The 57671-nt window shown below is 69.1% G+C and carries 47 protein-coding genes and 2 pseudogenes (2 of these 49 only partly in view); 26 read left to right on the top strand and 23 right to left on the bottom strand.

Annotation, left to right across the window (positions count from 1 at the left end):
* A protein-coding gene (locus tag ACWDR4_RS02455; RefSeq protein ID WP_450402859.1) for a M15 family metallopeptidase crosses the window boundary here: on the bottom strand, positions 1-406 show its 5' portion. The gene continues 293 nt to the left of window position 1, outside the view; the window shows 406 of its 699 coding nt (coding positions 1-406); its start codon is at positions 404-406; the stop codon falls past the left edge of the window.
* A 224-nt stretch (positions 407-630) separates the two neighbouring features.
* Here ACWDR4_RS02455 and ACWDR4_RS02450 point away from each other — a divergent pair, with 224 nt between their 5' ends.
* From ACWDR4_RS02450 to ACWDR4_RS02410, 9 genes are all read left to right on the top strand, one after another.
* Positions 631-3846, top strand: a complete 3216-nt coding sequence (locus ACWDR4_RS02450; RefSeq protein ID WP_450402857.1) for an AfsR/SARP family transcriptional regulator — start codon at positions 631-633, stop codon at positions 3844-3846.
* Between the two features lie 96 nt (positions 3847-3942).
* The gene (locus tag ACWDR4_RS02445) at positions 3943-4359 is read left to right on the top strand and encodes a hypothetical protein (protein WP_450402854.1); all 417 of its coding nucleotides are present in this window, start codon (positions 3943-3945) and stop codon (positions 4357-4359) included.
* Positions 4360-4461: 102 nt separating this feature from the next.
* A complete protein-coding gene (locus ACWDR4_RS02440) occupies positions 4462-4839 on the top strand; it encodes a hypothetical protein (RefSeq protein ID WP_450402851.1) in 378 nt (125 codons plus the stop codon).
* Positions 4840-4876: 37 nt separating this feature from the next.
* Positions 4877-5257: a hypothetical protein gene (locus ACWDR4_RS02435; protein WP_450402848.1), complete on the top strand. Its 381-nt coding sequence runs from the start codon at positions 4877-4879 to the stop codon at positions 5255-5257.
* 28 nt (positions 5258-5285) lie between these two features.
* Entirely contained in the window at positions 5286-5654 is a 369-nt protein-coding gene (locus ACWDR4_RS02430; RefSeq protein ID WP_450402845.1) for a hypothetical protein, read from the top strand.
* 352 nt (positions 5655-6006) lie between these two features.
* Positions 6007-6366, top strand: coding sequence for a cytidine deaminase (locus ACWDR4_RS02425; protein ID WP_450402842.1), 360 nt, complete (start codon positions 6007-6009; stop codon positions 6364-6366).
* 265 nt (positions 6367-6631) lie between these two features.
* On the top strand, positions 6632-7126 hold the full coding sequence (locus tag ACWDR4_RS02420) for a hypothetical protein (RefSeq protein ID WP_450402841.1): 495 nt from the start codon (positions 6632-6634) through the stop codon (positions 7124-7126).
* A 259-nt stretch (positions 7127-7385) separates the two neighbouring features.
* Positions 7386-8714: a beta-xylosidase gene (locus ACWDR4_RS02415; protein ID WP_450403332.1), complete on the top strand. Its 1329-nt coding sequence runs from the start codon at positions 7386-7388 to the stop codon at positions 8712-8714.
* A gap of 157 nt (positions 8715-8871) precedes the next feature.
* The gene (locus tag ACWDR4_RS02410; RefSeq protein WP_450403329.1) at positions 8872-9876 is read left to right on the top strand and encodes a WxL protein peptidoglycan domain-containing protein; all 1005 of its coding nucleotides are present in this window, start codon (positions 8872-8874) and stop codon (positions 9874-9876) included.
* A gap of 30 nt (positions 9877-9906) precedes the next feature.
* Here ACWDR4_RS02410 and ACWDR4_RS02405 read toward each other — a convergent pair whose 3' ends face one another.
* Positions 9907-10245 carry a P-II family nitrogen regulator gene (locus ACWDR4_RS02405; protein WP_450402839.1) on the bottom strand — a complete coding sequence of 113 codons (339 nt, stop codon included), beginning with the start codon at positions 10243-10245 and terminating at the stop codon, positions 9907-9909.
* Between the two features lie 205 nt (positions 10246-10450).
* Here ACWDR4_RS02405 and era point away from each other — a divergent pair, with 205 nt between their 5' ends.
* On the top strand, positions 10451-11434 hold the full coding sequence (era, locus tag ACWDR4_RS02400) for a GTPase Era (RefSeq protein ID WP_450402836.1): 984 nt from the start codon (positions 10451-10453) through the stop codon (positions 11432-11434).
* Between the two features lie 180 nt (positions 11435-11614).
* Complete coding sequence (locus ACWDR4_RS02395; protein ID WP_450402833.1) at positions 11615-11929, top strand: cupin domain-containing protein; 315 nt, start codon at positions 11615-11617, stop codon at positions 11927-11929.
* Between the two features lie 46 nt (positions 11930-11975).
* Here the strand turns inward: ACWDR4_RS02395 and ACWDR4_RS02390 are convergent, their stop codons facing one another.
* A complete protein-coding gene (locus tag ACWDR4_RS02390) occupies positions 11976-12185 on the bottom strand; it encodes a hypothetical protein (protein ID WP_450402831.1) in 210 nt (69 codons plus the stop codon).
* The gene (locus ACWDR4_RS02385; protein WP_450402828.1) at positions 12182-12568 is read right to left on the bottom strand and encodes a DUF6415 family natural product biosynthesis protein; all 387 of its coding nucleotides are present in this window, start codon (positions 12566-12568) and stop codon (positions 12182-12184) included. Before ACWDR4_RS02385 ends, ACWDR4_RS02390 begins: the two co-directional genes overlap by 4 nt.
* A gap of 167 nt (positions 12569-12735) precedes the next feature.
* Here ACWDR4_RS02385 and ACWDR4_RS02380 point away from each other — a divergent pair, with 167 nt between their 5' ends.
* The 4 genes from ACWDR4_RS02380 to ACWDR4_RS02365 all read left to right on the top strand — a co-directional run bounded on the left by ACWDR4_RS02380 (position 12736) and on the right by ACWDR4_RS02365 (position 16724).
* On the top strand, positions 12736-14016 hold the full coding sequence (locus ACWDR4_RS02380; RefSeq protein WP_450402826.1) for a hypothetical protein: 1281 nt from the start codon (positions 12736-12738) through the stop codon (positions 14014-14016).
* Complete coding sequence (locus tag ACWDR4_RS02375) at positions 14016-14564, top strand: GNAT family N-acetyltransferase (RefSeq protein WP_450402824.1); 549 nt, start codon at positions 14016-14018, stop codon at positions 14562-14564. Before ACWDR4_RS02380 ends, ACWDR4_RS02375 begins: the two co-directional genes overlap by 1 nt.
* 1085 nt (positions 14565-15649) lie before the next feature.
* Positions 15650-16255, top strand: coding sequence for an OB-fold nucleic acid binding domain-containing protein (locus ACWDR4_RS02370; protein ID WP_450402821.1), 606 nt, complete (start codon positions 15650-15652; stop codon positions 16253-16255).
* A complete protein-coding gene (locus ACWDR4_RS02365) occupies positions 16242-16724 on the top strand; it encodes a type II toxin-antitoxin system VapC family toxin (RefSeq protein ID WP_450402818.1) in 483 nt (160 codons plus the stop codon). Before ACWDR4_RS02370 ends, ACWDR4_RS02365 begins: the two co-directional genes overlap by 14 nt.
* A gap of 67 nt (positions 16725-16791) precedes the next feature.
* On the opposite strand, the gene ACWDR4_RS02360 is transcribed toward ACWDR4_RS02365, so the two are convergent.
* The 4 genes and pseudogenes from ACWDR4_RS02360 to ACWDR4_RS02345 all read right to left on the bottom strand — a co-directional run bounded on the left by ACWDR4_RS02360 (position 16792) and on the right by ACWDR4_RS02345 (position 18915).
* On the bottom strand, positions 16792-16968 hold the full coding sequence (locus ACWDR4_RS02360; RefSeq protein WP_450403376.1) for a hypothetical protein: 177 nt from the start codon (positions 16966-16968) through the stop codon (positions 16792-16794).
* Positions 16969-17119: 151 nt separating this feature from the next.
* Positions 17120-17470 (bottom strand): annotated as a pseudogene (locus tag ACWDR4_RS02355) (transposase); the annotation flags it as partial.
* Positions 17470-17860 (bottom strand): annotated as a pseudogene (locus ACWDR4_RS02350) (recombinase family protein); the annotation flags it as partial. The pseudogenes ACWDR4_RS02350 and ACWDR4_RS02355, both read right to left, overlap by 1 nt.
* Before the next feature lie 206 nt (positions 17861-18066).
* Positions 18067-18915 carry a helix-turn-helix transcriptional regulator gene (locus tag ACWDR4_RS02345; protein ID WP_450403327.1) on the bottom strand — a complete coding sequence of 283 codons (849 nt, stop codon included), beginning with the start codon at positions 18913-18915 and terminating at the stop codon, positions 18067-18069.
* Between the two features lie 200 nt (positions 18916-19115).
* Here ACWDR4_RS02345 and ACWDR4_RS02340 point away from each other — a divergent pair, with 200 nt between their 5' ends.
* Positions 19116-19976, top strand: a complete 861-nt coding sequence (locus ACWDR4_RS02340; protein WP_450402815.1) for an NAD-dependent epimerase/dehydratase family protein — start codon at positions 19116-19118, stop codon at positions 19974-19976.
* Between the two features lie 141 nt (positions 19977-20117).
* Here ACWDR4_RS02340 and ACWDR4_RS02335 read toward each other — a convergent pair whose 3' ends face one another.
* The 4 genes from ACWDR4_RS02335 to ACWDR4_RS02320 form a co-directional block, all read right to left on the bottom strand.
* Entirely contained in the window at positions 20118-21374 is a 1257-nt protein-coding gene (locus ACWDR4_RS02335) for an MFS transporter (protein ID WP_450402812.1), read from the bottom strand.
* Between the two features lie 2 nt (positions 21375-21376).
* Entirely contained in the window at positions 21377-22705 is a 1329-nt protein-coding gene (locus ACWDR4_RS02330; RefSeq protein ID WP_450402810.1) for a GH1 family beta-glucosidase, read from the bottom strand.
* An 88-nt stretch (positions 22706-22793) separates the two neighbouring features.
* Positions 22794-23060 (bottom strand): protealysin inhibitor emfourin, encoded by a 267-nt coding sequence (locus tag ACWDR4_RS02325; RefSeq protein ID WP_450402807.1) that lies wholly within the window; start codon positions 23058-23060, stop codon positions 22794-22796.
* A gap of 20 nt (positions 23061-23080) precedes the next feature.
* Positions 23081-24154, bottom strand: a complete 1074-nt coding sequence (locus ACWDR4_RS02320; protein ID WP_450402804.1) for a M4 family metallopeptidase — start codon at positions 24152-24154, stop codon at positions 23081-23083.
* 336 nt (positions 24155-24490) lie between these two features.
* On the opposite strand from ACWDR4_RS02320, the gene leuA reads away from it, so the two are divergent.
* The gene (gene leuA / locus ACWDR4_RS02315; RefSeq protein ID WP_450402802.1) at positions 24491-26221 is read left to right on the top strand and encodes a 2-isopropylmalate synthase; all 1731 of its coding nucleotides are present in this window, start codon (positions 24491-24493) and stop codon (positions 26219-26221) included.
* A gap of 220 nt (positions 26222-26441) precedes the next feature.
* Positions 26442-27155, top strand: coding sequence for a TerB family tellurite resistance protein (locus ACWDR4_RS02310; protein WP_450402800.1), 714 nt, complete (start codon positions 26442-26444; stop codon positions 27153-27155).
* Positions 27156-27180: 25 nt separating this feature from the next.
* On the opposite strand, the gene ACWDR4_RS02305 is transcribed toward ACWDR4_RS02310, so the two are convergent.
* On the bottom strand, positions 27181-27360 hold the full coding sequence (locus ACWDR4_RS02305) for a hypothetical protein (RefSeq protein WP_450402797.1): 180 nt from the start codon (positions 27358-27360) through the stop codon (positions 27181-27183).
* Positions 27361-27586: 226 nt separating this feature from the next.
* Here ACWDR4_RS02305 and ACWDR4_RS02300 point away from each other — a divergent pair, with 226 nt between their 5' ends.
* The 4 genes from ACWDR4_RS02300 to ACWDR4_RS02285 all read left to right on the top strand — a co-directional run bounded on the left by ACWDR4_RS02300 (position 27587) and on the right by ACWDR4_RS02285 (position 33065).
* Entirely contained in the window at positions 27587-29677 is a 2091-nt protein-coding gene (locus ACWDR4_RS02300; protein ID WP_450402794.1) for an MMPL family transporter, read from the top strand.
* Between the two features lie 119 nt (positions 29678-29796).
* Positions 29797-30993 carry a sensor histidine kinase gene (locus ACWDR4_RS02295; protein WP_450402792.1) on the top strand — a complete coding sequence of 399 codons (1197 nt, stop codon included), beginning with the start codon at positions 29797-29799 and terminating at the stop codon, positions 30991-30993.
* On the top strand, positions 30990-31658 hold the full coding sequence (locus tag ACWDR4_RS02290) for a response regulator (protein ID WP_450402789.1): 669 nt from the start codon (positions 30990-30992) through the stop codon (positions 31656-31658). The genes ACWDR4_RS02295 and ACWDR4_RS02290 overlap by 4 nt, the downstream gene beginning before the upstream one ends.
* Before the next feature lie 150 nt (positions 31659-31808).
* The gene (locus ACWDR4_RS02285; RefSeq protein ID WP_450402788.1) at positions 31809-33065 is read left to right on the top strand and encodes a sialidase family protein; all 1257 of its coding nucleotides are present in this window, start codon (positions 31809-31811) and stop codon (positions 33063-33065) included.
* On the opposite strand, the gene ACWDR4_RS02280 is transcribed toward ACWDR4_RS02285, so the two are convergent.
* The 3 genes from ACWDR4_RS02280 to ACWDR4_RS02270 all read right to left on the bottom strand — a co-directional run bounded on the left by ACWDR4_RS02280 (position 33039) and on the right by ACWDR4_RS02270 (position 38155).
* Positions 33039-34490 carry an outer membrane protein assembly factor BamB family protein gene (locus ACWDR4_RS02280; protein ID WP_450402785.1) on the bottom strand — a complete coding sequence of 484 codons (1452 nt, stop codon included), beginning with the start codon at positions 34488-34490 and terminating at the stop codon, positions 33039-33041. The genes ACWDR4_RS02285 and ACWDR4_RS02280 overlap by 27 nt on opposite strands.
* Before the next feature lie 112 nt (positions 34491-34602).
* On the bottom strand, positions 34603-35241 hold the full coding sequence (locus tag ACWDR4_RS02275; protein WP_450403326.1) for an FG-GAP repeat domain-containing protein: 639 nt from the start codon (positions 35239-35241) through the stop codon (positions 34603-34605).
* A gap of 862 nt (positions 35242-36103) precedes the next feature.
* A complete protein-coding gene (locus ACWDR4_RS02270; protein WP_450402783.1) occupies positions 36104-38155 on the bottom strand; it encodes a hypothetical protein in 2052 nt (683 codons plus the stop codon).
* Between the two features lie 410 nt (positions 38156-38565).
* On the opposite strand from ACWDR4_RS02270, the gene ACWDR4_RS02265 reads away from it, so the two are divergent.
* Positions 38566-46788: a ricin-type beta-trefoil lectin domain protein gene (locus ACWDR4_RS02265; RefSeq protein WP_450402781.1), complete on the top strand. Its 8223-nt coding sequence runs from the start codon at positions 38566-38568 to the stop codon at positions 46786-46788.
* 787 nt (positions 46789-47575) lie between these two features.
* On the opposite strand, the gene ACWDR4_RS02260 is transcribed toward ACWDR4_RS02265, so the two are convergent.
* Positions 47576-48343 carry an ATP-binding protein gene (locus ACWDR4_RS02260; RefSeq protein WP_450402779.1) on the bottom strand — a complete coding sequence of 256 codons (768 nt, stop codon included), beginning with the start codon at positions 48341-48343 and terminating at the stop codon, positions 47576-47578.
* A gap of 5 nt (positions 48344-48348) precedes the next feature.
* Complete coding sequence (locus ACWDR4_RS02255; RefSeq protein WP_450402776.1) at positions 48349-48687, bottom strand: hypothetical protein; 339 nt, start codon at positions 48685-48687, stop codon at positions 48349-48351.
* A gap of 225 nt (positions 48688-48912) precedes the next feature.
* Here ACWDR4_RS02255 and ACWDR4_RS02250 point away from each other — a divergent pair, with 225 nt between their 5' ends.
* Positions 48913-49785: a helix-turn-helix domain-containing protein gene (locus tag ACWDR4_RS02250; RefSeq protein ID WP_450402773.1), complete on the top strand. Its 873-nt coding sequence runs from the start codon at positions 48913-48915 to the stop codon at positions 49783-49785.
* Complete coding sequence (locus tag ACWDR4_RS02245) at positions 49782-50141, top strand: DUF397 domain-containing protein (protein ID WP_450402770.1); 360 nt, start codon at positions 49782-49784, stop codon at positions 50139-50141. The genes ACWDR4_RS02250 and ACWDR4_RS02245 overlap by 4 nt, the downstream gene beginning before the upstream one ends.
* 18 nt (positions 50142-50159) lie before the next feature.
* On the opposite strand, the gene ACWDR4_RS02240 is transcribed toward ACWDR4_RS02245, so the two are convergent.
* The 5 genes from ACWDR4_RS02240 to ACWDR4_RS02220 all read right to left on the bottom strand — a co-directional run bounded on the left by ACWDR4_RS02240 (position 50160) and on the right by ACWDR4_RS02220 (position 56907).
* On the bottom strand, positions 50160-51095 hold the full coding sequence (locus ACWDR4_RS02240; RefSeq protein WP_450402768.1) for a dihydrodipicolinate synthase family protein: 936 nt from the start codon (positions 51093-51095) through the stop codon (positions 50160-50162).
* The gene (locus ACWDR4_RS02235) at positions 51095-52183 is read right to left on the bottom strand and encodes an oligopeptide/dipeptide ABC transporter ATP-binding protein (RefSeq protein WP_450402765.1); all 1089 of its coding nucleotides are present in this window, start codon (positions 52181-52183) and stop codon (positions 51095-51097) included. The genes ACWDR4_RS02240 and ACWDR4_RS02235 overlap by 1 nt, the downstream gene beginning before the upstream one ends.
* A gap of 29 nt (positions 52184-52212) precedes the next feature.
* Complete coding sequence (locus ACWDR4_RS02230; RefSeq protein ID WP_450403323.1) at positions 52213-54195, bottom strand: dipeptide/oligopeptide/nickel ABC transporter permease/ATP-binding protein; 1983 nt, start codon at positions 54193-54195, stop codon at positions 52213-52215.
* Between the two features lie 64 nt (positions 54196-54259).
* Positions 54260-55219 (bottom strand): ABC transporter permease, encoded by a 960-nt coding sequence (locus ACWDR4_RS02225; protein ID WP_450402762.1) that lies wholly within the window; start codon positions 55217-55219, stop codon positions 54260-54262.
* 44 nt (positions 55220-55263) lie between these two features.
* Entirely contained in the window at positions 55264-56907 is a 1644-nt protein-coding gene (locus tag ACWDR4_RS02220; protein WP_450402759.1) for an ABC transporter substrate-binding protein, read from the bottom strand.
* A gap of 267 nt (positions 56908-57174) precedes the next feature.
* Between ACWDR4_RS02220 and ACWDR4_RS02215 the strand changes: the two genes are divergently transcribed.
* Positions 57175-57671: the 5' portion of a FadR/GntR family transcriptional regulator gene (locus tag ACWDR4_RS02215; protein ID WP_450402756.1), read on the top strand. The gene runs 235 nt beyond the window's last position; only the first 497 of its 732 coding nucleotides appear in the window; the start codon lies at positions 57175-57177; the stop codon falls past the right edge of the window.

Below are 57671 nucleotides of genomic sequence, written 5' to 3'. Positions count from 1 at the left end.
CGTCGTCGGTGCACAGGGTCAGGTCCACCGCGCCGCCGCTGACGTGCGGGGCGACCTCCGGGGGCGAGATGTACGCGCTGGCCAGCTCGCGGATCCGGTCCGGGCCGGCGTCCGGATGTGCCGTGCGCAGCGTTGCCGCGTACTCGTCGAAGTAGCGGCGCTGCAGCGCGGGCGGCCGGAAGCCCTCCACCATCAGCAGGCGGATGCCCGGGGGCAGCGCGTCCTGCGCGAGCAGGAGCCGGCGCAGGACGTCGGCCCTCAGATGTGCGTAGGAGCCGTCGTCGTCGGCCTTCCGCGTGTCGACCCGCAGTGCGGCGACCTCCCGGGCGTCGACCAGGGGTTCACCGTTCTCCGTGACACGCGTGGCGGCGACCCGGGGGTCCGAAAGCAGGATGATGTCCGTCACGTTCACAGCGTGGAGGCGGGCTCTGCAGGATCGATGCAGATCCTCTGCAGGACGCATGCAGCGCCGGGAACGAGCCACCCGCACCGGCGACCCGGCGGGTTCCGGCCAACCCGCACTCCACACCGGTCTGCCGTGAAAAAGGGGAGGTCCGGTGTCGGGTATGACTGTCGGCGGGTGCCGGTAGGTTGTCCCCGACTGCGGGGACGTGAAAATCGGGGGACACGGTGGACGTCTGCCTTCTGGGTCCGGTCGAGGTGTCGAGCGGGGGACAGCGCATCGCGCTGAACGGCGCCAAACCGACGGCGATCCTCGCGGCTCTCGTCGTCCATCTCGGTGAGGTGCTGTCCGCCGAGCGGCTGGTCGATCTGACCTGGGAGGAGGAGCCGCCCGCCACCGCGCGGGCGCTCGTTGCCTCGCACGTCTCCGGACTGCGCCGGGCCCTGGCCGGTACGGAGGGCTGTGACGCCATCCGCACCCGCTCCCCGGGGTACGTCGCCGAGCTGCCGCCCTCCGCCGTGGACGCCCGGCGCTTCGAGGAGGCGTTCGCGGTCGGCCGGAGAGCGGCCGTCGAGGGGCGGGCCGAGGAAGCCGTCGACCTCCTGCGGGCGGCGTCGCGCCTGTGGCGTGGCCGGGACGCCCTGGAAGGGCTCGGTCAGTCCTTCGCCCGCGTCGAGGCCATGCGCCTGACGGAACTCCGGCTGGAGGCGAAGGAGTTCCGTTTCTCCGCCGAGCTGGACCTGGACCGTCGTACGGATCTCGTCTCCGAACTCGTCGCCCACGTCGCCGCCCACCCCCTCAGGGAGCGCCCGCGCGGTCAGCTGATGACCGCCCTGTTCCGCACCGGCCGGATGCCCGACGCGCTGCGCTGCTACGACGAGGGCCGCCGTCTGCTCCGTACGGAACTGGGCGTCGACCCCGGCCCGGAACTCCGTACGCTGCACCAGGCCCTGCTCCGGGCGGACACGACGGTGCTGGGAGCGCCGGCTCCCCGAAGAGCCACGCCCGCGGGGAAGGGACCCGTACCCGCGCGCGCGGAGGCTCCCTCGCGCCCGGACGAGGACACACCGTCGCACCACGGTCCTGAGCAGTCCCACCGGATCGAGCAGTCCCACCGTTCCGAGCGGTCCCACGACGGCACAGGCCGTCCGGTGCCCACCCAACTCCCTCCCGACGTGGCCGACTTCATAGGCCGCACCGAACAGACGGCCTGGGCGACCGCCCTGCTGGAGGAGGTGCGGAACCCGCTGCGCACCGCGCCGCCCATCGGGGTGATCTCCGGCCGTTCGGGCACCGGCAAGACCGCCCTGGCCGTCCACGTGGGCCACCGCACCGCCGAACTCTTCCCCGACGGACAGCTCTTCGTGGACCTGCGTGCCTCGGACTCCGAGCCGGTGCGGACCGCGGACGCCCTGGCCCGGCTGCTGCGCGCCCTCGGCGTGGACCCGGAGACCCCGGCGCACGACGAGGAGGACCTCCTCGGCCTGTACCGCACGCACATCGCGCGCCGCCGGGTCCTGCTCATCCTCGACAACGCCGTCAGCGAAGCACTGCTGCGCCCGCTGCTCCCACCGGGCGGCGGCTCGGCCGTGCTGATCACCGGCCGTCGTCGGCTCGTCGCCCTGGAGGGCGCCTCTCACCTCGATCTGGGTGTGCCCTCCGAAACGGAGGCAGTGGACCTGCTGGCCCGCGTGGCCGGCCCGACCCGGCCCGTCCTCGAGCCCGACCGGGCCGCCGAGATCGTCGCGCTGTGCGGTCGGCTCCCGCTGGCCGTCCGAATCGCCGGCGCCCGTCTCGCCGCCCGTCCCCACTGGACACCGGCGCGGCTCGCGTCACGCCTGAGGGACGAGCGGCGCCGCCTGGACGAACTGCAGGCAGGCGATCTGGAAGTGCGCGCGAGCCTCGGACTCGGCTACGCGGACCTGGACAAGCAGGAGCAGCGCGCCCTGCGCCGGCTGGCCCTGATGGATCTGCCCGACTTCGCCGCCTGGGTCGCCGGGCCGCTCCTCGACGTGAGCGAGGACGACGCGGAGGACGCGGTCGAACAACTCGTGGACTGCCACTTCGTGGAGGTCGTGGGCACCGACGAGACGGGCAGCACGCGCTATCGCATCCACGACCTGGCGCGCGAGTACGCCCGCGAACGCTGTCTGGCCGACGAGGCCCGGGAGGAACGGGAGACGGCGGTCCGAAGACTGGTCGACCGCTGGCTGGGCATGGCACGCAGCGCGGCGGCCTACGGGCCGGGCGGCGCGTCGCGGTTCCTCCCGATCACCACGACGGACGGGTCGGCACAGGCCTCGGCCTCGGCCGAGTCGGTGTCACCGACGGAACCGTTGACCTACCTGACGGGCGAGCCGGCCGCGTGGTTCGCCGCCGAGCAGCAGTGTCTGCTGGCCGCGGTCACCCACTGCGCGGAGCACGGCATGTTCGACGCCGCCCGCGAACTCGCCGCGACCCTCATGGCCGCCTCCGTGGCGCTCTACAACCAGTTCGACGCCTGGTCCCGCTCCCACGACGTGGCCCTGCAGGCGGTGCGCCGTGGCGGGGACGTCGAGGGCGAGGCCCGGCTGCTGAACGGTCTCGGCCAACTCCGCCTGGAGCAGGACCGCTTCGACGAGGCCCACGCGTTCTTCGCGGCGGCACTGCGCCTGTTCGAGGAGCGGTCCGTACGGACCGGGCGTGCGGACGCGTGGGCCGGCATGGGCGCGGCCCGCCGCGAACAGGCCCGCTTCGACGAGGCACTGACCCTGCTGACCTCGGCGCTCGGACAGTACGGGGAGCCGGAGGACAGCGCGGCCATGGCCCATGTGCTGTACGGCATCGGATCCGTCCACCGGGAACAGGGCCGCGACGACGACGCGTGGGAGGCCCTCTCCCGCGCACACCGCCTGTACGTGACCGCCCGGGACCGGCACGGCGAAGCGCTCGCGCTGCGCTCACTGGGCCTGTGCCTCCGCGCGCGGGGTGACCTGCCGGGTGCGGAGACCCTGCTGCGGCAGTCCCTCGGCATCTTCGAGGAGACGGACGACGTCTTCGGCGTCATGTACGCCAGTCAGTCCCTGGCCAAGGTCGAGATCCGGCAGGGCCGGCCGGCCGATGCCCGACAGCGCCTCGACCGGTGTCTGGAAACCACCCGCGAGCGCCAGGACATGTTCGGCGAGGCCCTCGTCCTGCGCACCCTCGGCGAGTGGTATCTCGCCGGGTCCGACTGGGAGACCGCGACCGAGACCCTGCGGCAGTCCCTCGCCCTGTGGGACAAGCTCCAACTGCCGCTGTGGCGCGCCCGCACCCTGCGGGACCTGGCCCGCGCCGCACTGGCCAGGGGCGAGGCTAGGACGGGGCGGGAGCTGGAGGAGGAGGCGTACGAGGCCTTCCACCGACTCGGCAGCCGTGAGGCGCTGGAGACGCCGGCCCGCACGACGAGCGATTCGGCCCGGTAGTCATACGAGGGGCGACCACCTCCCGTCTTCGGGGTGGACGGTGCGGCACCCGCTGCCCGCATGCCACCAGACAGTCCGAAGTGTCAGGAGGACACAGTGAACGCGAGCAGCACGCTCAGAGCGCTGACCACGGCCTTCCTCGTCGCCGCTGCGGCGCTGGCCGCTCCCGCGACGGCGAACGCGCAGCCCGTCCCGGCCGAGGCCGCCGCGATGGACTTCACGGAGGTCCACGTGTGGGCGACCGGCGTCAACGTCCGCAACGGCGTCTCGGAGTCCGCCTTCGAACAGTGCAAGAGCTTCCCCTCCCGCGCGAACTGCCAGGTCGTGGCGACGGTGTCCCAGACCACCGTGACCGCCTACTGCCAGAAGCAGGGAGAGCTCATCAGCGACGCGGGCTACAGCAGCCGGTGGTGGACGTACCTGGAGTCACCGAGCCGGCCGTGGGGCTGGGTGAACAACGTGTACATCACGGGAGACGAGCACCTGGCACACGTCAGTGACTGCGAGTTCTGACCGAGGAAATCTGCGAAGGCGGCCCGCGCCAGTGTCATACGGACACGCCTCCCCTTCCGTCGTAGAGCCGAACAGGAAGCATCCACGGCGAAGGGGAAAACAATGGCGAAGCAGACCAGCAGGCTGGCGGCGATGGGGCTGGCGCTCGGCGCGGCTCTCTCCCTCCTCGGTACGGCGGGCAGTGCGGAGGCCGCCGCGCAGGCCGTGAACACCACGGTCCAGGCCCACAGCAACATCCGTGAGGCCGCCACCACGAACAGCCGGCTGGTCGGCACCACCCAGTTCGAGAGCGTGGCGTACATCAGGTGCTACACGCGCGGCCAGTACGTGAAGGTCGGCAACTACGGCACCGACGTCTGGTACTTCGGCAACGCCTTCGACGACGACGCGACACCGGCGCACGCCTACCTCAACGTGTGGATGTGGGGCGGCAACGTCAACGTCGGCGCCGACCCGTCCCCCGAGGTCGAGCCCTGCTGATCCCGCTGATTCCGGAACCGAACCGAGGAGCACACCCATGTCCAAGCGAAGTGTGTCGACCGCGGCGGCCGGGCTCGCGCTCGGCACGGCCCTCTCCCTGCTCGGCACCGCCGGGACCGCGGAGGCCGCACCCACCGGCACCGCCGAGTACGCGACGACCGTGCAGGCGAACAGCAACCTGCGCGACGCCCCCAACACCAGCAGCCGGATCTGGGGCACCACGACGCGGGAGACCGAGGGCGGCGTCGAGTGCTACACGCGCGGCCAGTACGTGAAGGTCGGCAACTACGGGACCGACGTCTGGTACTTCGGCACGGTCATCGACTACGACATCGGCCACATCTACAGCAACGTGTGGATGTGGGGCGGCAACGTGAACGTGGGCGCCGACCCGGCCCCCGGCATCGACCTCTGCTGATTCCGGAACCGAACCGAGGAGTACACCCATGACCAGGCGAAGTGTGTCGACTGCGGCGGCCGGGCTGGCGCTCGGCGCGGCCCTCTCCCTGCTCGGCACCGCCGGTACGGCCGAGGCCGCGCCCACCGGTGCCAACGGCTATGCGACGACCGTGCAGGCGAACAGCAACGTGCGCAGCGGCCCTTTCCTCGCCGCCCAGATCTATGGCACCACGACGCAGGTGACCGGGGCCAGCATCGATTGCTGGCTCGATGGCGACAGAGTCACCGTGGGCGGATACACCACCAATGTCTGGTACCGCGGCACCGTCAACGGCTACGACTACAGCAACGCGTGGATATGGGGCGGCAACGTCAACGTGGGCGCCGACCCGGCCCCCGGCATCCGCGGCTGCTGACCGACTGCCCCCGCCCGTTCCCCCGACGCTGCTCGCCCCCGAGGCTTCCGTCCTGTGCGGAAGCTCGGGGGCGCGGTCGTGCCCGGGACGAGGGGCGGTATTGGCCCTGGTTCGGCCCTAGTACGGCAGGATGCGGCCCGAGGGGGTCCTGCGGTCGATGGGGAGGTCGCGGGGCGAAGGAGCGCTGGGCCGACGGGTGACGCGGATGCGGGTCTGGCGGTTCATAACGCCTCCTCATGGCTCGCGGTTCCTGGGTCATGCCCTGATCGCCCGTGCCTGATACCTCTTCTTGTGTGACTTCCTTGTTGCATGCACGCCCGGGTCGGGACAAACCCCTAAGTATGCTCGTGGCATGACCGACAGCAACGCGCCCGACCTCGACCCCGAGGACCGCAAGATCGTCACCCTCGCCCGCTCGGCCCGCGCCCGCAACGGCGTTCCCGAGGGGGCGGCCGTACGGGACGAGACCGGACGTACGTATGTCGCGGGCACGGTGGCCCTCGACTCGCTGAAGCTGAGCGCGCTGCGGACGGCCGTGGCCATGGCGGTGGCGTCGGGGGCGAAGTCCCTGGAGGCGGCGGCCGTTGTGAGCGTTGCCGACGGCGTTCCGGCGGAGGATCTGGCGGCTGTTCGGGATCTGGGCGGGCCCGCGACCCCGGTGCACTTGGCTGCGCCGGACGGGGTGGTTCGGGTGACGGTGTCCGCCGAGTGATGGTGTCCGGCGGGTGAATTGAGTCGGGTGGCCGGGCGAGGGTCTGTCTTCGGCCACTTTCGCGACCCCTTGGAAGAACCCGTACGGCATCTCTTGCAATCGCGAGCAACCCACGCATCAATGGAACCCGCTCTTCCGACGGACCGTCAGATTCCACCGCGCGGCGCCCCGCACCCGCCCCGCGGCTGACCGCACCCGCCCGTCGACCCCCCACATCGCAATTCCCCACATGGCAATTCCCGTACCAGGGAAGGGAATCCGATCGATGATCAGCAAGTCAGCACGCCCGTCTGTGCGCAGACGGTTCGGTATCGGTGCGGTACTCGCGGCGGGCTCGCTCGCCGCAGCCGGGCTGGCCTTCGCGCCCGCCGCCGCGGCAGTCGCCCCCACCACCGCGACGGTCACCTTCAACTGCGGTCTCTACGGCGGCGGTGCGGCCACCCTCACCACCGAACAGACCGGCACCTCCGCCACGATCACCGTCACCTCGGCGATCGCGGCCCCGCTCCCCCTCGCCGCCGACTCGATCAGCTCCACGCTGACCATGACGAAGGGCACCAGCACCACGGCCTTCACCGGGACCAGGAACCCGGCCATAGCCACCGGCGCCCCCGTCATCGTCGGCCCGCTGACCGGCACCGTCGCCTCCGGCGACAGCCTTGACGCGGGCGGCGGCAGTCTCGTGATGGTGATCTTCGGCATCAACGTGACCTGCACGCCGACCGGAAACCAGTCACCGGGACCGTTCGTCTACGAGTGACGGCCCGCCTCCCCGCACCGTTCCACACAGCGGCCGGCGTCGCTCGCTTCGCAGCGGCGCCGGCCGTTTCCGACTGGGAACGCACGGGCGCCCGACAGTGAACTGATGGTCCGTCAGTTCACTTTCCACGGCGCCCTGTTATTTGGTGAGATTGCATTGACTTCTCACACAACCTGCACATCAATGGCCCCCGGTCGGCGCAGACGAGCCGCTGCGCCCGCATCCCTCAGAGGGGGCAACCATGGCCACCATGGCAACCATGGGTTCGACCGGCCGAAGACGACGCTGGGCCGCGCTGCTCGGGGCGACCGCACTCGCGGTCACCACGGGCGGTGCGCTGGCCGTCCCGGCCGGCGCGCTCACCACGGCGTCCGCCGCCGTGGACTACGCCACGCACTGTGTACCGCCGCCGATCGCGGGCATCCCGCCGATCGACGGCACCACCACCGGACAGATCACGGTGGACAAGACCGCGCCCAAGGTCGGCGACACCGTCACCGTGAAGTACACGGTGGTCAAGCCGGCCGCCAGCAACCCCACCGATCTCCCGCTGCCCGCCGACATCATGACGCCCAGCGGAAAGGTCACCCTGGGCGGAGCGCAGACCGGCGACATCACTGTCGTGGGCCCCAAGAAGAACGACCCCGTGCCCGGCAGGGGAGCCTTCCCGTCCTTCGACATGACCGGCACCTTCACGGTCACCGCGCCCGGTGCGATCACCCTCTCGCCCGGCGACTACAACATCCACACCAGCTACATCCTTGAGCTGGACACCCCCTGCACCCTCATCACCCCGCCCGCACCCGTCTCCGAGACGATCACGGCGACGGACGGGACCCAGACCAACACCCGTGCCATCACGCTGGGTTCGGCCTCCGGGGCGCCGGGCGCCGGGGTCACCGTGAACGGCGCCAACTTCACCGCCGGTGCCACGGTCACCCTCGCCGGCCGGTCCGGGGCCACCCAGACCGCCGACACCGCGACCGTCACCGCCGACTCCCAGGGCGCCTTCAGCGGCACCCTCGCCGTCAACGACAAGACGACGACCGGGGTCGTGGCGTACGAGGGCAGCGCGTGGAGCGACACCAGGGGCTCCCCGCCCGCCGCCTACGTCGTCATCGACGACACGCCCGTTCCCGCCAACAGCCAGAAGCTCACGACCACCGTCCAGGCGGGCAAGCTGTCCATGACCCAGGCCGGGGACGCCGTCCAGCTGTCGGCGGTCGACTTCGGCAGCGGCGGGGCCTCGAACGGAGCCCTGCAGACGGTGACCGTCAAGGACTTCCGCGGCGGCCCCGCGGGCTGGTCCCTGACGGGCAAGGTCACCGACTTCACCGGTCCCGGCGCCAAGATCGAGGCGGGCAAGCTGAGTTGGACCCCGGCGTGTGCGACCAAGGCCGGAAGTCCCAGCACCTGCCAGGCCGGTTCCGCCGGTGCCGTGGGGAGTTCGGGAGCCACCCTGGCCTCCACGCCCGACGGCACGCTCACCGGCGGCGAGTTCACCGTCGACGCCGGACTGTCCCTGAACGTACCGGCGTTCACCCCGCCGGGCACGTACTCCGGCGTACTCACCCTCACCCTCTCCTGAACGGCCCTTCCTGAACGGTCCGTTCGTCATCCGGTGGCCGGGCGCGCACCCGCCCGACCGCTCCGGCCGTCCGTCCGTCCGTGGGGGGTCCGCGCCCATGTCGCTCCCGATGTCGCTCCCGATACGCAGCAAGCCGTACGCCCTTCTCGCACTCCTGATGGCGGTGCTCGGTACGTCACTCCTGACGCCCGCGCCCGCCCGCGCCGCCGACAACGGCAGCTGGTCGGTCTTCCCCTCGGCGTCGGCCGTGGCGCAGCGCCCGTACTTCTTTCTCTCCGCCGATCCCGGTACGGCCGTCGAGGACAAGGTCACCGTCGCCAACAAGACGGACAAGCCGCTCACCTTCCGGCTGTACGCCGCCGACGCCTACAACACCGCCCGCGACGGCGGGTTCGCGGTACGCACCCTCGAAGAGAAGCAGCGCGGCGTCGGCGCCTGGGCGCGGCCCGCGAAGTCCCGGGTCACCGTGCCCCCGCGCAAGTCGGTCACCGTGCCCTTCACCCTCCGGGTGCCCGAACGGGCCGAACCCGGCGACCACGTGGGCGCGTTGGTCGCCCTCGACGAACGGATCGACACGGGCGACGGCTCACTGGCACTCGGGGTGCGGCGGGCGGTCGGGGCACGGGTCTATCTGCGGGTGAGCGGGCCGGCCGTCTCCGCGCTCGCCGTCGAGAAGGTCCGGATCAGCCACGACCAGCCCCTCGTCCCGGGCCTCGGCGACAGCACGGCGACGATCTCGTACACCCTCCACAACACCGGGAACGTCACCCTCGACCCCCGGGTGGAGCTGCGGGCCCAGGGCCTGTTCGGCCGTACGCTGCTCACCCGCGACCTCACCAAGATCCCCTCCGAGCTGCTGCCCGGCCAACGGGTCCACCTCACCGAACCCTGGCACGACGCACCCCAACTCGACTGGGGCGACATCACGTTGACGGCATCCGCCAAGGACACCCGGGAGTCGGCGAGCGTGTCCTTCTTCGCCCTGCCGTGGCTGATGGCGGTGGTGTTGGTGGCGTTCGGGGTGGTGGCGACGGTGCTGGTAGTGAGGTCCCGCAGAAACACGCCCCGAGCGGGCCGCGCCCCAAAGGGGCGCGGGGAACTGCGCGACCAGCCACGACGGGGCAGTACCGAACCGACAACCTCTAGCGGCACTTCCGGTTGAGCGCTTGGCTCAAGACGACGCCCGCTCGCCTCAGAGCGCGTCCGGCCCGCGCTCACCCGTCCGCACCCGCACGACGGAGTCGACCGGCAACGCCCACACCTTGCCGTCCCCGATCTTCCCCGTCCGAGCCGCCTTGACGATCGCGTCGATGGCAGCATCGGCATCCCCGTCGTCGACGACGACCTCGATCCGGACCTTGGGCACGAGGTCGACCTGGTACTCGGCGCCGCGGTACACCTCGGTGTGCCCGCGCTGGCGCCCGTACCCACTGGCCTCGGTCACGGTCAGACCGTGCACCCCGAGTTCCTGGAGCGCGTTCTTGACCTCGTCGAGGCGGTACGGCTTGACGATCGCGGTGATGAGCTTCATGCCTGGCTCTTGACCTTCTGCGCGGAGGGACGCTGCTCGGGGGAGGGGACGGAGGACGGACAGGACCGGGGCGCCGTGGCCCGGGACGCCGTGATCGTATGCCGGTCCGGGCGTGCGCCGTAAGGCCGAGGCCGGTGTGTTCCCAGGCCGTCCCAGGGGCCGTGCGGGGGCTCGGCGTGCGGCGGGTCTCCGTGGATCAGGGACAATGGGCGCCATGAGTGTTCGTACCCCGTCATCCGAGCCGTCCGAGCCGTCCGTGCCGTCGAAGGCATCGGCCGCGCACCGCGCCGGCTTCGCCTGCTTCGTGGGCCGCCCCAACGCGGGCAAGTCCACCCTTACGAACGCTCTGGTCGGCCAGAAGGTGGCGATCACCGCGAACCAGCCGCAGACGACGCGGCACACGGTACGGGGCATCGTGCACCGTCCGGACGCGCAGCTGATCCTGGTGGACACCCCGGGGCTGCACAAGCCGCGCACGCTGCTGGGCGAACGCCTGAACGACGTGGTGCGGACGACGTGGGCGGAGGTCGACGTCATCGGGTTCTGTCTCCCGGCGAACGAGAAGCTCGGCCCCGGTGACCGTTTCATCGCGAAGGAACTGGCGGCGATCAAGAAGACGCCGAAGATCGCGATCGTGACGAAGACCGACCTGGTGGAGAGCAAGGCGCTGGCCGAGCAGCTCATCGCGATCGACCAGCTCGGCCGTGAGCTGGGGTTCGAGTGGGCGGAGATCGTGCCCGTGTCGGCGGTCGCCGACCAGCAGGTGGGCCTGCTGGCCGACCTGCTCGTCCCGCTGCTCCCCGAGGGGCCGGCGCTCTACCCGGAGGGTGACCTCACGGACGAGCCGGAGCAGGTCATGATCGCGGAGCTGATCCGGGAGGCTGCGCTGGAGGGCGTACGGGACGAGCTGCCCCACTCGATCGCGGTCGTGGTCGAGGAGATGCTCCCGCGCGAGGACCGCCCGGCGGACAAGCCCCTCCTCGACATCCACGCGTTCGTCTACATCGAGCGGCCCAGCCAGAAGGGCATCATCATCGGCCCGAAGGGCAAGCGGCTGAAGGAGGTCGGGATCAAGAGCCGGAAGCAGATCGAGGCGCTGCTGGGTACGCCGGTCTTCCTGGACCTCCATGTGAAGGTCGCGAAGGACTGGCAGCGGGATCCTCGGCAGCTGCGCAAGCTGGGCTTCTGAGGGCACGTTTGACTCGGCCGGAGTTTGATGGGCGAGGCCGACGCTGCCCAGGTCGTGTTCCCGCCCGCCCACCCACCCGTTTGCTGTCCGATGGACGGGCACCCGCCAAGACCTCCGTGGCTGGCTGGGTGCTGTCACAAACACGGGTCCGGTCCTGTCCTTACTCCGGACAGTCTCTGTTTGGAGGAACACACGAGTGCCGAGCACGCACACCTGCCCCCGGGCATCGACGTGATCACGTCGATGCCCGATGCGGCGGCCCTGATCCCGGCCGGCTCCGAGGCCAGGTCCGTCCGGGTCACCCTCGCCCCCCGCGACCCTGGCGCACCCCCGCACCGGCATCCCGGGCCGCTGTTCGGCTATGTGACCGAGGGCGAGGTCCTCTTCGAGCTGGAGGGGCAGCCGTCCCGGGTGCTGAAGGCGGGCGACGCGGTGATTCGAGCCCGGCGGCGACGTCATCCACTACCAAGGCGCGAACAACCTGGCGGAGGATAGCCGCCCTCCGCCGCCGACTCGGGGTATGGAGGCCGGCGGCGGGGGCTCAGAAGTCGTGCTGTCGAGCAGCCCAGATGCGGGTCATGATCCGCAGGGCGTCCGGGTCGATCCGGTCGATCAGGTCGGCGTGCTCGCGGTGGGCCCACACGGTGCGGCCGGGCCCGGAGTTGCCGTGCTCGTAGGCGACCTCGACCGCGTCGTCCGGGTCGGTGATCAGGCCGTCGCAGTAGCGGCACACATGCAGGGCTGCGGTCATGGCCGTACGCCACTCAGGTTCTCGTGGTGGTCGCACAGGGCGTTGACGACGCGGGCGAGCTTTCGCGCCACCGAGACCCGGATGGGCAGCGTGTCGCCGTCACCGAGGCGCAGCTTGTTGTGCGCCTCGCCGATGCAGGCCAGCGCGCAGTAGCGGGGGATGCTGTCCTTCGGCTCCCGCGCCGCCGCCGCTGCCACCTCGGGGATGAGCAGGTGGATGTGCCCGCGCAGCGCCACGGTGAGTATGTCCAGCTCGTCGGGCGCGGGCAGTTCGGCGCCCTCGACGAGGAGTGTGCGGGCGCTGTCGCGCATCGTCTCGATGTCCGGCGGCCGGTTGTCCTCCGCTTCGGTGCCAGCCTCTCGGGCCGTTGCGTTCTTCGTCATCCGTATGCCTCCTCGGCGCTCCCTCTCACCACGAGACAACCCCCAACGGCACGCCCTCGACGGACCAACGGCCGGACTTTCCGGCGGACTTTCCGCCGGACCGCGGACTTCCCGCCTCCGATACAGAAGCTACGGTCAGTACCAGTGGTCGTATCCGGGGGTACGAAATGGACGAGGACGAGGCGCAGACACCGTTCGCGCGCGAGTGCGCAGGGCGCCGATGGAGCCAACCTGCCGCGTTTCTGCGGGCATTCGAGGCGACCGCCGAACTGGTCGGTGAACAGGTGGTCATCACGGACAGGCAGTTCCGACGATGGCGTCAGCCCAACCCTCCCCGGCCGCGCGCCGGGTCCTGGCGAGTACTGCACGCGATGTTCGGCATGAGCCCGCTGGACATGGGCTTCCCCGGGCCGGAGCCGGGCACGGCGACGAGGACACTGACCGGCCACCCGGAGGGCACGGGCGTGGGGCGCCGCGACTTCGTGGCTGACTCCCTCGGGGCTGCCGCGGGTCTGGCACTTGGCTCCTCTGACGCCGTCGGCACCTCGCACATCGTCGAGCTACGTGAAGGCCTGCGCTCCCTCTACACCCTCGACGACGCGTACGGCGGCGGCGACGTCCGCTCCCTGGCTGTGCGCCACCTGCGCCGTGTCCGCCGAGTCATCAACACCGGCAGCTACCCCGACACCATCGGCCGCCAACTCCAGATGCTCGCCGGGGAAACCGCCGAGCAATGCGGGTGGCTGTACTACGACGCCGACGACCAGGACGCCGCGCGCCGCTACTGGGGCGAGGCCCTGACCACAGCAACCATGCTGCGCGACGACGGACTTGAGATCCTGGTGCTCGCCAGCCTGAGTATGCAGGCCAGCTACGAAGGCAGGCCGCGGGACGGCTACGACCTAGCCCGCGCCGCACATCAGAGAGCCGTGACCCTCGGCTCACCGGTGCTTGTGTCGCTGCTCGCCGCACGGGAGGCGCGCGCCCTGACGCTGATGTGCGATCTCAGCTTGGCACGCAAGCGGCTCGCGGAGTCCATGCGCATGGTCGACCGTTCCGACCGCGGACGGCCAGCGCCGGAGTGGGCGGCCTTCCACGGGCATGCGGAGCTCGAATACGCGCATGGCCTGCTCTACACCGAGACCGGGCACCATAAGGCTGCTGTGCCGTTCCTGCGTGCCGCATTGGCCCATCAGCATCGAACATACGGCCGGAACCGAGCCCTGTACCGGCTCACGCTCGCCCGTGGGCTGGTACAGGCCGGAGAGATCGACGAGGGCGCCGCCGAGGCCGTCGGCAGTCTTGAGCACCTCGCAGAGGTCGAGTCCGGGCGGGTGGGGCGGCGCCTGACCGAGGTCCGCGGACTCCTCGACGGCGTGGACGCTGTCAGTGCCCGTGACGCAGCTGAGGAACTGACCGAGTACGTGCAGCAGAAGGGAGACGGCTGATGGCCGAAGTGACGTACGAGCGGTACGAGGGAGCCGCAGCGGGCGGGCGGCTCGACGCGTTCCTCGCCACGTACGAGGAGGTCTACGTTGAGCCTCCGTACTGCGAAGGGCCGCGGGACGTCGCCGAGTTCATCGAGCGGTATCAGGTGCAGGCGCAGCGCCCCGGCTTCCGGCTCGTACTGGCCCGTGATGGCGTCGAGGTCGTCGGGTTCACCTTCGGCTACCGGTTGCCTGCGGATACGCGGTGGTGGAACAACTTGCTGGAGCCGATGCCGGAGGACTTTACGGAGGAGAGTGGTGAGCGGACGTTCGTCGTCATCGAACTCGCGGTGCGCAAACCGTGGCGGCGCCAAGGCATCGCGGCGGGGCTGCATGCTCGGCTGCTGGACGGCCTGTCGGTGGAGCGGGTCACGCTGACCATGCGGCCGGAGCCGGAGGCCGCACCGGCACAGTCCGCGTACGTGGCCTGGGGGTACCGGAAGGTCGGGCAGTCCCATCCGTGGGACGAGGCCCCGTTCTACGACGCGATGGTGCTGGAACTGCGCTGAGTCTTCCCACCCGACGGCACGCCCTGTAACAGCACAGGGACGCGATGCGTTGGCTTTGACCAGCGAGGTTACCGGGGCGACGGCACGCCTCTCGGGGGGTAGGCGCGCGTGTCCCACGCGTGGGAGAGGCTGACGGCATGGACTTCCGTGCTGCCTGTGGTCGTGTATTTGCCCGACGAGGTCGGCGGTCGGCGGGTGCGTGTCGACAGGCGAGATCCTCGGCCGGGTGTACGGGCTGTGAGACATCGCCGAGTTCCTGCGCCGCGCCGGGACTGAGGATGTGGATGAGACGTACGTCGCCGTCTCCAAGCTGATCGAGTGGTGTGGCGGCGGCCCGCAGATGTAGGAGCACTGAAAGGGCGCCCTCTGCGTTAGCCAGCTGCGTGCTGCCGATGCCAGGTCCGGCATGCGGCAAGGTTGAAGGGGCGGCCACGAGACGCCATCGACTCGACAGGCAGCCGGGCTTTTGCCCGTTCACTGCCCAGTTCGAGACCCGCAATGGGCTATGAGCGGCACGGTGGCCAGGAGCGGAGCGAGTGGCGGTAGGACGAAGGGCCTCGGCGTGCTCGGCAAGGCTGGACATGAGGCGTGAATGCCCGCACGGTGTCAGCACCGCTCCACCCGATCGCAGGGTTCAGCGCACGTCAGCCAGGACACCAAGGATCGGCTGCCCCTGCGATCGGCGCGGAGGGCCGGGGGACCACTCAGTCTGTTCTTGCTCTGCTGCTGTCGGTACCGTGCCACTCCTCGGGGTGAAGCATCACGTGGGCTGGGGGAGGATGGCCGTGAGCGACGGCATAGTGGCAGGCCACGAACGACATACGGTGAGGGGAAGGAGTTCCGTGGGATCTGAACTGGACGTGGAACTGCGGGGCCCTCACGCCGGTATGGATGCAGGCTCCACCCTCAAGGCGATGGAGTCGCTTCTACTCCTGCTCAAGGAGCTGGAAACCACAGAACTGCAGCGATCACCCCAACCGTGGGGCCACACCTCGCGCCGACGGCCAGCACATACACGGTGGACGTTTACCCGCCTCGGTCTCGGGAGCACCGTAGCCGCGCTAGCACCTCTGCACGTACCGGATGTGTCCAGCTACGAGCAGGTAGACCGGGTCCTGCATCAGACTGTCGAGGGGTTCGCGGCGGCCGAGGACAGGCCAGTGATCCCCGCGGATTGGACGATGCACGCGGCCAAATTCGGCAAGGCTGTGGCACGTACTCTCGGAGCATCCCGGGACGTCGGCATGCGGCTCGCGCTGCGGATCAACGGGGACGTCATCGCGGAAGCGGAAGTCACCGAACGGGCTCGGCGTCACCTTCAGGAAGCAGTCCGAGCCCGATACACCTCGCTGGGCTCGCGCCGAGGTCATCTGGGTGGACTGTCCGATGCGAAGGGAAGGCTCCGGGCGGTTCTGTGGTCCGAGGTGGGGCACGAGCGGATCCCGCTCGTCTGCGACAAGGAGCAGCGCGAGCAACTGCGCCAGGCGTGGGGGCACGACCGGGTGGAAGTGACAGGTCGGATCACAGAAAACGCGCAGGGGCAGGTCGTGAGCATCAGGGTCGATGAGATTGAGCTGCTACCCACCGAGCCGTCCCTGTCTGATGAGGAGCTACGCGGCGGGTTCTGGCCGGACATGACCGGCGGCCTTGGCGCACTCGACCACCTGGCGGTGATCCGTGGCGAGGCCTGACCGCCCACAGCGTGCGTACCTCGACGCGTGCTGTTACATCGACTGGGCTGAGGGCAAGATGAGCTGCTCCGAGGTCGAGACGTGGCTGCATGCAGCCAACAAACGGCAAGTGCAACTGATCGCATCCACTGTGATGTTCGCTGAAGCACGTGGGCACAACAACGGCCCGCACGACGCAGCAGCAGAGCAGAGGATCCGCACGCTGCTTCAAGAGCCCTACGTATCCTTGGTCGACACGACGCGGCGGATCGGCTTGCTGGCCAGAGACATCAGTGTCGATCGTCCACGGATCAAAGGGATGGATGCCATCCACATGGCCACGGCTATCTACGCTGAAGCTGACGTGTTCCTAAGCCGCGATCTGAAGGCGTTCAACGTCCCGGAGCAGTACCGGGGTGTCTGGGTGGAGGAGCCATACGAGTTCGGCGGTGATGGGCTGTTCCCGCTGCCTTCCGGTACTGGAAGCTGAGCACGGTGTCCCAAGTGTGGCCATGCCCCGTCGTCCGTGGTGGGCAACGGGGCGTTGGCCTGCGTCGTCAGTGCGAGTTGTTCGGCGAAGTGACGTAGGCGAAGGCCTCGGCAAGGTTCTTCAACGCCTCGGTGCGCGAGCTGGCGTTCAGCTTGTTCGTGTCCTCGGCAGCCTGCTCGATGTTCTTCAGTAGTGCCAGGGTCGCGGCGTTCGACGCGTCCTGATACTCCTCGTTGAAGCTCATGACTCTCCGTTGGTGGTCGTGATGATGGTGCCGATTGGGACGCATGGTGCAGGGCGGGCGGTTCCCGTCCTTTCAGTTCAACGAGCACCCGCTTCGAGTGTCCGCCTTCATGCGTTGTGCACCCGCCGACCGACGCGCAGCCGCAGCTTCCGGCCGTGACGACGTTGGCCCAGGGCCATTGGGCGGGCAGGCGGAGCCGGCGGCGGCCGGTGTTCACGAGCTGTGCGGCGGCGGAGAACAGTCGGAGGCGGAGCTTCTGGGATTCCCAGCGGCGGGCATCGCCGGTCAGCGCGAGCATCGGTATCCAGGCGAGGCGGTCGAGTGCGAGGGAGACGATCTCCAGCCAGATCCGGTTCTGTGCGGTGTCGTGCAGGAGCAGATTGCGCAGGCCGGTGGCGCGGGCGCCCCGGATGCGGTTCTCGCAACGGGCCCGCCTGCGGTGACGCAGATCGAGGTCGGCGAGCTGGCCGCCTTTGGTGTTGGTCGCGAAGCAGGTGAGCCGCCCCCGCCGATGCCCTCGGCAAAGACGAGCATCCTGCGGTGTTCGCGGGCCCACGCGGCAAGCTCGTGCATGTGCGCCATGGACCGGATGGCACGGTCGAAGCGCCACCACACGAGTGCATCGAAGTCGTCGGGACGGGCGGGCCACTCGCCGAGCTGGGGACGGTCGAAGGGGCCAACGCGGACGCGCTCACGTCCAGGTCGCGGCTTCGCTGAGCGCGTCACTGTCGCCGAAGCCGATTCTGAGGGCTGCTGCGATGTCGTCAGCTTCGCGCTGCCGCTCGGGGCTGGTGGTCTCGTCCGTCATCACGGACAGCCGGACACACCGCACACCCCTCAGAGTCTCGGTGTAGACCGTGCCCGCGAGCGGGTTCCGGGGTGTATCGGTCATGTCTCGTGTCTGGACGGACGCATCCCCGTCCGGGCGGGTGAGGGTGTGCACCTGGGGTCACTCCAGAGCGGTACGTCTGGAGTATCCGGACCGGCGTTTGAGGACGAGCACGTTCAGCGATACGGGGGTTCGGAAGCGGAGCCCCAGAAGGATGGGACGGGTAGGTGAGGAGGGGGCGGGCGAGAAACCCTTCGCCCGCCCCCTCCTCACCCCCCGCTCGGCGACAGATCCTGCACCCCCACCACCCGCAGCAACCGCAACCGCTCGTACGACTCCGTCCCCGGCCGAGCCGTATGCACGATCAGCAACTGCCGATGATCGTGCGCCAGCAGGATCTCGCAGTCCAGCTCCAGCAACCCCACCACCGGATGCACGAACCGCTTCGTCGCAGCCCGCCGCACCGCCACCTCGTGCGACTCCCACAGCCCCGCGAACTCCGCACTCCCCGCCCGCAGTTCGGCCACCAGCGCCGCCGGCACCGGATCGCCGGGCCGGGCCGCGGCGACCGCCCGCAGATTCGCCACGTGACTGCGCGCGTGCTCGGCGAAGTCCTCCGGCGGGACCAGCGCCCGGGCGGCCGGGTCCAGGAAGAACCGCCGTACGAGGTTCCGCTCCCGGGGCGGCCGGGCCGACACGTCCCCCGACAACGCGCTCGCCATCGCGTTCTGCGCCAGCACCTCCCCGCAGTCGGTGATCACCTGCGCCGGGGTGTCGTGCAGCCGGTCGAGGATCAGCAGCAGCCCCGGCCGTACGTGCTCGGACACGCTCTCGCGCCGGGGAGGTTCCTGGCCGGCCAGGTGGAACAGGTGGTCCCGTTCGTCGTCGGTGAGGCGCAGGGCCCGGGCCAGCGCGGCCAGCATCTGCCGGGACGGGCGCGGGCCCCGGGAGCGCTCCAGGCGGGTGTAGTAGTCCACCGACATCCCGGCCAGCGACGCCACCTCCTCGCGGCGCAGACCGGGCGTACGACGCCGGGCACCGGGCGCGAGGCCCACCGCCGAGGGCTCCAGCCGGGCCCGCCCACGGCGCAGGAAGTCGGCGAGTTCGCCCCGGTTCACCACGTCGGTCACCACGCAGGTCACTCCTCTCGAGCCTCTCCTCCCCACCCTGGCCGACCCCGCCCGACTTATCCAGGGCCTGCCGATCCCCTGAAAGACGGGTCTCTCCCGGTAGCCCCGACACCGTCCCAGAGTGATGGCACCGCAACGAGAACGAACGAAGCGAACGACGCGAACGAAGAGAACGCGAGGAGCAGAACATGCTGACTTTGGTGACAGGCACGACAGGACAGGTCGGCCGGCGCTTCGTGCCGAGGCTGCTGGCGCGGAGCCGGCCGGGGGAGCGGGTACGGATCCTGGTGCGCGACGAGGCCCGTGGGGAACCGTTCGCCGAGCTGGGCGCCGAGGTCGTCCTCGGGGACCTGCGCGACCCGGAGGCGCTCGGCAAGGCGGTGACCGGGGTGGACGCGGTCGTGAACGTCGCCGCCTCCTTCCGCGGGGTCCCGGACGAGGAGGCGTGGGCCGTCAACCGGGACGCGGCCGTGGAACTGGGCCGGGCGGCGCTGGCCTCCGGCGTACAGCGCTTCGTGCAGGTCAGCACGGGGATGGTGTACGGCACCGGAAGGGGCCGCCCGCTGGTCGAGGAGGACGAGATCCGGCCCGGCGGCATGATGTGGGGTGCGTACAACGAGTCGAAGGCGGCGGCCGAACAGGAACTGCTCGCCTTGGAGAGCGAGGGCATGGACGTGCGCGTCGGCCGGCTCCCCTTCGTCTACGGCGAGGGCGATCCGCATCTCGCCCAGTCCCTGAGGTGGGCCGCGAACTGGGCGCCGGCCCAGCGGCTCCAGATGGCCCACCACGCGGACGTCGCCCAGGGCCTCCTGCGTCTCCTGCACGCGCCCGGAGTGGCGGGCCGCATCTACAACATCGCCGACGACGCCCCCGTCACGGCGGTCGAACTGCACCAGCTCAACGGCGTCGAGATCCCCGCCGAGGCCCACCACCGCACGGACCCCGACCCGTGGTTCGGAATCATGTCCACCGAGCGCATCCGCCGGGACCTGGGCTACCGCCCGCTGTACCCGACCGTCTGGGCGGCCCGGGACGCGGGCGCCCTGTGAGCTACGCCTGCGCCCTGTGAGCGAGGGCCTGTCCGGCGGATCATGCCGCGGACGCGGGGTCTGGCACCCACTCCCCCAGAGGGGGACCCCCAGCGGCGTTGTCGTCGGTTGCCCGCGACCTGATCCGCCGGACAGGCGGCCCTAGTCGACCCCTCTGATCCGCCCCACCAGCACCGCCCCCGCCAGCCCGATCGCCGCCGCCACCAGATACAGCACCCGGTATCCGCCCAGGTAGGTGACGATCGGTGCGGCCAGGGCGGGGGCCGCCACCTGGGGCAGGGCGTTGGCCACGTTGATGACGCCCAGGTCCTTGCCCCGGTCCAGTGCCTTCGGCAGTACGTCGGTCATCAGGGCGAAGTCGACCGACGTGAACACCCCGAAGCCGACCCCGAGGACCGCCGCCGCGACGATCGCCCCCGGCCAGGTCTGCCAGCCCGCCAGCGCGGCCGTCGCCACCGCCATCAGCACCCCGGACCAGACCACGAACGGCTTGCGGCGGCCCACCCGGTCCGACCAGACCCCGCCGACGACGACCGTGGCGAGCAGGGTCACGCTGTTCACGGCCGTCAGGATCAGCACACCCGCCTCGGGGTCGGAGTAGTCGAGGCGGTCCCGCAGGTAGTACAGCAAATACAGCAGCACCAGCGCGTTGCTCAGATTGATCAGGAACCGGGTCAGCCAGGCCCAGCCCAGGTCCGGGTAGCGGCGCGGGCTCAGCCAGAACCCCGCCAGGAAGGTCCGCCAGGACCACACCGGCCGGTCCTCGGCCGCGAGCCGCAGATCCCCGTGCCGGAGCACATACGGCAGCACACCCAGCAGTGTGAACGCCGCGCACGCCGCATATCCCGCCCCCACGCCTCCGACCGCCGTCGCCAGGCCCGTACCGCCCACCACTCCCAGAATCTGCGCCGCGCCCAACCAGCCGCCCACAGAGCCCCGTTGGAGCCGGGGCACCCGGTCGGGGACGGCGGCCGTGACGGCGGCGAAGGCGGCGTTCAGGGTCAGCTGGACCAGGCACCAGCCGGCCACCATCGTCCACAGCCCACCCGCACCCGCCAGCAGCAGCAACGACACCGCCCCGCCCGCCGCCCCGGCCACGATCCACGGCGTACGGCGCCCCCACCGCGACGTCGTCCGGTCCGACAGCGCGCCGAAGATCGGGTTCGCCACCAGCGACACCAGGGCGCCCGCCCCCGCCACCCACGCCAGCAGGGTCTCCTTCGACATCCCGGCGCCGGGCGCGAAGTCCTCGGCCTGGGAGGCGAGCAGGATCTGCAGCGGTCCGAACCAGCCCACCCAGATCGCCCCGTTGGCGAGCGACAGCGAGGCGGTCCACCCCCGCCCGACCCGCTCGACGGGCTCGGCGAGCGCCCCCACCGAGCGGGACACCTCAGTCATCGTCAGTCTTTCTGCGCCCGGAGTAGGTCCCTGAACCAGCCGTACGAGGCCTTGGGTGTCCGTGTGAGAGCGACAGGGTCCTCGAAGTCCACGTGCACCAGCCCGAACCGCCGCGCATACCCCTCCGCCCACTCGAAGTTGTCCAGCAGCGACCACACGAAGTAGCCGCGCACATCCACGCCCGCCTCCACCGCCCGGTGCAGCGCCCGGACATGACCGTCCAGGTAGGCGATCCGGGCCTGGTCGTCGAGTCCCTCGTACGAGCAGCCGTTCTCGGTGATGACGACGGGCGGCAGCCGGTCGCCGTAACGGTCCCGGAAGGTGGTGAGCAGCTCGGTCAGCCCCTCGGGTACGACGGGCCAGCCGAAGTCCGTCACCGGCACACCCTCGATCTCCTGGACGGAGAAGGGGAGTTCGGCCGGGATCGTCAGCCCGCCGAACTCGATGTCGGCGCCCTGCGGCGCGCCCACCTTGGTCGGCGCGTAGTAGTTGACGCCGTAGAAGTCGAGCGGTTCCCCGATGATCTTGAGGTCCGACTCCACGTCGCCCGGCATCAAGTCCCCTATCCCGTCCGGGTATTGGCCCAGCAGGACCGGATCCGCAAACAGGCGGTTGAGCAGCAGGTCGTAGAACTCGGCCGCCTCCAGGTCCGGTTGCTCCTGCGTCGCCGGCCAGGTCGGCCCGTGCGAGTTGGCGATCCCGATGTCCGTCGCACCGGCGGCGCGCAGTGCCCGTACCGCCAGACCGTGGCCCAGGAGCTGGTGGTGGGCGGCCGGCAGGGCGTCGAACATCAGCTGCTTGCCGGGTGCGTGGGCGCCCAACGCATGCCCGAACAGGGTGTGTTCGGCGGGCTCGTTGATCGTGATCCACTTCTTCACACGGTCGCCGAGCCGTTCCGCGACGACGGACACGTACTCGCCGAACCGGGTCGCCGTGTCCCGCTCCAGCCAGTCCAGGCTCGTCGGCAGGTCCCAGTGGAAGAGGGTCGGGACGGGACGTACGCCCGCCGTGCACAGCTCGTCCACCAGCCGGTCGTAGAAGTCCAGGCCGCCGGGGGAGTTCACCCGCGGCCAGGAGATCGAGAAGCGGTACGCGTCCACGCCGAGGCCGGCCAGCAGGGCCACGTCCTCGGGGTAGCGGTGGAAGTGGTCGCAGGCCACCGCGGCCGTCGAGCCGTCCTTCACGCGCCCGGGCTCGGCCGTGAAGGCGTCCCACACGGACGGTTCGCGCTGGTCCACCGCCCCCTCGATCTGGTGCGCCGAGGTGGACACGCCCCACAGGAAGCCGGCCGGGAACTGGGGTATCGGGTTGGTCGCCATGCGCCGGATCATGGGTATCGGGGGTAAGGGGTGTCAACGGCCGGGAGTGAACAGGCGGTTACGCGCTGCCCTCCGGGGCCCTCGACACCCGATACACCCCTTACGCCCCCTCCTTCAACACCCTTGAGATCAGCTTCCGTTGCTCCTCCGTGAGCCGGGGGTCGGCGCAGTACACCGTCCTCCCGTCCACCGTGAGTTCGTAGCTGAAGCCGTCCGGCACCCCGGTCGGGCGGGTGTCCCGGCCGTCGGCGATCGCCTTCTCGGCCAGGGCGTGCCACTCGGGGGCGTCCGGCAGCCCCGAGGTGTCCACCTCGGCGCACCGCTCGATGCCCGCGAACCCGCCCGTACGCCTCACCTGAATACGCATGGAGCCTGTCTAGTACGGAACTAGAAGGTGCGCACCCCGACCTGCTCCCAGGCCTTGAGCACGGCCTGGAGCTCGTCGCCGCCGTCGCCGTACCGTGCCCTCGCGGCGGCGACGGTCAGCGTGGCGAAGTCGGTGAACTGAGCCTGCGCGTACAGCTCGCCGCCGGTCAGCACGTCGTACCAGATCTGTCCGGCCTTCTCCCAGGCGTAGCCGCCGAGGGCGGTGGCCGCCAGGTAGAAGGCGTGGTTGGGAATGCCGCTGTTGATGTGGACGCCGCCGTTGTCGCGGCCGGTGCGGACGTAGTCGTCCATCGTCGCGGGCTGCGGGTCCTTGCCGAGCACGTCGTCGTCGTACGCGGTGCCCGGGGCCCGCATCGAACGCAGGGCCGTGCCCGTGACGCGCGGGGCGAGCAGGCCCGCGCCGATCAGCCAGTCGGCCTCGGCGGCGGTCTGGCCGAGCGAGTACTGCTTGATGAGCGAGCCGAAGACGTCCGACATGGACTCGTTGAGCGCGCCCGGCTGACCGAAGTAGGTGAGGTTCGCCGTGTACTGCGTGACGCCGTGGGTCAGCTCGTGGCCGATGACGTCGATGGGCAGGGTGAAGTCGAGGAAGATCTCGCCGTCGCCGTCGCCGAACACCATCTGCTCGCCGTTCCAGAAGGCGTTGCCGTAGTCCTCGTCGAAGTGGACGGTGGCGTCCAGTGGCAGGCCCTCGCCGTTGATCGAGTTGCGTCCGTACACCTTCAGGAAGAGGTCGAAGGTGGCACCGAGACCGGCGTAGGCGCGGTTCACGGTGGCGTCCTGGCCCGGGTCGGACCCCTCGGAGCGGACCAGGATGCCGGGCAGGCTCTGGCGGTGCTCGGCGTCGTAGATGGACCGCAGCGGCTTCTCCTCGGGCGGTCCGGCGGGCAGGGCCACGCTCGGGGCGCCGAGGACCGTGGTCAGCCGGCGGTGGGTGCGCTGGTAGGCGTCGTGCTCCAGGGTGCGGCGGGCGGGACCGGCGAGCACCGGGTCGTCGGCCTGGGCCACCTTGTCGAGGACGTGCGGCGGGATGATCGTGCAGAAGACGGGCTCAAAGCCCCCGTTGGTCGTCATGCCCGGCACCTTTGCACCGCGTCATGGGGCTGTCACTACCCGCAACCATGATTGGTGAAAAACCGGGATAAGGAGCCCATCATTCAGTGACAGAGTGGTATGGCGCACTTTTTGCCCCTTTCATTCTTCCGCTCCCGCATACTGACAGTCCCGCATAGTGATACAGGCCCGCGCCCCCGGCGCGGCTCGGCTAGCATGCTTCGCATCATGCGTATCGGGCTGCTCCTCCTTAGCTGCCGCGGCGAGGGCCTGTAAGTCGAGGCCGACCCCCTCCCCGCGGAGTCTGGCGTTGCGCCGTCGGCCGTCCTTCAGGACACCACGAGGAGCCCACGCATCATGGCCCACAGCGCCAATCGCCAGCAGCCCAGTTCCATGCCGATCCACAAGTACGGCGAGTACGAGCAGGTCGACATCCCCGACCGCACCTGGCCGAACAACCGGATCACCGTCGCTCCTCGCTGGCTCTCCACCGACCTGCGCGACGGCAACCAGTCCCTGATCGACCCGATGTCGCCCGAGCGCAAGCGCCGGATGTTCGACCAGCTGGTCAAGATGGGCTACAAGGAGATCGAGGTCGGCTTCCCGGCCTCCGGCCAGACCGACTTCGACTTCGTCCGCTCCATCATCGAGGAGCCGGGGGTCATCCCCGACGACGTCACCATCTCCGTACTGACCCAGGCCCGCGAGGACCTGATCGAGCGGACCGTCGAGTCCCTGAAGGGCGCCAGGCGCGCCAACGTCCATCTGTACAACGCGACCGCGCCCGTCTTCCGCCGCGTCGTCTTCCGCGGCTCCAAGGACCAGATCAAGCAGATCGCCGTCGACGGCACCCGCCTGGTCATGGAGTACGCCGAGAAACTGCTGGGCCCCGAGACGGAGTTCGGCTACCAGTACAGCCCCGAGATCTTCACCGACACCGAGCTGGACTTCGCACTGGAGGTCTGCGAGGCGGTCATGGACGTCTGGCAGCCCGGCCCGGGCCGCGAGATCATCCTCAACCTGCCCGCCACGGTGGAGCGTTCGACCCCGTCCACGCACGCGGACCGCTTCGAGTGGATGGGCCGCAACCTGACCCGCCGCGAGCACGCCGTTCTGTCGATCCACCCGCACAACGACCGCGGGACCGCCGTCGCCGCCGCCGAACTGGCGCTGATGGCCGGCGCCGACCGCGTCGAGGGCTGTCTGTTCGGCCAGGGCGAGCGCACCGGCAACGTCGACCTGGTCACTCTGGGCATGAACCTGTTCTCGCAGGGCGTCGACCCGCAGATCGACTTCTCCGACATCGACGAGATCCGTCGTACGTGGGAGTACTGCAACCAGATGGAGGTCCACCCGCGCCACCCGTACGTGGGCGACCTGGTCTACACGTCCTTCTCCGGCTCCCACCAGGACGCCATCAAGAAGGGCTTCGACGCCATGGAGGCCGACGCGAAGGCCAAGGGTGTCACCGTCGACGATATCGAGTGGGCGGTCCCGTACCTGCCGATCGACCCGAAGGACGTCGGCCGGTCCTACGAGGCCGTGATCCGGGTCAACTCCCAGTCGGGCAAGGGCGGAATCGCGTACGTCCTGAAGAACGACCACAAGCTGGACCTGCCGCGCCGGATGCAGATCGAGTTCTCGAGGCTCATCCAGGCCAAGACGGACGCCGAGGGCGGCGAGATCACGCCGAAGGACATCTGGACGGTCTTCCGGGACGAGTACCTGCCCAACCCCGAGAACCCCTGGGGCCGGATCCAGGTCAGCACCGGCCAGTCGACCACCGACAAGGACGGCGTGGACACCCTCACCGTCGAGGCCGAGGTCGACGGCGTCGAGACCACCCTGGTGGGCACGGGCAACGGCCCGATCTCGGCCTTCTTCCACGCGCTGCAGGGCCTGGACATCGACGCGCGGCTCCTGGACTACACCGAGCACACGATGAGCGAGGGCGCCTCCGCGCAGGCCGCCTCCTACATCGAGGTCGCCATCGGCGACAAGGTCCTGTGGGGCATCGGCATCGACGCCAACACGACCCGCGCCTCCCTGAAGGCGGTCGTCTCCGCCGTCAACCGCGCGGGCCGCTGACTCACCTGACCGGTTGGTTTCACGCCCCGTCCGCCCTCAGTGGCGGGCGGGGCGTCCGTCGTTTACCGGCCAAACCACGGGTGGGTCATGGGCAGGTCTGGTCCTGGGTACTGACTCCGCATCAACAATGTGGCTAACATCACGCCTGCGCGGCAGTGTTGCCGGTGGGGGTACCTCCCGCGCCCTGCAACAGGCAGTGGGGGGTTACCGGAGGTGCGAAGTGCTCCCAGGACGGGGACGATACGGCCGAGACCGCCGAGTCGTGCGCGGAGGCCGGACAGCACGAGTCCTGGGCTCCCGTACGGTCTGGACGGGCGTCGGTGACGGCGAGTTCTTCTGCCCCGGCTGCGGCGGAGACCGCAACTACCAGCGTCTGACCGGCCGCCGCCGCTTCACACTCCTCGGCGTACCAGTCCTCCCGCGCGGCGAGACCGGCCCGGTCGTCGAATGCGGGGCCTGTCAGCGCCACTTCGGCACGGACGTCCTCGACCACCCCACCACCACCCGCTTCTCCGCGATGCTCCGCGACGCGGTCCACACGGTCGCCCTCGCGGTCCTCGCCGCCGGCGGCACCCACGCCCGCCACACCCTGGAGACAGCGGTGACGGGCGTCCGTGCGGCTGGCTTCGACGACTGTACGGAGGACCAGCTCGCGGCCCTGGTGGAAGCCCTCGCCGCCGACACGGGCCGTCTCTTCGGCCCCCCGTGCGGCCCCGGCCTCGCCATAGAACTGCACGAGGCCCTGGACCCCCTGGCCCCTCACCTCGCCGCCCCCGGCCGCGAATCGATCCTGCTCCAGGGCGCCCGCATCGCCCTGGCCGACGGCCCGTACACCCCGGCGGAGCGCGACGTCCTGACGACGGTCGGCGCGGCGCTGACGATCTGCGGGGACGATGTGACCCGGCTGCTGGCGGCGGCGCGTACGCCGTCCTGAAGCGGGTCGCGCAGAGCCGACTCCGTCAGCGCCTGCGGCTGGACCGGCCGGACCAGCCGGTCCCGATTCCCGCCACGTGCAGGGCCAGGAGCATCAGGCCGAGCAGCATGACGTTCGTGGAGGTGAAGACGTCGTTCGTCGAGATCTCGGCCGCGTTGATCAGGAACGCGATGAAGAACAGTACTGCTGCGCCTATACCAAGCATGGGACGGTTCCTCTCAAAGGGTAGGACCCGGGTGCCCCATCGCTCGGTTCGTACTCCCGGGGGAGTAGTCCGGCCCCCGTGTCACCCCCGGTAGTAGCCCCGAACTCGCCCTCCCGCGCGACGAATCGGCCCCCGGGCGACGGAATTCTGGAGAGCGTCATCAAGAAATGGCGTCAGCCGGAAGTCCGGACGAGGGGAGGGCCTCGACATGGGGGCCAAGGGGTCCATGGGGACCGCAAGGACAGTGACAGGCGCCGCACGGCGCCGCCGAGCCGTGCCCTGGCTCGTGCTCGGGCTGTGGGTCGGGGTGCTCGCGATCGTCGGGCCGTTCGCGGCGAAGCTCTCCGAGGTGCAGCACGACCGGATCACCGACTATCTGCCCGCGAACGCCGACTCGACCCAAGTCACCCGTATCCAGGACCAGTTGCCTGGCGGCGAGACCACCCAGCTGGTCCTCGTCTACCACCGCGACGGCGGACTCACCGCCGCGGACGAGGCGACGGCCGCCGAACAGGTCGACAGGATCGCCGGCGAGCACGTCCTGACGGCCACCCCGCAGGGCGTACCGTCCGCCGACGGCACCACCCTCATGTACCCGGTGAGCAGCAACGAGCCCGGCACCGACGAGGACAAGCGGGACGCCCTCGTGAACGACGTGCGCCAAGTCGCCCATACCGAGGGCGGGTTGGACGTCGAGGTCGGCGGACCGGGAGCGCTCGCCACCGATGCCGCCGAGGTCTACGACTCGCTCGGCGGACCGCTGCTCTACACCACCGTCGGCGTGGTCGCCGTCCTGCTGATCCTCATCTACCGCAGCCCGGTGCTGTGGCTGGTGCCGCTGGTCGTCGCGGGCATCGCCGACTTCCTGTCGATGGGCGTCGCCTACGGCCTCCACCAGGCCTTCGGCACCACGGTTTCGGGCCAGAGCTCGGGCATCATGACGATCCTCGTCTTCGGCGCGGGCACGGACTACGCCCTCCTCCTCGTCTCCCGCTACCGCGAGGAACTACGCCAGATCGAGCGGCCGTACGACGCGATGCTCGCCGCCCTGCGCGGCTGCGGGCCCGCCGTCCTCGCCTCCTCCGGCACGGTCGCCGCCGGGGTGCTGTGCCTGCTCGCCGCCGACCTCAACTCCAGCCGCAGCATGGGCCCGTTGGGCACGGTCGGCGTCCTGTGCGCACTGGTCGCGATGCTCACCCTGCTCCCCGCGATCCTCGTCCTGCTCGGCCGCCGGGTGTTCTGGCCCCTCGTCCCCGCGTACGGCAGCACGCCCAGGACGCGCCGGCTGTCGCTCTTCGCCGCGATGGGCAGCTCCGCCGGACGCCGGCCCCTGGTGGTCCTCGCGAGCGGGGCCGTACTGCTCGGCGCGCTCGCCCTGGGCGCGCTGAACCTGCCCGGACCGGTCAAGCAGGAGGACGCCTTCGTCGACAAACCGGAGGCCGTCGCCGCGATGCAGACCCTGGCCAAGGCCTACCCGGACCGGGGCACCCAGCCCATCAGCGTCATCACCCCGGCCGGACGCGCGGACCGGACTCTCACGACGATCCGGGCCGCCGACGGGATCAGCGACGCGCAGAAGGGACGTACGGGAGACGGCTGGACCGAGATCACCGTCTTCGCGAAGGACGCGCCCCAGTCGGCTGCCGAGACGACCACCATCAAGGAGCTGCGGGACGAGCTGAAGGGCTCGTACGTCGGCGGACCGAGCGCCCAGCAGATCGACCTGGTCGACACCAACGCGCGGGACCGGTGGGTCGTCGTACCGATCGTGCTCGCGTCCGTGCTGCTGATCCTGGTCGCGCTGCTGCGGTCGCTCGTCGCGCCGTTGATGCTGGTGGCCGCCGTGGTCGCGGTGTGGGGGGCCTCGCTCGGTATCGGCGGACTGGTGTTCGGGCCGCTGCTCGGCTTCGAGGGCACCGATCCCGGGCTCGGGCTGCTGTCCTTCGTGTTCCTGGTCGCGCTGGGCGTCGACTACGGCATCTTCCTCATGCACCGGATGCGCGAGGAGGCGCTGCGGGGCGCGGAACCGGTGGCGGCGGCGCTCACCGCACTGCGGACGACGGGCGGGGTCATCGCCTCCGCCGGGCTGGTCCTCGCCGCGACCTTCGCGGTGCTGACGAACATGGGCCTCGTCCAACTCGTCGAACTGGGCTTCGTGATCGCGGTCGGGGTGCTCCTCGACACGTTCCTCGTCCGGACGTACCTGGTGACGAGCGCGAGCGTGGCGCTGGGGAGGAGGGTGTGGTGGCCGGGCGCCCTGTCCCGGAAGCCGGACCCGGACGCCGTACGACAGGAACGCCAGCCGGAACCCGTGTGAGAACTGTCGTAAGTGTGCGTGGGCGCCCCTCCCTGCCGGAGGGGCGCCCGCTGACGGAGGATGAACCCGTGCAGCCGACTACCGGAAGAGCGGCCCGTGTTGGATGGGGCGAGCGGATCATGGCCGCGATCATCCGCGACCCGCGCAGCGCCCCGCACGCGACCCGCAACGACGCGCTGCTGGCCCTGACGACCGCCGTCGCCGGTACGGCCATGGCCCTGCTCGTCGACGACGGTCGCCGCCCCGACGCACTCGGCTGGACGCTGCTGCTCGCCCTCCAGGTGCCGCTGGTGTGGCGCAGGCGCCGTCCGATGCTGGTCCTCGCGGTGGTGGTGGCGCTGGTGGTGCCGTACCACGCCCTCGACAACAACCACTCGGCGCCGACCCCGGCGGCATTCGTGGCCCTGTACACGGTCGCGGTCACCGGCCGCCCCCTGCGCACGCTGCTGACGGGCACGACGGTTCTCGCCATCTCCATGACGGTCATGCTGACCGTGGACACCAAACAGGCGGTCGAACTCCTGCGCATCTTCGGCTGGATCATCGCCGTCCTGTTCGTCGGCATCGACCTCCGCTTCTACCGCCAGTACATGTCCGCCATCGTCGAGCGCGCCGAGCGGGCCGAACGCACCCGCGAGGAGGAGGCCCGCCGCCGGGTCGCGGAGGAACGCCTGCGCGTGGCCCGTGACCTGCACGACCTGCTGGCCCACACCATCACCCTCGTGGGCGTCCAGACCTCGGTGGCCGCCCATGTCCTGGCCGCCGACCCGGACCGCCTGGACCGGACGGCGGTCGCGAAGGCCCTGGACGACATCGCCGAGACCTGCCGAACGGCACGCGGTGAGCTGCGTACGACGCTGGAGGTACTGCGGGAGGGCCAGGGCGGCGGAGACGGGCGCGGCCCGCTGCCGGGCCTGGCCGGCCTGCCCGACCTCGCGGAGACCGCGCGGCTGGCGGGCGCGAAGGTCGAACTGGCGGTACGGGCGGACGCCGTACCCCCGGCGGTGGGCGCGGCGGCCTACCGCATCGTCCAGGAGGCCCTCACGAACGCCGTACGGCACGGGGGACGGGAGGATCTGACGGTACGGGTGCGGCTGTACGGGGGTGAGGGCGCCCTGCGGGTGGAGGTGACGGACGACGGGGCGGGGATGGGTATGCCTGGGGACGGCAGCGGGTTCGGGCTGGTGGGGATGCGGGAACGGGCGCGGAGTGTGGGCGGCACGCTTGATGCCGGCCCGGGGGCGGACGGGGGGTTCAGGGTGAGTGCGGTACTGCCGTTGCCGGTGAACAGGGAAGACCGGGAGGGGGCCGGATGACCGCGATCCGCGTACTGCTCGCCGACGACCAGACTCTCGTACGGGCGGCCTTCGCGATGCTCGTCGAGTCGGCGCCGGGCATGGAGGTCGTAGGACAGGCGGGTACGGGCCGTCAGGCCGTCGAACTGGCCCGCAGCGCCCGCGCCGACCTGGTCGTCATGGACATCCGGATGCCCGACCTGGACGGTATCGAGGCGACCCGGCTGATCGCCGCCGACGAGGACCTGGCGGGCGTGAAGGTGCTGGTCCTGACGACGTACGACACGGACGAGCACGTGGTGGAGGCGCTGCGCGCGGGCGCGTCCGGCTTCCTGGTCAAGGACACGAAACCGGCGGAACTCCTGGACGCGATCCGCACGGTGGCGGCAGGCGAGGCGCTCCTGTCTCCGGGCCCGACGGCGAGCCTGATAGCCCGCCTGCTGCGCAGCGCCGAGGCGCCGACGCCGACGGGCGGCCCCGAATGCCTCACGGAACGGGAACGCGGGGTGCTGAGGCTGGTCGCCCGGGGCCTGAACAACACGGAGATCGCGGAGACCCTGGGCCTGAGCCCGCTGACCGCGAAGACCCACGTCAGCCGGATCATGGGGAAGCTGGGCGCGCGGGACCGGGCGCAGCTGGTGATCGTGGCGTACGAGTCGGGGTTGGTGACGCCGGGGGCGGGGTGAGGTCGGCGGGGAGTGGCGCAAAGGGGTGCGGTGGGTGGGCGGGTACGTATGTTCCGTACGCGCTACGAGTGGTGACGGTCCGTCAGCGGAGTTACTGTCGCATCGAGTTGCACGGGCACACCCCCCCACTCCACTCCGCAAGGGAGAGCGATGACGCCCCTGAGCCCCCTGAGCCCCTTGAGTCGTACGCTGCTGGCCGCCACCGCGGGCGCGGCGCTGATCACCGCCACCGGCCTCACCACGGCACCGGCCCAGGCGGCGGCCACCCGCTCGTACTGCACGTCGTCGGTCCCCTACACCGCGGGCCAGGGCGGCTACGACACCTACCGCATCCCCGCCACGGTCACGACCCGCAAGGGCACCCTTCTGGCCTTCGCCGAGGGCAGACACGACGGCGCGGGAGACAGCGGAAACATCGACGTGGTCCTGCGCCGCTCCACCGACGGCGGCTGCACCTGGGGTCCGCTGTCGGTGGTCGCGGCCGGGGGCGGTGACACGCGGGGCAATCCGGCGCCGGTGGTGGACCGGCGGACGGGCCGGATCGTGCTGGTGACGTCGTACAACTCCGGCGCGGTGACGGAGGCCCAGATCATGCGGGGCGAGGCGACGCCGGAACAGAGCCGCAGGGTCTTCGTCCAGACCAGCACCGGCGCGAGCGACGGCCGCCGCTTCACGCGCCCGCGCGACATCACGGCCCAGACGAAGCTGCCGAACTGGCGCTGGTACGCGACGGGTCCAGGACATGCTGTTTATTTGGAGAGGGGTCCGCACGCAGGCCGGATCGTCATCCCGTCCAACCACTCGGCGGCCCCGCCGACGGGTTCGTCGGACACGGGCCAGGAGTCCAAGTACTACGGCGGCCACGCGATCTACAGCGACAACGCGGGCCGCACCTGGCACTTGGGCTTCGTGGACGACTCGTACGACGGCATCGTGAACGCCAACGAGACGACCGCGGCCCAACTCCCGGACGGCAGGCTGTACTTCTCGTCGAGGGACCAGAACGGGTCGATGCCCGGGAACCGGCTGGACTCCTACTCAAGCGACGGCGCGAAGTCCTTGGACCGCCCGTACACGGTCCAGCCGACGCTGAACGACGTCCCGATCGTGCAGGGGAGTGTGCTCCAACTCCGGGGCGGTTCGGGTGCGTTGCTGTTCTCGGGACCGTCGGAACCCACGGCGCGGCGGTCGTTGGCGATCTGGCGGAGCGGGGACGGGGGAGAGACGTTCACGAAGGTGCTGACGTTGTCGAACCGTCGGGCGGCCTACTCGGACCTGGTGCCGGTGGACCGGCGGGTGGTGGGGGTGCTGTACGAGACGGGGGATGCCGGGACCTACGAGTCGATCGAGTTCCGGCGGGTGGGTGTGGGGACGGTGTCGTCAGGAATCGGAATCCCCGCGCCGTAACGCGTACAGCGTGGGGACTTGTCGGTTTTCCGACGTCTCTCCGGGGGGCGTCGGGAACGGCATGGCCATGACGTAGAGCGTGCGGCCGTCCGGGCACGCCGTGGCGCCACCGCCGGCGGACAGGGGCTGCTGCCAGCGGGTGGTGCCGGACGCGAGGTCCAGGAAGGTGAGCGTGCCCCGGTCGGTGTACTTCGCGGCGCGGGTGGGGACACAGACCGTGCCGTCGGTCAGGACGGGGCCCTTCGAGCCGACGCGGGTTCCCATGTCGCGGCTCCAGCGGCGGCGGCCGGTGGCGGTGTCGAAGACCTGGACGAGATAGGAACCGGTCGTTTCCGGGGGCTCGTTGCCCCCGGCCAGGACCGTGTCGCCGGAGACGCGGAAGGTCCGCACGATGTCGATGCCCGTGTCCGCCTGCCAGCGCACCCGGCCGGTCGACACGTCGACGGCGACGAGGGTGGTGCGGTACTGGTCGCCGTAACGGCGGACCGCCGCGTACAGCGTGCCGCCCACCCGCTGGACGCTCAGCTCGGTGCCGACCGGCAGGTTCCCCGCCCGCCGCAGCTCCTTCCCCGAAACGGCGTCGAGCGTGACGAACGCGTTGTGCCGCTGGTCAGCACTGCCGCTGCTCGGGCTGGCGGTCATGTGGAGTTCGCGTCCGGCCAGGACCGGGGCGCCCAGGAAGCCTTCCGAAGGGAACTTCCAGCGCAGCGCGCCCGTCGCCAGATCCAGTGCCCAGGCCATCGACCCCTCGGTGAACACCCCGGAGGTCAGATACACCAGACCGTGCCCGGACACCGGCGCCGACGGATCCACTGTCCTCGCGGGCAGCTCGGTGCTCCACCTGATCTGGCCGGACTGGGTGTCGAACGCGTGGACGACGGTCGGCGAGGCCACGACGGCGTCCCCGATCACCACGAGCATGACGTCCCCGGCCGGTGTCGGGGCGTAATCGGTCAGACCGTCGACCTCGCGTTCCCAGAGCACACGGCCCGAGGACGCCTCAAGACCGTTCACCACCGTCCGCCCACCCGTGCGGACGCCGGTGATACAGACAACACCCGCGCCGAACACCGGGACGGACTGGCTGTCGAGGTCCGACAGCGCCTGCCACCGCTTGCCGCCGCGGGACTGGTCCACCGCCATGACCCCGCCGAAACCGGACAGGTACAGGACACCGGCGTGCGCGTTGAGCGCCGAGGGATACACCCCGTCCAGCGGCTCGGCCCAGACCTGCTGCCACGGCCACTGCTCCGCACCGCCGCCGAGAAGCCGCCAGGTCCCGACCCCGCCGGCCACGGCCGCGAGTCCCCCGGCCCCGAGCACCATGAACCGCCGCCGCCCACCGAACCGCCCCGGCACCACGCCATCCGTCGCCGCACCATCCGTTGCCGCACCGTCAGCCGCCGCACCATCAGTCGCCGTCATCCCGCCAGCCGCCCCCGCCCTGCCCCGCCGCACGTGACCCGTTCCGGGGCAGCATTCTCGCGCGGCGGAGGGTGCTTGAAGAAGGACTTCAGCCAACCTGGTTGTCGTACCGTCAGCCCAGCTGCATGACCGTGCTGTAGCCGCTGGTACGGAGTGTGCTGGCGCTGCCGATGGCGGTGGCACCGCCGTGGTACAGCAGCAGTGCCCCGGCGGAGTTGGTCGCCCAGATGTCGGGGTTGCCGTCGCCGGTGTTGTCCGGGCTGCCGTAGAGCTGGGGGAAGAGGGCGGGCGTCATGCCGGTGGCGTAGACGTCGTCCCCGTCCAGGCTGGCGCCGGACGTGCCCAGGCTGGTGAGGACCGTACCCGTGCCGTCGCTCTCCAGGATGCCCTTGCGGAGGTAGAGGGTGCCGCCCGCGATGCGGTAGATCATGTCGGCGGCACCGTCGTTGTTGTAGTCGGCGATCGTGACGAAGTCCCGCGTGCCCCAGTCGGCGGTGGTCATCCGGGTCGCGGTGGTGAAGTAGCCGCCGCTGTAGCCGGAGAAGACCCAGAGTTCGGCGCCGCCCGTGCCACCGGCGACGAAGAGTTCGGGCTGACCGTCGCCGGTGATGTCGCCCGCCGACTTGATCTCGGAGAAGGTGGTGGGGGAGGGGGCGTTGGAGGGCAGTCGTACCTCGATGCGTCGACTGACGTCGAGGCCGCCGTATCCGTCGCCGGGGTAGATGAAGAGCCCGCCGTCGGGGGTGCGCATCACCCAGTCGGTCGCGCCGTCGGCGGGGGCGAAGTCGCCGTTGTGGGTGATCAGGGAGTACTGGGGGTTGGTGGCGGCGCCGTCCCAGAGGTGGGGCGCGGTGTTCCCGTCCATCAGCAGGTTCCAGCGCTCATGGATGCCCCAGGAACCGGAGATCCACGTACCGCTCTTGGAGACCGAGGTGATCAGCAGGTTTCCGGCGGCGGAGAGGGAGGCGAAGTCGGGGGCCCCGTCGCCGCTGAGGTCGCCGGCGGCGTCTGCCTTGGTGCGTGGGGTGACGTAGAAGCTGTATTTGAACTCGGGGGAGATGTTGCCCGCCGCGTCTACGGCCTTGACGTGGAGGAGGTTGGGGCCGGCGGAAGGCGGCTTGACACCCGTGACGGTCAGCGAGGTGACGGGAGTACTGGTGGCGCTGCAGGACTTGGCGAGGCCGTCTGTCGTTCCGCTGGTGCCATTGGCGCAGATCCAACTGGCCGTGTTCGTCGAGTTGATGGAGTAGACGAACTTCACGATGTCCGTTTCCTGTGGGTCACCGACTGTGAAGGTGAAGGCGCCGGCGGTGCCGAACGGCTCCTTTGACCAGACCTCGCTGTCGCCGTTGATGTCGGTGTCCCGGGGGAAGTCCACCGAGCTGGCCGTGGGTGAGGAGGGGAGGGTCGTGTCGTACGTGAACCGGCACCACCTGGTACCGCCGCTGGGCCCCCAACTGCTGCTGGACTGGTCGTCCCAGGCACGTACCCGCCACTGGTAGGTGACGCCGTTGACCAGGCTGTCAAGGCGGGCCGAGCCGGTCTCGCCGTTGCTGATCGTGCTGAAGATGCTTCTCTTGGTGTTGTTGTAGTTGTCGGGGACGTGGGTGCCGTCACGCCCGATCTCGAACTCCAGCTTGGTGAGGACCCCGTCGGGGTCGGTCGCCTTGGCGCTGATGTAGGGCGTGGTCTTGCCGAGCCGGATATAGGGCTCGGTGCTGGTGTCGCACGAACCGGGCTGCATGTCGATCGCGGTCGGGGCGTTGGGCTTGCGGTTGTAGTTGATGTACAGCTGGGGGGCGCCGTCCTCCTCGGCCTTGAACTTCTTCCAGGAGTAGGAGTCCGTTTCCAGGCTGGTCGCGTTGGAGGTGGGGGCGGCGGAGGAGTTGGAGGCCACCAGACCGATGTTGAGGGTGGACCAGCCGTTGTCGGCGGCGTCCTGTGAAGTGGACGTTCGTGTCGGGGCAGGAGCTGTTGGACTTCCAGCCGTAGGCGAACGACTTGGAGGTGATCTTCCGGCTCCAGGTGGGCTGTTTGTTCCAGGTGGTGCCGGAGGAGAACGGGCCGGTGTGCCACACCTGCATGGTGCGCTTGCTGCACGACCAGGAGTGGGTCTCCAGGATTTCCATCCGGGCGCTGGTGACGGTCGCATCCTTGATCGACTTCTGGAACTTGAACTTGAAGAGGGACCGGGCGGTGCCCCAGGTGTCCTTCTCGAAGCCGACCCGGGCTTCCTTGGTGTCTTCGTTGTAGTTGGCGCCGTCGTAGAAGCTGGAGTTGGGGTACTTCTTGTAGACGGTGGTCCAGTTGGCCCTGATACCGACGGTGGAGGGGTCGAGGAAGACCGGGTAGACCGGGGCCTCGGCGGCCGTCAGGTAGGCGTCGGGCGGGGTGATGGTCAGGACGCCGTCGTTGTCCATCGATGCCTTGGCGGTGGTGGCGTGCGCGCCCTCGCCGGGGCCGTGCGCGGCGGGCAGCGCGAGCGTGTCGGTCGCGGCGGCCGGGACGGCGTACGCGGCGGGGTCGGCGTCGGAGGCGACGGGGCTGTTGTTCCAGGGGGCCATCGGGTCGTCCGTGCCCCCGTCCTCCGAGGCGTCACTGTCCGAGGAGTCGCCGTTCCCGGACCACTCCTCGACAACTTCCGGGTTCTCGTTGGTGCCGGTGGAGGCGTCCGGGTCGGTGGCCGGGGTGTCCGTGTCGTGGGTGCCCGCCGAGTCCCACAGGAACGGGGTGGGCGAGACGGTGATCTCGTTGCCGTCCTTGTCCTTGCCGCGCAGGACGTCGGTGGCGGAGTCGAGGGAGAAGGCGAGGGTGGGTGAGGTGAAGCGGTAGCGGGGCGGGGCGGCGGCCAGTGCGGCGGCGGCTTCCGGGGTGTGGACGACCAGGACGTGGGTGTAGCCGGTGTCGCGTGCGGTGAGCATCAGGTCGACGTTCGGGAACACGCCTTCGTACAGCGCCTTGTTGTCCTCGACGACCGGCTCGGGCAGCGTGCCGGGCCACTCGACCTGCACCTCGTGGCCTTCGGCGGTCATCGTCAGCAACGGGGTCCAGGCGGTGTCGGCGACCTGGTCGGCGGCCTGTACCGCGCGCTTGCTCGCCGTGCCGGTCGTCGTGCGGTAGACGGCCGTACGGGCACTGGCGACGGCGGAACTCGCCCCGCTGGCCCGGGCCTTGGAGGCCGGAGCGCGGTCGGGGGCGCCCGTTGCGAAAGTGACCGGGTAAAGGCTGTTCACGGTGGACCAGCCGTCGTCGCCCTGCCGCAGCGAGGTGTCGATCGGAGCCCATTCCCCCTTGGCGTTCTTCGCCCGCTGCGCCTGCGCGGAAACCGCATAGGTGAAGGTGCCGTCGGGGTTGGCGTACGTGATGGAGAACTCGTCGGTCAGTGAGGCGACTTGGACCTTCTGGCCGGTCTTGCGGGCCTGCCGCTGGGCCGTGTCCTCGTCGATCGGTTCGCTTTTGCGCTTGGTCCGGGCGTCGGCCTCGGACGACGTGTTGGACGTGCTGTCGTCGCGCAGGGCCATGACCGTGGCACCGCCTGCCAGCAGCGCGAGCGCAAGTGCGCCGGCGAGGACCGTCCGCCCTCTCCGACTGCCGGTCGTTGCGCTCGGGGGTATTGCCGCGGGGGCCGCCTCGCTCGGTTCGGCGGCGCTGTCGAGGTCGCTCAAGGGGCCCTTCTCCAACACTGATTCGGGGTTGCCCTCGGGTCCGGTGACAGACCGTGCGAACGCGCGACGCGCTGTGCTCGGGCGGTTGGAGTATGAGCAGGCGACCCCTACGAGATCAACACCCTTGTGGAGAGGGGAAACAGGCGGAGCGGAACGATGGGCGGCCAGATACGTTTTTTTGCCATTCTTTGTTCAGATTTGGAAAGTGGCATAGCTAACACACCTTTATCTCGCCTTGACGTGGATCTTCACAAACCCGCAAGTTCGTCCTCATCGTTGATCGCCGTGTGCCAACGGCCTGAACGTTTCTGATGGTTGTGGATCGGGCTGGGGAAGGTCGGTTGGCCGTGGGTGGGGGTTTGTCGTGGTGCGGCAGAGGTTCGCTGGCGCGCAGGTCGTCTCGTGAGCGGTTGATACGCCGAAGAGCGCGGTTCGGTGTCGTCGCCGCCCTGTTCCTCGCCCTCAACATCGCGGTCCTGCCGGGCGCGGTGGCCCTGGGCCCCGACAACAACAACCCCCGTACGACAGAGGTCGAGCTCGACGAGTTGCAGGAGACGGACGCCCTCGTCCTGGACGAGACCGCTACCGGCAAGCTCGATGAACTCGACGGCGTCCCCTCGACCGAGCCGGCCCAGCCGTACGAACCGGCGGCGGTGGTACCGGTGCCGGCGGTGACCGGCACCGATGTGCCGGTCGTCGGCCTGGCCCCGGGCACCACCGAGCAGGTCGCGGCCTCCACCGACGGCACGGTGACCGTCGGCGTCGGAGCACCCGAGGACGCGACGGCCGCCGAGGCCGACGCCCTTGAGGGCGAGTGGACTGTCGAGGTCAAGCCCGAGGCCGAGGCGGTGGCGGCCGGCGCGCAGGGGCTCCTTCTTGAGGTCGACCCGCCGGACACGGCCACGGGCGAGGCGGTCATCCAGATCGACGCGACCCGCTTCGCCGAGGCGTACAGCGCGCAATGGCTGGACCGGCTGTCCTTCGCCCTGATGCCCGCCTGCTACCTCACCACCCCCGACGAGGAAGGGTGTTCGACGGGTATCCCGTTGACCACCGAGGTCGAGCGCACCGCCGACGAGGTGACCGTGCCGGTCGGTGAGACGGGCGACGACACCGGGTCGGAGACGGACCCGGGCGAGGACACGGCGACCGACGAGCCCGCCGAGGACGCCGAGACCGAGAAGCAGGTACAGGAGACGCTCCTCAACCTGACCGTGGACACGGCTGACCTGGCGTCGGTGTCCACGGCCACGTCCACCAGCGTCTCCACGGCCGCGAGCACCGACGAGGGCTCGGTCGACTCGGCCGTGTGGCGCGGCGGCGACCAGGCCGGAAGCGTGCGGCAGGTCGACTCTTCCGTCAACGGTGCGTTGGTGATGGGCACCTCCTACGGGGCGGGCTCGGGCGGCGACTTCGGCGCGACCCCGATCTCCTCGGCCGGTTCCTGGTCGCAGGGCGGCTCGTCCGGAGCCTTCACGTACGCGTACACCATGGCGGGCCCACAGGTCCCGGCCGGTCCCTCCCCGAACGTGACCCTGAGCTACAACTCGCAGTCCTCGGACGGCCGTACGTCCTCCACCAACAACCAGGTCTCGTGGATCGGTGAGGGCTGGGACTACAACCCGGGTGCGATCACCCGCACGTTCGTGGGCTGCGCGGCCGACACGGCGAACGCGAACAACGCGGGCAAGTTCACGGGCGACCAGTGCTGGGGCTCGTACAACGCGGTGCTGTCCCTGAACGGCACCACCACCGAGCTGGTGTTGGACGACGACACCGGTGAATGGAAGAGCGCCCGCGGCGACAACACTCGCGTCGAGCTGCTCACCAGCGACGACTACAAGCGCATCCTCGACGTCACCCACACGTCCAACAACGGTGACAACAACGGGGAGTTCTGGCGGGTCACCACCAGCGACGGCACCCAGTACTACTTCGGCCTGAACCGTCTGCCCGGCTGGGCCTCCGGCAAGGAGGAGACCGAGTCGGTCCTGAACGTGCCGGTGGCGGGCAACCACAGCAGCGACCCGTGCCACGCCACGAAGTTCGAGGACTCCTTCTGCGACCAGGGCTGGCGCTTCCAGCTCGACTACGTCGTCGACCTCAACGGCAACGCGATGTCGCTGTGGTGGGACAAGGAGACCAACGCCTACGCCAAGAACAACAATGTGGCCGAGGCGGTCGAGTACGACCGGGGCGGCTACCTCTCCCGCATCGACTACGGCCAGCGCTCGAACACCCTCTACTCCGCCGAGCCGCTGGGCCGCGTGAACTTCACCGAGGAGGAGCGCTGCTTCAAGGACCCCGGTGTCGGCACGCCGGAGTGCTCCGAAACCAACTTCGACTCCAAGCAGTCGTACCTGACCCGCCCCTGGTACGACACCCCCGCCGACCTCGCCTGCGAGACGGGCGCGAAGTGCTCGACGTACGGCCCGACGTTCTGGTCGCGCAAGCGCCTCGCGACGGTCACCGCATGCGCCCAGCGTCAGCAGGGCGTGACGCTGACCGAGTACAACCCGGCCGACGACTCGGGTTCCCGCTACGCCTGCGGCATCGCGGACACCACGTACGGCACGACCCTCCTCTCGAAGGTGGACTCCTGGAGCCTCGCCCAGTCGTTCCCCTGGGGGCTGACCGGTGAGTACACCGCACTGTGGCTGGAGTCCATCACGCGTACCGGTTACGGGGTGGACGGTGACACCAAGCCCCTCAACCCGGTCCGTTTCGGCGCCAATATGGAGGCGCTGCCCAACCGCGTCAAGGAGGGCTCGGGCGACACGGACCCGCTGTTCGGCCGGCTGCGCATCCAGACAGTTGTCTCCGAGTACGGCGGCAGCACACGCGTCACGTACAAGGCACCCGAAGACGCCTGCGCCACCGGTACGAACCTCCCCGCACCGGACAAGAACACGCTGCGCTGCTATCCGGTCTTCTGGCACGCCGACGGCGAGCTGATCGACAAGCACACGTCCTGGTTCCACAAATACGTGGTCGAGAAGATCACCGAGGACGCGCAGTTGGCGGACGCGGTGAACGACGTGACGACGACGTACGAGTACGAGACCGACGAGAGCGACCTCGTCGCCGGTGCGCTCTGGGCCAAGAACCAGGCGGAGTTCTCCCGCCCGAAGACCCGGACCTGGGACGACTGGCGCGGCTACCCGGTCACCATCACGGTCACCGGTAACAAGGGTGCCCCTTCGGACACCGTCGCTTCCAAGTCGGTCACCCGCTACTTCCGGGGCATGAGCGACGACGTCCTCGCGGACGGCACCAAGCGGACCCTGAAGGCCAAGGACATCACCGGCGCGGTCATCGCGGACGACCTCAAGGCCTACGCGGGCATGGTCGCCGAGTCCCTGACCTACCCCGACTATGACTCGGACACCACAGCCGAGTGGATATCCCGCACGGTCAACTACCCCAACCCCCCGGTGCGGTTGGCCACCCGAGACCGCACCGACGGCCCGGACGTGGTCTCCGAACGCGTCACCCTGGCCAAGGTCAAGACGGTCACCAAGTCCTCGGGCACCCGCCCGGGCGACGACGAGGAACTGCGCACGGTACTGACGGAGACCGACTACGACTCGACGTACGGTCTACCGACCTTGGTCCGCGAGTACGGCGACGAGGCGCAGCCCAACGACGAGTCGTGCACCTACACCTCGTACGTCAACAACGACACCAAGGAAACCACCGCCGTCAGGGGCGTCTACCTGATCGGCCTGGTCAGTCAGACGATCACCACGACGGGTACGTCGACCTGCTCCACGGCGCTGTCGGCGGCGACGGGTTCGACACTGGTCACCGGCTCGCGCGTCTTCTACGACGACGCCACCTCGCTGACCGCCACGCCCACCAAGGGCCAGGCGACCCGCACGGTGGTGCCGACGGAGGCGGGTACGGGCTGGAACTCCTCCTACCCCGAGTCGCGGACGACGTACGACGGCTTCGGCCGGGTCACGAAGGTCACCGGCCCCACCGGGCTGGCCAACACCACGGCCTACGGGCCGTCCTCCGGCCAGGTCTACGAGATCACGACGGTCCAGGGCACGAATGTCGTCGAGGGCGCGGAGACCGGACTGATCTCGGTCACCACGGTGGAACCCGGCCGCGGCGCCACCCTGACCTCGACCGACCCCAACGGCCGCTCCACGTCGTACGAGTACGACGCGCTGGGCCGTACGACGGCAGCCTGGGACCCCACCCAACCTGCCACGGACGACCCCACGGCGCGCTACACGTACAACACTGTTGAGAACGAGCCGGTGTCCGTCGTCACCGAGTCCCTGGAGCGGAACCCCACCTCGGCGGCCGACGGCACCAAGGCCGTCTACACGGCCTCCACCGCGATCTACGACGGTCTGGGCCGCGAACGGCAGTCCCAGACCCCGGCGGTGGGCGGCGGAAAACTGGTCACCGACACCTTCCACAACTCCTCCGGCCAGGTCAGCAAGACCAACAACGCCTACTACATGGCGGGCGAGCCGAGCACCAAGCTGGTCGTTCCCGACTCCGACTCGCTCGTCCCCAACGAGACGAGATACACGTACGACGGCCTGGGTCGCGTGCTGACGGTCACGCCGTACCACAGCTCGTACGCACAGGACGGCACGACGCACGACAATGGCGGGACGGCCGTGCCCAGCACGGACCGCACCACCCGCTACGAGTACGGCCTCGACTACACGATCGTCCGTCAGCCGAAGGGCACGCCCGGCTCCCGGGTGTGGACGGACGCGCTGGGCCGTACGGTGCAGCAGGACACGTACAGCGACACGGCGCTGACCGATGCCAACGCGATCTCCACTACGTACGAGTACGACCTGCGCGGCGACATGGTCACCTCCACGGACGAGGTGGGCCACACCCGCACCTGGAAGTACGACGCACTCGGCCGGGTCACCGACACCACCGACCCCGACTCCGGCGCCACGAACACCGACTACGACGCGGCGGGCCGCGTGGCCTCGGCGACCGATGCCCTCGGCGGGAAGCTGGCGTACAGCTATGAGCGCTACCTTCGGGTGTCGGAGGTCAACTTCACCCCGGCGGGCGCGACTTCGGGCACCATGGTCCAGTCGTACGCCTACGACTCCGCCCCTGGCGGCAAGGGCCAGCTGGCCTCGGCGATCCGCTACGAGGACGGCAGCAAGGCGTACAAGACGTCGATCGCCGGGTACACGGCGGACTACCAGCCGACGTCGATGACGCTGACCATGCCCTCGGGCACGACGGTGGGCACGACCGCGGACGGCTTCAAGACCGAGTACACGTACAACTACACGTACAACGAAGACGGTCAGCTGGAGAAGTACACCACCCCCGAGGTGGGCGGCCTGACCGCCGAGTCCGTCATCACCCGCTACAACCAGGCCGGGCTCCCGGTCACGGTCTCCGGCGACGACTGGTACGTCACCGAGACCGACTACTCGCCCTACGGGCAGGTGCTGCGCTCGACGGTCGGCGAGATCGGCCACCGCCTGTGGCAGGACAACTCGTTCAACGAGTCCACGGGCGAACTGCTCACCAGCGCGCTGGTCCGGGAGAACGCGACCGACACGTCGGTCGTGGCCGCCCATGAGGTGAGCGAGCGCGCCTACGCCTACGACGCCTCGGGCAACATCCTGTCGGTCTCGGACAACCTCGGCTCGGGCCCCACGTCCACCACCGACCAGCAGTGCTTCACGTACGACACGCTCGGACAGCTGAAGACGGCATGGACGACACCGAGCGGCAAGGCATGCAAGGCGGACGGTAAGAGCACGGCCGAGCCGGTGTACTCCGACGGAACGGTCAACGTCTCCTCGAACAACGCGGGTTACTGGCAGTCGTACACCTACGACGTGCTGGGCAACCGGGAGTCGAAGACGGTCCACAAGGCGGACCCGACAGTCACCTCCGGGACGGTGGCCACCAACAACGACGTGACGACCGACTACAACTTCGGCGAGAACGACGTCGCCACGGTCAAGAACGACCAGCCGCACACCCTGACCTCGTACGACACCACGACCCACACGGCGGCCGGAGCCGAGGTCAAGACCCGCTCCACACAGACGTACGACGACGCGGGCAACCTCATCAACCGCACCACGGGCGGTGACACGTCCCAGGGCCTGACCTGGACGTGGGACGGCCAGGTCGAGTCGGTGACGGGCTTCGGGCCGGAGGGTTCCGGGGCCTGGGTGGGCGCGTCGGAGATGTGCCTGGACCTCACGGGTTCCAGCACCACGGCGGGCACGGCCCTCCAGTTGTACGTGTGCAACGGCACCAAGGCGCAGAACTTCCGCCTTGAGGCGTTGGACACCGACAACAACGGCACGGTCGAGAACGCGGCCGTCGGCCAGTTCGTGGTCGGCGGGAGCTGCGCCCAGCCCAACGGCACGGCGGCGGGCGCGGCGGTCCAGATCCAGCCCTGCAACAAGGCCACGGCGGCACAGCGCTGGGAGGTCCTGGACACGGGCCTGATCAAGCTCGTGGGCACGAGCCTGTGCATGAACGCCGCGTTGCTGACGAACGGCGTGGACCTGGTCCTGGCGACCTGCTCGGCGTCGGCGACGGGCCAGGTGTTCAAGCCGGCCTCGAAGACGACGTACGTGTACGACGCCATGGGCAACCGTGTACTGGAGCGCTCGGCCGCCGGCGCGGTCCTGCACCTGCCGGACACGACGGTCGCCCTGACACCGACGGGCAAGCTCCGCTCGGCGGAGCGTTCCTACGGCCACGGCGGCGCCCCGACCGTGACGCGCTACCGCGAGGCGTCCTCGACGTCCGGCGTGGACGAGCAGGTGTTCGCGAACGCGGTGGACCACAACGGCACCCCGCTGGCCGAGGTGCAGCTGGACGGCGACCAGTCGGTACGGGTGAGCAAGAAGGACCCGTGGGGCGAGGACCGCACGTCGAACGTGGCGACACGCTCGCGCACGGCGTACGCGACGGGCGACGACGACGCGGGCTCGGGCCTGGTGCACCTGGGAGCAAGGGAGTACGACCCCGCGACCGGCCGCTTCATCTCGGTGGACCCGGTCCTGGACCAGAGCGACCCGCTCCAGGCGAACGGCTACTCGTACGCGAACAACAACCCGGTCACACACTCGGACCCGAGCGGCCTCACCTCATCGGCGTCGAGCTTCGACGCGTCGATGGCGGCACTGGACGCGAAGATCGCGGAGTACCAGCGGACGCTGTCGGTCTCGATCGGCGATGTGATCCTGTCGGTCGGCTGGGCGGTGTTCAAGGAGTTCGTCGGCTGGAACGACATCGTGGGCTGCTTCTCGCAGGGTGACCTGTGGGCGTGTGGCAGCCTGCTGATGGACGCGATTCCGTGGACGAGCGTCTTCTCCAAGGGCAAGAAGATGTGGAAGGCCTTCAAGGCCACGCTGGGCGCGGTGAAGGCCTGGCGGGCGGCGAAGGTGGTCGCGGAGGCGGGCCTGAAGGCGGCGAAGGCGGCCAAGGCGGCGCTGATCAAGGCGAAGAAGGCGGCGGAGGCCGCGGCGGCCGAGGCGAAACGCAAGGCGAGAGCAGCGGCCAAGGCCGCAGCCGAAGCCGCGAAGAAGAAGTCGCATACAGGGTCCAAGGGCGCCCGGGGCAACGCCCCACAGGTCCAGGCACGCAAGACGGCTCAGTCCAAGGGCTCGGACGGTGGCGGCAAGGCGGAGTCCAAGTCCGGTGGCTCACGCGGGGGTTCGGGACGCGACGACTCCGGCGGTGACAGCGGATCGAGCGGTGGAAGTCCCGGCTGCACGAACAACAGTTTTACCCCGGAGACCAGGGTTCTGATGGCCGACGGCTCGACCAAGGCGATCAAGGACGTCAAGGTCGGTGACAAGGTCATGGCCACCGACCCGGAGACCGGTGTGACCCGGGTGGAGACGGTCACCTCCGAAATCAAGGGCACGAGCCTCAAACACCTCGTCAAGGTCACCATCGACACCGACGGCGCAAAGGGCACGAAGACCGCCGAGATCACCGCGACCGACCGTCACCCCTTCTGGGTCCCCGAACTCGGCAAGTGGACCGACGCCACCGACCTCCAGCCCGGCCAGTGGCTCCAGACCGGAGCCGGCACCCGCATCCAGATCACCGCCATCAAGCGCTGGACCACCCAGGACGTTACCGTCCATAACCTCTCCGTCAGCAACATCCACACGTACTATGTGCTCGCAGAGGCCGCACCGGTACTGGTACACAACTGCAGCAGCGTTGTCTTGGGTGTTGAGGAACACTCAGATGCTCTTGCGGCGAAATTGCGAGCAGCAGGTGACGCGAACGCACAAACATTCAATGGACCAGCCTATGGTGGCGTGAATTCAGCAGGAGTTCCACAGTGGATGTCCGGCGTCATGTCCGGCGTGGCAGACGAGAATGTCACTCTCTCAATTACGCTTGATGGGATGCCAGGAGCAGGTGGGACACCCGCTGCAATATCTGATGCCTTTGGGGTGGCAGTGCGGCGCGGCCGGCAGTTCGGGATCGGTCCTGGTCAGGAACTCCCCGGTCCTGGTGCAGGAACGGCATGGGAGATGAGCGTGGTAGAGAGGCAGGTGAGAATGGGTAATCGCTCGTGGGACTCCATAGAGTGGTACTCCGGAGGGGAGAGGGTGCTGGATGTAATGAATCCATTCGCGTGACTAAAGCCAACGCGGATGGGTTGAATGGAGAATCCCTGAAGGGGTGAAATGGAATTTAGTGAGCCTAATAGAATCTTTAAGGTGTGGGAATATTCGGTCACGCATCGATCCCTGCTCCTGCGTAGTGATTCTGATCTCGGTCTTGCATCTAAGCCTCGAATTGAAGTGCATGCAGGGAATGTTCAGGTCATGTTTCTGAGGTCATCGATGAAGGGACTCGTTATTCGGAAAGTATCGGGTAGCGAAGCCGACGCTTTGGCTAGAAAGTACGGAATTGTTGAATATTTGGACTACATTTTCCTTCTGGAGTCCATGGGTGGGGAGGGTCTCATTGTTTCGGGTAATCCATCGTGGGCGATGGCTGATTGTCCAGTCGATGCGCCGTCGTTCTTCTCTAGGAGCAACGAGATTGATCGATACCCCGGTGCCGCCATCAGTCAAATCGCGTAGTTAGCCTCGATTCGCCAGCGGTCGTGAGTGTGTTACCGGGCTGCTGGTTCACCCCGTTTGTCCCGCGTGATCGCGGGCGAGGTTGTGGCGTGTCGCTGCGCCGGGGTGCCACGGCACGCGGAGGCGGTGCGGGCGTACTCCTTCCGCAGTGTCGCGGGCTGGTGGGTGAGGCGTCAGGTGACGATCGGCAGGGCGGTCCGGGCCAGGTGTTCAGGCCAGCCTTGAAGACGACGCATGTGTACGAGGGGATGGGCAACCGTGTGCTGGAGCTCTGCGGCGGGCGCGGTGCTGCACCTGTCGGACGCGAGCGTGTCGGTTATGGGCACGGGTGGCGGGATCATCGGGCAGGCCCCGGAAACGCCGTGGCGATCTCGGCCCAGACGGTGACGCCGCTGGTGGTTTGCCGTCTTCCCCAACGGGCTGCCAGTGCGTCGGTGATCAGCAGTCCGCGTCCGCGCTCTTCCTCGGGACTCGGCCCCGTCGGCGTGTGTACCACCGGCGCGTACCCCTTGCCCTCGTCGGTCACACTGACCGTGGCCGTTTCAGCGGCCAGGGTCAGCGCGACCGTGATGGTTCGACTGTCGGTGTGTTCCAGGGCGTTGGCCGCCAACTCCCCGGTGATCGTTTCCAGATCGTCCACCACGCTGGAAGGCAGATCCCGCAACTCGGCCATGCTCCGCACGCAGCGCCGGGCGGCGCGAGCCGAGGTGAGGTCTGTACCCGGGAACGAGAACTCGGCGAACGTTTGAGGGCCGGCTGCGGTGTGTGTGAGTACGTCATGGACGTTCTCACCGAGCTGAGGAGCGCCGTACCCCACTGCTCCGAGCCGGTCACCTCGGCACTCGGCAATGAGTAGTGCGTCCCGGAGTGCGTCGGTCAACTGGGCTACCAGCGAGCCCAGTTCACTGATCGACAACTCTGGGGCTGCGATTAACTCCTGCGCGCGGCCGAGGAGCCTGTCCGCGAGGCCGAGTTGTACGGCCTCAACCCGGTCGGCGATCCGCGAGACGGGGCCGTCGCCGTCCGAGATGAGGAGGCAGGGCTGTCCCTCGCTTCCGGTCCAGGGCAGAAGCCGTACCGCTTGCTTCACTGCGCTGTCGCTCACGTCCATCACGCAACCTCCAGTTGGCGGTGAACGTCGAGCGCGTCGAGGTCGACACCGTAGGCGGCGAACCACGGGGTGTCGCGACGCAGTCGCTGAAGCCGGGCCGTCTCCTCATGCTCGTACGCGGCGAGGTAGGGGCGGACGAGCACGGTGGTGGTGCCGTCGATGGGCTCGTACCAAGGGCGGACTGTGGGAGCGACAGCGATGCCGGGCGGCTTGAACCGTGTGTACACAGGGGTGCGCCGGTGCGGCACCGGCAAGGACTGGCCGATTCGATGGCAGTGGCCGGAGGGGGCCGTGAACCCGCGTAGCAGGCGGGCGAAAGATGCAATGAGTCCGCTCACGTCCTGAACTCCTCAAAGGTCGAAGGGCGGTGGTCGATCCGACCGTTGCGGGAAGCCTGCCATGGGAATCCCATGGCAGAAATGTGCATGGAGGGAGTTCGCTGATGTGGGTGACAGGCATCGGATTCATGTCCGAAGCGCTCAAGTAGTCCATAAAGTCGGCGCTGTTGGCCGAAGGAACCGGGGCAGGCCGGCCAGCTCCCTGACAGGAAGGCATACTGGATCATGACCGCCACACAGACGGGCCCGGCCGGCCGCATGCAGATCGCACGCGGTCTGGTCTCGCTTCGGGAGCGATGCGGGCTCACACAGACGCAGGTGGCCGAACGGGCGGGCGTCAGTACGACGACTGTGAGCCGCTACGAAACCTGGCAGGACCGGGCCCGCATCCGATGGGCCACGGTCAAAGCCCTGGCCGACGCCTGTGACGCCACGACGCAGGAGTGCGAAGCCCTCGTGGGCATCGCCAAGTCACAGACCGACGGTTGGTGGGTCGGGAACAGCGCGGTGCCGGAATGGCTGGACCCGCTGGTCTCCTTCGAGCACGAAGCGGCGTACGAGCACGTCTACGCGAACAGTGTTGTCCCTGGCCTGCTCCAGACGAAGGAGTACGCCCTCGCCATCCATCAGGCCCGTGAAATGCGCAGCTCGAACGATGAGATCGAGCGGATGGTGGAGGCGCGCATCAAACGCCAGGGCATCTTGCGACGGGACCCGGAACTGCACCTGTGGGTGATCCTGGACGAGGCCGTCCTGCGCAGAACGGTCGGCGATTCCAAGGTCATGGCCCAACAGCTTGAGCACCTTCAAGAGGAGGCCAAGAGCCCCAACATCGAGGTTCAGATCCTGCCGTTCAGCGCGGGGGCACATGCTGCGGGAGCCGGGCACTTCGTGATCCTCGGACGGGACGACGAGCGGCAACCGCTCAACTCCATGGCGGTTGTGTACATCGAGATGCGCCGACGTGGGCTGTATCTCGATGACGCGGAGGACGTGGGTGCCTATAAGTTGACCTTCGACTACCTTCGTTCGCAAGCCGCCAACACCAGAGCCTCGTCGCGGCTGATCGCCGGAGCACGACAGGAGCTGTCCTCGTGACTGATATAGCAAATGCCCCTGCGGACGCGATAGTTGCGACGTGGTTCAAGAGCAGCTACAGCGGCGGCGAAGGCAACGAGTGCGTCGAGATCGCCGACCTCCGCACTCAAGTGGCCGTACGGGATTCAAAAGTCCCCCATGGGTACGTACTCACCCTGTCCGCCGTTGCCTTCGCCACCTTCGTTGGAGGCATCGCGAAGGCGGCGGAGATCTTCGGCACCACAACGCAGGCTGCCACGGTGAACGCTGCCCTGGAGGACGTGATCAAGGGTGGGAAGCGTGCGTCGTTTCTGGGCTGGCTTGCCGAAGGCGGTCTGCCGGACCTCACCGGACCGCTCCGCCCTCGCGGCCGGTAACCCGGTGCACCCGTCCTCCTACAACAACCCCGCCCCCGCCAAAAACTTCCCCACCCGCTCCACCTCGTCCTCCGACAACGGAATCTGCGGATCAGCGGTAACCGGGCAGTCAATAACCCCCCGCAAGTACAGCGCCGCCTTGAACGCCCCCAGCCCCGCCGAGCTGCCCCCCATCCGCACCGGATCCCCCGCCCCCACCATCCCGAACAGCACGCACAACCGTTCCTGCTCGGCCCGGGCCCGGTCCCAGTCGCCCGCCCGGCAGAACCGGTACAGGCGTACGTAACCCCCCGGGTCGACGTTCGCGAGACCCGGGACCGCCCCGTCCGCCCCCATCGCCAGCGCCGAGTCCACCAGCAGTTCGCTGCCCGTCAGGACGCTGAAGCCGGTGATCCCGGGGTGTTCCCGCCTGCCCGTCACCACGGACCGGAACGACGCCAGGTCCCCGCTGGAGTCCTTCAACCCAGCCAGTACGCCGTCCGCCGCCAGTTCCAGGACCAGGCCCGGAGGCAGTTTGCTGTGGACCGATGCCGGGAGGTCGTACGCCACCACCGGGACCGGGCTGCCCGATGCCACCAGGCGGAAGTGGCGGGCGATCTCCGAGGGGTGTGTGCGGGTGTAGAAGGGGGCCGTCACCACCACCGCGTCCGCGCCCGCCGCCGAGACCGACCGTACGTGGTCCAGTACCCGGGGTGTCGTCATGTCGATCGCGCCCGCCAGGACCGGGAGCGCGCCGGCGACATGGCCCACCACCGTCTCCACCACCAGCCTGCGCTGATCGTCCGTCAGATACGCCGCCTCGGACGACGAACCGAGCACGAACAGGCCGTCCACGCCCGCTTCCACCAGGTGGTCGACCAGCCTGACGAGTGAGCGTACGTCCACCCCGCGGTCCGGTGTCAGGGGAGTGCAGACAGGAGGGACGACACCGGTCAGGGGGGTGGGGAAGGTCATCAGGGCTCCCTGGGGTCTTTCGGGGTGGGCGGTGGTGCTGCGGAGGTGTTCCGCAGGTCAGAGGCCATGTCGGGCACGGCGGCTACCGCCTGGGCGACCAGGTCCCGCGTCGCCCGGCCCTCCTCCACAGGGTGATGGCAACGGAAACGGTGTCCCGGGATTGACGCGGCCGTGAACTCCGGCATCCCCTCCGCGCACACCTCGCTCGCCTTCCAGCAGCGGGTGCGGAACGGGCAGCCGGACGGGGGGTGGGTCGCTGAGGGGACCGGGCCGACCAGCGGGATCGGGTCGATCGGGTCCAGCAGGCCCGGCGTCGCCGAGAACAGGGCCCGGGTGTACGGGTGACGCGCTCCGTCCGTCACCTCGTCCGCCGGGGACTCCTCCACGATCCGGCCCAGGTACATCGTGATCACCCGGTCGCTCATCCGCCGTACCGTCTGGATGTCGTGCGAGACGAAGACGAGCGCCAGACCCAGCCGCTCCTTCAGGTCCAGGAGGAGGTTCAGGATCTGGGCTCGGACCGATACGTCCAGGGCGCTGGTCGGTTCGTCCGCCACCACCAGGTCCGGGTTCAGTGCCAACGCCCTTGCGATCGCGACTCGTTGGCGTTGGCCGCCCGAGAGTTGGCCCGGCAAGCCGTCCGCCAGTGCCCGCGGTAGGCCTACCAGGCCCATCAACTCCCTTACTCTCTCCTCCCGTTCCTTCTGCGTGCCTCGCCTGTGCACGTCCAGCGGGTCGCGGAGGATCTGGCGGATCGTCAGGCGGCGGTTCAGGGCCGTCGACGGGTCCTGGAAGATCATGCCGGTGCCTGTGCCGATGGCCGATCTGCGTTCCGCCGGCTTCATTGTCCACAAGTCGGCGCCACGGAAGGAGACTTGGCCGTACGTCGGTGGCTGTACGCCCACCAGTACCTTCGCCAGCGTCGACTTCCCGCACCCCGACTCGCCCACCACGCCCACCGTCTCGCCGGGCGCGACCCTGAAGTCGGCGCCTGTCAGGGCGTACACGCGGTCCCGGGTGAACAGGCCGCCGCTGCGGGCCTTGTGGACCACGTGCGTGTCCGACAGTTCCACCAACGGAGTCGACATGGACGTATCAGGCGTAGCTGTACTGGTGCTCACTTCACGCTCTCGCTTCCCGTCGGCTCCGGCGTCGTCAGGTCGATCGCCGGGTGGTGGCAGGCCGCCAAGTGCGTTGATGCGCCCAGGAGATCGGGGGGCGTCGTGCGGCACACCTCCGTCGCCATCGGGCAACGGTCCGCGAAACGGCAGCCCTTGGGGAAGTCGGCGGGGGAGGGGACCGTGCCCTTGATCTGGGTCATGCGGACCGCCGCCGACTCCAGTGACAGCACGCTGCCCAGCAGGCCCCGGGTGTAGTGGTGGGACGGGGAGCCGACCAGGTCCGCCGTCACGCCCGTTTCGACGATCTGGCCGCCGTACATCACGACCACCCGGTCCGTCACGTCCGCCACCAGCGCCAGGTCGTGCGAGACCAGGATCAGGGCGAAGTCCAGTTCCTCGCGCAGGCGGAGCAGCAGCTCGATGATCTGCGCTTGGACCGTTACGTCCAAGGCTGTGGTCGGCTCGTCCGCCACGATCAGCTTCGGGTCCCGGGACAGGGCCATCGCGATCAGGACCCGCTGGCGCTGGCCGCCCGACAGCTCGTGCGGGTAGCTGCGGAGGGTGCGGTCGGGGTCCAGGCCCACCAGGCCCAGGAGTTCCTGCGGTGTGCGGTGGCCTCCCCGTCGTACCACCTGCTTCAGCTGCGAACGGATCGTCATCGCCGGGTTCAGGGACGACAACGCGTCCTGGTAGATCATCGCCATCTCGTGGCCGAGCAGCTTGCGGCGTACCCGCATCGGTTCCGCCAGCAAGTCCCGCTGGTTGAAGCGGACTTGGCCGTGTACGCGGGCACCCTTCGGTTCCAGGCCCATCACCGTCAGTGCCGTCAGTGACTTTCCGCAGCCCGACTCGCCCACCAGGCCCAGGACTTCGCCCGGGTGGACCTCGAAGCTGATGCCGTCGACGATGTCCACGCCCGCGTGACGGGCGTCGAAACCGATGGCCAGGTTCTCAACCGCCAGTATCGGTAGGCCGGTTGGGACCGGGCGGGCTCGTGAGCGAAGGCGTTGCGCCGCCTGCGTCAGGCCAGGGAGGGCCAGGACCTTGCCTGTTCCCGGCTCGGGAGCCTCCAGGGGGTCCTCCTCCTCGCGGACCTCCACGTCCCTCGCCGCCGGTGCCGCCCACGCATCCGACACGCCTTCGGACAGGACGTTCAGGGACAGGACCGTGATCAGCATCAGCAAGCCCGGGAACACCGTCGCCCACCAACCGCCCGTCAGGACCATGTTCTTGCCGTCCGCGATGACGCTTCCCCAGGACGGGTCCGGCGGCCGTACGCCCGCGCCGATGAACGACAGCGACGCCTCGAAGACGATCGCCTCCGCCACCTGCACCGTGCAGAACACCAGCACCGGCGCCGCGCAGTTGATCGCCACGTGCTTCAAGACGATGTGCGGCGTTCTGGCTCCGATCACCCGTTCCGCCGTCACGTAGTCCTCGCCGTACTGGTCCAGGACGTTCGCCCGGACCACCCGCGCCACCGGCGGCGTGAACAGGAACGCGATCGCGCAGATCAGGACCGTGATGCCACCGCCGAAGACCGCGACGAGTACGGCGGCCAGCGCGATGCCCGGGAACGCCATCACCACGTCCAGGCAGCGCATCAGCGTCTCGTCGACCGCCTTGCGGGACGTCGCCGCGATCGCGCCGATCAGCGCGCCCACCGTCAGGGCCAGTGCGGTGGCGCCGAGGCCGATCGCCAGGGACCAGCGGGCGCCGTACATCAGCCGGCTCATGATGTCGCGGCCCAGGCTGTCCTGGCCCATCCAGTGCTCGGCGGAGGGCGCTCCCGTGCCGCCGATCAGGGGCTGTTGGTCCAGCGGGTCGTCGGGGGCGACGTACGGGGCGAAGACCGCCACGAACACCACCAGCGCCAGGAAGCAGACCGCGATCCGGGAGAGGACCGGGAGGCGGCGCCAGCCGCGCAGCCGGATGCCGGGGCGGGAGAGGAGGGCGGCCAGGCGCCCCCGTTCGAACATCATGAACATCCGGCCGCACCCCTCGTTCGCGTGAACGGCATGAACATCAGGCACAACATGGTCATCAGGCCGCATCCCTCAATCGCGGGTTGACCAGGAGATAGAGGATGTCGATGACCAGGTTCACGACCACGAAACCGGTCGCCGTCGTCAGGACCACTCCCTGGACGACCGCCGGGTCGCCGTTCTTCACGGCGTCGATCATCAGCTTGCCCATCCCGGGGAGCGAGAAGATCGTCTCGATGACGACCGCGCCGCCGAGCAGGTAACCGACGCGCAGGCCCAGCACCGTGAGCGGGTTGATCAGCGCGTTGCGCAGCACGTTGCGGCCCACCACCACCCTCGGTGGCAGGCCGCTGCCGATCGCCGTACGGACGTAGTCCTTGTCCAACTCCTCGACCACCGCCGTACGGACGATGCGCGTGAGCTGCGCCGCGACCGGGAGGGAGAGCGCGAGGGCCGGGAGGGTCATCGTCTTCAGCCAGCCGGTGAAGGAGTCGGCCGGGTTGATGTAGCCGCCGGTCGGGAACCAGCCCAGGTCGACGGCCAGGTACTGGATCATCAGCAGCGCCAGCCAGAAGCCCGGCGCCGCGACACCCGTCAGTGACACGACGCGAATGATCTGGTCGGGGAGGCGGTCGCGGTAGATGGCCGCCGTGATTCCGCCCAGCAGGGACAGGACCACCGCGATGGTCAGGCCCATGAAGGTGAGCTGGATGGTGAGCGGCAGGGCGGTGGTGACCTGCTCGATCACGGGCGCGCGGGTCAGCGCGCTGGTGCCCATGTCGCCCTGGAGCAGGTCGCCGATGAAGTGGAAGTAGCGGACGAGGAACGGATCGAGCAGGCCGTTCTGTTCGCGGAAGTCGTGCAGTTGCTGCGGGGTCGGGTTGGCGCCCTGGAAGAACGCGGAGGCCGGGTCGACGTCCGAGAACCGCATGACGAGGAACACGAACAGCACGATGCCGAGCATCAGCGGGACGAGCAGGACGATCCTGCGGGCCAGGATTCTGGCGATGGCGACCACGTACGAACTCCCGTACAGCTAGCGGTGTTTGGTGGCAGCTATGGCTAGACCCACTTGGCCTGGAGGAGGTTGATGCCCGGATACGGCTGTGCCCTTATCCCCGCGAGCTTCTTCGGGTCCCAGGCCGTCATCAGCTCGTTGTGGACGACCGGATAGAGCACGGCCTCCTCGGCGACGACGTCGATGTAGTCCTGGATCATCGCCTTCTTCTTGTCCGGGTCCGGCTCCTGCGTCGCCTGGTCCATGTCCTTGAAGAGCTGCTTGGCCACGGAGTTGTCGGCCCAACGGGCGTAGCCCATCCAGAGGTTCTGCGGGCCGTAGTTGTAGTGCATGATCAGGTCTGCGTCGAGGCCGAACTGGTTGGGGTTCGAGGCGGCCGACACGACCTGGTAGTCCTGCTTCTGGTCCATCTTCGTGAACACCGCAGTGGTCTCCTGCGGGTTGAGGGTCGTCTCGACGCCGATCGCGTCCCAGGACGCCTTGATGGTGGGCAGGCAGTCGACGATCCAGCTGACGTTCACGGACAGGATCTCGATCTTCAGCCCGCTGACCCCGGCCTCCTCCAGGAGCGCCTTCGCTTTCTCCGGGTCGTAGTCGTAGACCGCCTTTGCCGCCCGGTAGCTGGGGTTGGCCTCGTTGAGGAAGGACGACGACGGCTTGCCGTGGCCCTTGAGCGCCACCTCCACCATCTTCTCCGTGTCGATGGCGTAGTGCAGCGCCTGCCGGACCCGTACGTCGTCGAAGGGCTTGCGCTTGGTGTTGAACATCAGGAACAGGTTGTTCATCCCCGCCCCGCCCTGGACGTCCATCCCCCCGCTCTTGAGCTGCTGGATGTTGGCGTACGGGATGTTGTCGGCGATCTGCGCGCCGGCACTGGACCCCGAGATCTTGGCGACGCGGGGCGCGGCATCCACTATCGTCATCCAGTTCATCTTCTTGAACGCCGCTTTGCGCGGACCGTTGTAGGCCGCGAACGCCTCGAACGTCGTGTTCGACTTCGGGTGGTGCGCGGTCTGCCGGTACGGCCCCGAGCCGATCGCCTTTCCCTTGATCGCGTCGTCCCAGCCGCCCGGCTGGGAGAAGACGTGCTTCGGCATGATCTTCGCCAGGGTGAGCCGGGAAACCCCTTCAGGGAAGGGGAACTTCAGCACCAGCTCGACATTCTGCGCGTCGACCTTTTTCACTTCTTTCAGCCAACTGGCGAAAAACCCCTTGGCGAGTGTCTGCGTGTTCGGATCAAGGATTCGATCGAATACGAAGACCACGTCGTCGGCGGTGACCGGCTTTCCGTCGTGGAAGGTCGCCCCGGCCCGCAGCGTGAACTTCCAGGAGGTGCTGTTGAGATCCCCGGGGACCGCTGTGGCGAGCGCTGCGTACGGCTCGCGGGAGATGGGATCGGTGTCGAGCAGACCCTCGTAGATGTGGTTGTTGGCGGCCATGGAGAAGGCGGAGGCCGTCTGTGTGGGGTCCCAGCTGCCGTCGTTGCCGTAGCCGATCACGGCCGTGAGCGTGCTGTTCGCGCCCCCGGTGCCGCCCCCGGTGTCGTTGGTGGACTCCGGCCCGGACGAACAGGCCGACAGCGAGGAGGAAATGGCGGCGGCACCCAGCGCGCCGGTGTACTTCAGGAACGACCGGCGGTGCGGGGCGGTCGATACGTCGGGGGTTGTGCCGCGGGTCACGTCGCGCACGATTCCTCCAGCGGGGTGGGGTCCGAAAAGGTGAGGAGATACGACGTCCTACGTCATAGGGGGCAGCGTGACCATAAGAGGGGCGGTGGGGCCGGTCAAGAGATCGCACACGAATGGCGTATCTGCCAAAGGTGCGACCAATGACGATATGAAATTCAGCCGACGGTACGTCAAGGGAGCTGCGAATTCCGGGTAGTTCCAGGTAGTTGGATTTTGATATGCCTGGAGGTGGGACGTGGGATGTCCGGCGAGCGTACGATGCGCCGCATGTCTCAGGAGTCCGGGAAGCGGCGCCGGCCCGAGCGGCGGGTGAGCGGCCAGGTCCAGCGCGAGGTCATGCAGTTGATTCTCGACCGCAAACTCCGGGCGGGCGCACCGCTGCCCACCGAGGTCGAGCTGATGGAGACCCTCGGGGTCAGCCGCAACTCCGTCCGCGAGGCCCTCAAGGCGCTCCAGGCCCTCGACATCGTCGAGATCAGACACGGTTACGGGACGTACGTCGGCCAGGCCTCGTTGACCCCGCTGGTTGACGGACTGACGTTCCGTACGCTCGCCCGGCACGACGGGGACGGCGCCGCTCTCGCCGAGATACTCCAGGTCAGGGAGGTGCTGGAGGACGGGATGATCCGGCGGGTCGCGGCCGTCCTCTCCGACGCGGAACTGGACCGGCTGGATTCGGTCGTCACCCGGATGGAGGAGGCGGGCCGCGCGGGCCGGCGCTTCCCCGAACTCGACCGCGAGTTCCACGAGGCGCTGTACGGCCC

It is taken from the genome of Streptomyces sp. NPDC000878 (assembly GCF_053599695.1).
This window is presented reverse-complemented; position numbering and strand designations above follow the sequence as displayed.

Excerpts from the sequence above, each read along its gene's own strand:
- ACWDR4_RS02440 (WP_450402851.1), top strand. The coding sequence starts at position 4,462 with ATGGCGAAGCAGACCAGCAGGCTGGCGGCGATGGGGCTGGCGCTCGGC.
- ACWDR4_RS02435 (WP_450402848.1), top strand. The coding sequence starts at position 4,877 with ATGTCCAAGCGAAGTGTGTCGACCGCGGCGGCCGGGCTCGCGCTCGGC.
- ACWDR4_RS02430 (WP_450402845.1), top strand. The coding sequence starts at position 5,286 with ATGACCAGGCGAAGTGTGTCGACTGCGGCGGCCGGGCTGGCGCTCGGC.
- ACWDR4_RS02425 (WP_450402842.1), top strand. The coding sequence starts at position 6,007 with ATGACCGACAGCAACGCGCCCGACCTCGACCCCGAGGACCGCAAGATC.
- ACWDR4_RS02420 (WP_450402841.1), top strand. The coding sequence starts at position 6,632 with ATGATCAGCAAGTCAGCACGCCCGTCTGTGCGCAGACGGTTCGGTATC.
- ACWDR4_RS02415 (WP_450403332.1), top strand. The coding sequence starts at position 7,386 with ATGGGTTCGACCGGCCGAAGACGACGCTGGGCCGCGCTGCTCGGGGCG.
- ACWDR4_RS02410 (WP_450403329.1), top strand. The coding sequence starts at position 8,872 with ATGGCGGTGCTCGGTACGTCACTCCTGACGCCCGCGCCCGCCCGCGCC.
- ACWDR4_RS02405 (WP_450402839.1), bottom strand. The coding sequence starts at position 10,245 with ATGAAGCTCATCACCGCGATCGTCAAGCCGTACCGCCTCGACGAGGTC.
- era (WP_450402836.1), top strand. The coding sequence starts at position 10,451 with ATGGGCGCCATGAGTGTTCGTACCCCGTCATCCGAGCCGTCCGAGCCG.
- ACWDR4_RS02390 (WP_450402831.1), bottom strand. The coding sequence starts at position 12,185 with ATGACCGCAGCCCTGCATGTGTGCCGCTACTGCGACGGCCTGATCACC.
- ACWDR4_RS02385 (WP_450402828.1), bottom strand. The coding sequence starts at position 12,568 with ATGACGAAGAACGCAACGGCCCGAGAGGCTGGCACCGAAGCGGAGGAC.
- ACWDR4_RS02380 (WP_450402826.1), top strand. The coding sequence starts at position 12,736 with ATGGACGAGGACGAGGCGCAGACACCGTTCGCGCGCGAGTGCGCAGGG.
- ACWDR4_RS02375 (WP_450402824.1), top strand. The coding sequence starts at position 14,016 with ATGGCCGAAGTGACGTACGAGCGGTACGAGGGAGCCGCAGCGGGCGGG.
- ACWDR4_RS02360 (WP_450403376.1), bottom strand. The coding sequence starts at position 16,968 with ATGAGCTTCAACGAGGAGTATCAGGACGCGTCGAACGCCGCGACCCTG.
- ACWDR4_RS02340 (WP_450402815.1), top strand. The coding sequence starts at position 19,116 with ATGCTGACTTTGGTGACAGGCACGACAGGACAGGTCGGCCGGCGCTTC.
- ACWDR4_RS02335 (WP_450402812.1), bottom strand. The coding sequence starts at position 21,374 with ATGACTGAGGTGTCCCGCTCGGTGGGGGCGCTCGCCGAGCCCGTCGAG.
- ACWDR4_RS02330 (WP_450402810.1), bottom strand. The coding sequence starts at position 22,705 with ATGATCCGGCGCATGGCGACCAACCCGATACCCCAGTTCCCGGCCGGC.
- ACWDR4_RS02325 (WP_450402807.1), bottom strand. The coding sequence starts at position 23,060 with ATGCGTATTCAGGTGAGGCGTACGGGCGGGTTCGCGGGCATCGAGCGG.
- ACWDR4_RS02320 (WP_450402804.1), bottom strand. The coding sequence starts at position 24,154 with ATGACGACCAACGGGGGCTTTGAGCCCGTCTTCTGCACGATCATCCCG.
- leuA (WP_450402802.1), top strand. The coding sequence starts at position 24,491 with ATGGCCCACAGCGCCAATCGCCAGCAGCCCAGTTCCATGCCGATCCAC.
- ACWDR4_RS02305 (WP_450402797.1), bottom strand. The coding sequence starts at position 27,360 with ATGCTTGGTATAGGCGCAGCAGTACTGTTCTTCATCGCGTTCCTGATC.
- ACWDR4_RS02300 (WP_450402794.1), top strand. The coding sequence starts at position 27,587 with ATGGGGACCGCAAGGACAGTGACAGGCGCCGCACGGCGCCGCCGAGCC.
- ACWDR4_RS02295 (WP_450402792.1), top strand. The coding sequence starts at position 29,797 with ATGGCCGCGATCATCCGCGACCCGCGCAGCGCCCCGCACGCGACCCGC.
- ACWDR4_RS02290 (WP_450402789.1), top strand. The coding sequence starts at position 30,990 with ATGACCGCGATCCGCGTACTGCTCGCCGACGACCAGACTCTCGTACGG.
- ACWDR4_RS02285 (WP_450402788.1), top strand. The coding sequence starts at position 31,809 with ATGACGCCCCTGAGCCCCCTGAGCCCCTTGAGTCGTACGCTGCTGGCC.
- ACWDR4_RS02280 (WP_450402785.1), bottom strand. The coding sequence starts at position 34,490 with ATGACGGCGACTGATGGTGCGGCGGCTGACGGTGCGGCAACGGATGGT.
- ACWDR4_RS02275 (WP_450403326.1), bottom strand. The coding sequence starts at position 35,241 with ATGCGCACCCCCGACGGCGGGCTCTTCATCTACCCCGGCGACGGATAC.
- ACWDR4_RS02250 (WP_450402773.1), top strand. The coding sequence starts at position 48,913 with ATGACCGCCACACAGACGGGCCCGGCCGGCCGCATGCAGATCGCACGC.
- ACWDR4_RS02240 (WP_450402768.1), bottom strand. The coding sequence starts at position 51,095 with ATGACCTTCCCCACCCCCCTGACCGGTGTCGTCCCTCCTGTCTGCACT.
- ACWDR4_RS02235 (WP_450402765.1), bottom strand. The coding sequence starts at position 52,183 with ATGTCGACTCCGTTGGTGGAACTGTCGGACACGCACGTGGTCCACAAG.
- ACWDR4_RS02230 (WP_450403323.1), bottom strand. The coding sequence starts at position 54,195 with ATGTTCGAACGGGGGCGCCTGGCCGCCCTCCTCTCCCGCCCCGGCATC.